This window comes from Olivibacter sp. XZL3 (genome assembly GCF_004368405.1).
Classification (GTDB): Bacteria; Bacteroidota; Bacteroidia; order Sphingobacteriales; family Sphingobacteriaceae; genus Olivibacter.
In genome coordinates, this window is record NZ_SBJH01000026.1 from 1 (window position 1) to 57,671 (window position 57,671).

Here is a 57,671-nt window from a genome sequence, read left to right on the forward strand (position 1 = left end):
CGGTCATTCTCTGTAATTTCGCCATCATGCTTGTCAGTTTGTAAATAATAAACTGTCAACCTATATCAGGACAAGACAAAGACACCTTACACCCTAAACCTCATACCTTATGCCTAAAAGATCACTGCAAGGTAAACTGAGCCTCTTTCACATCACGCGAATTGCCGCCCACAAAAACTTTGAAATCGCCTGGTTCTGCTACATATTGCAAGTCGGCATTATAAAACTTCAGATCTTCTGCAGAAAGATGGAAAACCACTTGTTTGCTCTCGCCCGCCTTTAGCTCAATTTTTTGAAACGCTTTAAGTTCTTTGACCGGACGGGTTATACTACCAACTAAATCCTGCGTGTACAGTTGCACCACTTCTTTGCCAGCCATTTTACCCGTATTGGTTAGCGTTACAGACACAGCAATGGAGTCTCCTTCGCTGAATGAGTTCTTACTTAGCATGATATCACCATAAGCGAACGAGGTATAACTTAAGCCATAGCCAAAGGGATAAAGTGGTTCGTTATCCACATCAAGATAGTTAGAACGGAATTTTTGAAACCATTTCCCTTCCGCAAGTGGTCGCCCTGTATTTTTGTGACTATAATAAAGAGGAATTTGTCCGACGTTTTTAGGGAAGGTTGCGGTAATTTTACCAGAAGGATTAACATCACCAAATAAGACATCGGTAATCGCTTTCGCCGCTTCTGTGCCGCCAAACCATGCATTCAGAATAGCAGGCACATGTTCCTCTTCCCAGGTAAGCGTTAGCGGTCGACCAGCAAAAAGTACTAATACCACCGGTTTTCCGGTTTTCAGTAATGCCGCAAGTAATCGTTGCTGCACCGCAGGGATATTCAGGTCGGTACGGCTTGAACTTTCACCGCTCATTTCGGAACTCTCCCCGAGAGCGGCTACTACCACGTCCGACTGCTCTGCCGTGGCTACGGCCTCTTGAATTAAAGCTTCTTCCGAACGATTGTCCCGCGGAATTTCCCGACCAAACATGGTGGCGCGCTCTTGGTAAGCAGCATCTTCCAATAGGTTTGACCCTAAACTGTGTAGAATTTTCACTTTCGATCCTACTAGCTCCTTCATGCCTTCCAACAAGGATTGCGTGTTCTGTAGATCGGCATTCACGCTCCAGGTTCCCGGCATATTACTTCCGGTATTCGCCAGCGGACCAATTAGCGCTACGGTTCCTGACTTTTTTAGTGGCAAGGTGTTATTTTCGTTCTTTAATAGCACGAAGGATTGTGCGGCCACTTCGCGGGCAAAATTTAAATGTTCTTTTGACAGAATTTCCTTCTTAGCGCGTTCCTCGCTACAATATTTATAGGGATTATCAAAAAGCCCTAATTTATATTTAGCCTCCAGCACATTTCTACAAGCGCGATCAATATCTGTCTCGCTGACTTTGCCTTCCTCTAAGGATTTCTTTAAAGTGGTTAAAAAGCCTTCCCCTACCATATCCATGTCGACACCCGCCTTGAGCGATAGAGCAGAAACTTGTTGCAGATCGCCCAAACCATGATCAATCAATTCATTGATAGCGGTGTAATCGGTAGCAACCATCCCTTTAAATCCCCATTGTTTCCGTAGCACGTCGGTTAACAACCAGTAGTTAGCGGTAGCCGGTACACCGTTGATATCATTGAAAGACGTCATGATGCTTCCCGCACCGGCATCCACCGCCGCCTTGTAAGGCGGTAGATATTCATTATACATCCGATGTAGGCTCATGTCTGTGGTGTTATAATCCCGCCCGGCCTCTGCCGCACCATATAAAGCAAAATGTTTTACACAGGCCATCAACGTATTATTCGCGGCTAAGTCGTTCCCTTGCAAGCCGCGTACCATGGCCGCGGCAATCTGCGATCCCAAATAAGTATCTTCACCGCTTCCCTCCGATATTCTTCCCCAACGGGGATCACGGGAAATATCGACCATGGGCGAATACGCCCAATTCAAACCATCGGCGCTAGCTTCCGTTGCAGCAACGCGTGCCGTTTTTTCTATTAACGCTAAATCCCAGGTCGCTGATAGCCCCAAAGGAATAGGGAACAGCGTTTTATACCCGTGGATCACATCCTGCCCAAAGATCAAAGGGATTTTTAGTCGACTTTGATTAACTGCAAGTTCCTGGGTCTTTCGTACCCGATCGGGCGTTGTTAAGCTAAACACGCCGCCCACCTGTCCGGCCTTGATTTTACTTTCAAGATCGGTACTCACCACCGATCCGGTAGTAGCTTCACCTCCAGTAGGCAAATTAAGCTGTCCTATTTTTTCGTCAATGGTCATTTTAGCCATCAGCTCATTAATAAAGGCATCCATTTTATCTTTCTCGGTTTGCTTAATCGTCAAGGTTGGCTTTCTGCTAACCTTCCTTTGCGCCTGTATTTTACATGGTGCTGCCATCAACAGGGCAGCTGCCAGGGTTGGTATTATTAGTTTGTTCATTTTCTTATTAGCTTTTGGCTATTAGGTTTTAGGTCTTCGTTAATACCTACGCCCTAAAAGCTTATTTCACTTCCTGTACCTGTATTCTTTCCGAAACTCCGTTTTCGTTAAAAGCTTCAATGGCAAAATAATAAGTTTGATCTGCAGTCAAACTTTTCATGTCAAGGGTATTATTATCATACACCATCCACGCATTGTATAGTTTGTCAGGAGCAGTTCCCCATAAAATGTTATATCCATGCGCTTCTTTTTGCCGATCCCAGGAGAGGGTGGCATCTCTTTTATCCGGATGCCTTTCCACTTGAAACCCTTTCACACGCTTCGGAGCTTTTCCTTCGCCTTTACCAAAAATACGCAGCCCGGAAATTGCCAAATGAGGAGTGGGGACGTGTACGTTCTTATAGCGAACGTATCGAATGCGTGCTGGCTCATTTAAAGAGACATATTCATTCGGCACATCCTGTTCGTTATTTCGCTTGTCTACTATCACATTCCAATGCTTTCCATCCAATGAGCCTTCTATTAGATATTGATGTTTGAGCCCTGGGATCCGTCCATACATATCAGATAGATAATCATGATAGTTGATTTGTATGGCATGTACTGTTGCTGGCTTTAAAAGGTCAATTTGCGCCCATTGCCTGTCATCATTTGCTGCTGCGAGCCAAAAGGTTTTGATGCTTTCATCAACCATATGCTGTGCATTTTGCCCGCCTGCAGTCGACGAAACCGTCACCGGTTTCTGATAAGAGAGCAACATCCAGCCCGTAAATTCGCCTTGTTTCGACGTTCCTGATGCGTAGTGAGGGTAGTCGCCGAACCTCGTATCCGTATACATCAAACCTTCTTGATCAAAATAGGTGGGGAACATGCAAATGCGCCGTTCCCAGCCCACATTTACCGAAACGGCCATCGATCCAAAATGCCAATATTGATTTCCTGCACCCACTACGGTGCTGCCATGTCCCGCTCCATTCGCAAAGCCACCGGGCTTATAGGCGACAGGGTTATTAGGTGCATAACGATAGGGGCCCAGCGGATGGTCACTGACATAAACGCCGTCGCCATATACGTTAAACTCGGTACCGGGAGCAGCGTACTGCATATAATATTTGTTACCGTGCTTGGTTAGCCATGGCCCTTCTATATATCCCCCGAGCACCGTATCCTGATGATTTTCACCGAAACGTTCCCACCCGTGCTTATCCGGATCTAGGTTAAATAATTCGTAGATTTTCTCTGAGGGGCGGAACCGTTTATGTCGATCCAATGTTTTAGCCCTGATTGGAAATTTATTGGAGGATCCCCAGAATATATAAGCCTGACCATCATCGTCTATAAAAAGATCCGGATCCTGTAAATCATTTAAGATCGCCGGAACAGCCTTCCAATCGCCTTTCTTTGGATTATCCGTATACAGGATACTCATCGAGCCCGATGGATCTCCAGTAACATAGAGCACCGAATCTTTATAATTATGTGCCGCCGGTGCGTTGGAACCCTGAAAATACCATTTTTCGGGTGTAATAAAATCCCAGTTTGTCAGGTCAGTCGAATGCCAGTATCCCATCGATCGGGTAACGAACATATAATACTCGCCGCGAAATTCAACAACGGCAGGGTCAGCGCCTGAGCGGTAGGAGATATCATCATGCGCATTATAGACCATATAGGTGTAATCCAAATTGAGCGGATTACAGTAGGTCTGCAGCTTTTGTGCATGTACTGAGAAGTTTAACCCAAAGATTAAAAGTCCAGCGGTTAACCTTCCAAGAATTTTCCAATAGGCCGATAGGTTCGCAACTGACAACTGATAACTCATTATTATAAAGAATGTTGACTACTTGAAAAACCCAATTTCTTTAATCCTTCTTTTACCTCAGACGCACTCATAAACAGATTCCAAAGCAATCCACTCCGTTCATTTTCGATCATGACTGGAATTGGTCCTTGATCAATTGCTAAATACCGTTGAGGAAACCAGTTATCCGTTTCACTATAAGCGTCATAAAACCCATATTTACCCCACACTTTACTGCCTAATTGATCATAAAGATAGCGGATGACCTGCATGCTATATTCCGGTGTATAAGGGTAAGAAGATAACGCAGCTGTCGGGCTGATTACGCCTAAGTCTTCTTTCGGACTATGACCGGCATAGCCGTTTACTGAGTAACTTGCCGTTAAGCCCCAAGCGTTAGGCCCGTAGCCTTTAAAATCTTTTGGATTTTCGATGCAGTATTGCCGTTGAATAAGCGTCTGATTTTTATTTAATTCCCAGTAATCGGCATATTCATCCTTTAATCCCCTTGGGTCTAAGCCGAGGTAGGAATAATGTGCCCAGAACATGGGACCAACAGTTCCTTCATGTCCATTGAAGCCTAAAATGATTTTATGCCCATATTGCTCTGCATCGGTTTTAATCTTTCCACTCTTTGCCCAACCCTCATGATAAACCGCAGCAGGTACGCCATGCGTTGGAGACGCAGCCGCCAATACATACATAATCAGGCATTCATTGTAGCCCGTCACCGGAAAATTCATTTCCCATTCATATTCGGGGCTCCAATGCCAATATAACACATTTTGATTTCCCTTGCGGTACCAGTTCCAATCGATCTCTTTCCACAATTGATCCGCTTTCGCGGCAACCGCTTGCTCCTGTTCATTGCCGTTCGCTAAATACTGTCGTACACATAAGAGGCTTTGCGCCATAAAGGCTGTTTCTACCAGATCGCCACCATTGTCTTTCTGACCAAAGGGCTTTACTTTACCGGTAGGCCCGTGCAACCAATGGGGCCATGCACCATGAAAACGATCTGCTTTTTCCAAATAATTAACAATCTGCTCTAGCCTTTGCACACCCTCTTGCCGGGAGATAAAACCTCGTTCAATGCCTACCAAAATATTCATGACACCAAAGCCGCCGCCGCCAATGGTTACCACGTCTTGATCATTTTCCGGATACACACCGTCCAGATGAATCCGTTCACGAGCCAAACCAGAGGTCTCTTCTGCGCCTTCCCAGAAATATTGAAAGGTCTGTTGTTGTACAAGCGTCAGTAAAGAGTCGTCGGAAAGGCTGTCTGCCTGCCCGTTCACCTGCCCATCGTCTTTATTGGACGGCGATTGAGAACAGGAAAAAAGTACTGCAAAAAATGATAGAAGTAATATGTAAAAGAAATTTTTCATCGAATATGCATTGTTCAACTACTTTTTAAATGGAAGCGCATGCGGCTTCCATCAATAGTTGATATAGAAATAAGTTAAAGAGCTGTCTAAAAAGTATCTCTTAGCGAATTGATATCTCCGGGCCTACCTCCAGGGCAACATCGCGTGGAGAAAACAACTCTTTAGACAGTCTCCAACGTGTTAGTGTTAGTATCCAGGGTTTTGGTGAAGCCTATTGTCGCTTGCAATAATTTCGTTTTGTGGAATCGGAAATAATTCATGTCTGCCGTCGACGAATTGTTTCCCGTGCGCTCTTAAAACAGTTCCAGCTTGACCTGTGCGAACCAAATCGAAGAAACGATCGAACTCCATCGCCAATTCCAGCCGCCTTTCATTCCAAATCAACGGACGAAGCGCTTCCTGTCCAGCTGCTTGGATATTTGGCACCGCATTCGGATTGTTACCTCTTGCTCTTGCCCTGATAGCATTTACAGAGGATACGGCGACTGCTGTATTTCCCAATTCATTGGCCGCTTCTGCACGGATAAGATATATTTCTCCCATACGAAGAATACGAATATTCACGTTCGAATAATCTGTGCTTCCACCATATGTTTCGTTCAAAATGCTTTGATAAGCTTTGTAATTGTATCGAGGATTGAATGCCGAATTCACTCTTACTCCATCAAACAATGTGTTTCCGACGCTAATAATAGTCGCATCACGCCGAACATCTCCGTCTTCATAGGCGTTATATAGATCTTGAGTCGGCGTATTAAAGCCCCATCCTTGGAAAACCTGTCCAGAAGGCACATTGAACGTTCCTTCTTTTATACCTTGAACCTGGCTGAACTGTTGTACGCTGCTGTTTTGCAAACCGCTGCTTTGGATCTCAAAGAGAGACTCCGATGAATTTTCTCCTACTTCTCTCCAAATGGTGGTATAATCGCTCACTAATGCATAGGCTCCAACCGCACCGTTGATAATACTATCCGCTAAGGAATACGCTCTGTCCCATTCTTTTCTATACAAAGAAACTTTCGCCAATAAGCCTGCTGCTGCTCCCATCGTAGCTCGTCCTAGGTCTTGAGCACCATATTCAGTATTCTTCGGTAAGTTTGCCAAGGCAAATTCCAAATCACTTTTTATAAACGCGTAAATAGAATCTGCCGGTAGCTGTGTATATGCCGTCTCGCGCTCTTCTACGTTTTCATAGTCAATTACCCGGTCAATTTTAGGAATATTACCAAACATCCTGACCAAATTGAAATAATAGTAGGCTCTTAAAAAGCGTACCTCTGCGGCATATCGGGTTTTTAAACTTTCCTCTATTGCAAATTGAGGCACATTTTCAAGCGCTTGATTGCAATAACTGACACCTAAGTAGTTACTGCTCCACATGCTATAGAAAGAAGGGGTGGAAGCACTGAAAGTAAAGTTGTCTAACTGATCTTTGTCAGTCCCATTATCTCCGGGCGAACTTCCTTTATCGGCATCATCAGAAGTGATACTGGTAACTCCAATCCAGGCAAAGGAACTTTGTTCCCAGGTCAAGAGATTGGTGTAAGCAGAATTAACAAATCGTTGCGCATTTTGTGGATTACTAAAAGTTGAGTCATCTCCCGAAACTTGATTTTCCGGTGCTGGATTCAACCAGTCTTTACTACAGGAGGAGGCAGCCACGCCCAATGAGAGCGTAGCGAAAACACCAATATAATGAATGAATTTCTTCATGATCTTAAAATGTCAAATTTAAACCAAACATATAAGTGGAATATATGGGATATACATCCAATTCAATTCCGGAATTAATCGCAGATCCTGCGTTTCGCCGGTCGGCATCGGAAATATTTCCAGATGTAGCTCCGCCGATTTCGGGAGTAAAGCCACTGTACGACTTAAACACGAAGGGATTTTGAGCTGTAGCAAATATCCGCAGTCTACTGTCTTTCAAGAATGCCCATTTTTGATCATCAAAAGTATAGCCCAATGTGATGTTGTTTACGCGCAGAAAATTTCCTGATTCGACATAATAAGTTGAAGGCCGAGGGATCGTATTTGATGCAGCTGGACTAACGGCGTTCTGATTTTGCGGCGTCCATCGGTTAGCGAAGACTTCCTGCTCCACCGCGTCATTTCCGAACCTCACGGCCCGTTTTCCATTAAAGATTTTGTTTCCGAGATTTCCATAAAGGTCAAACGCAAAATCCCACTTTTTATAATTAAATCCGGCATTAAATCCAAAATAGGCTTTGGGCTGATAAGACCCAGCAAAGATTCGATCGTTATCGTCTATAACGCCATCTTCGTTTAAATCGCGGTAAGTAAAATTACCTTGTTCATCGAAGCCCGTGGTTTCATAAACCCAAAAGCTTCCGACAGGCTGTCCTACTTGTGTTAACGTTGTAATCTGACCGTTTCCAAGGCTTCCACCCTGTAAACGCAAGTTACCGGCAACTTCATCTACGATATTTTTATTAAAGGTTACATTACCCCCAAATCGGTACGAAAAATCATCGTTAACCCGGTTATCCCAATTCAAAGCGACTTCAAATCCTCTGTTCCTCACCCTAGCAGCTTGCGAATACACGACCCTGTCTGCATCTCCAAAAAGGGAGGGGATTGTAACGGGAACATAGGCATCGGTCAATTTATTATAGTACCCGAAACTTCCTGACAGTTTTCCTTGAATAAGACCGAACTCTAATCCGGCGTCTACGCCCTTTGTTGTTTCCCATGAAGCTCCGGCATCTCTGATTTGGTTGTAGTTGACGCCTAAAACAGGATCGAAATTGGGAAATCCGAAGGGGTAATAACCTGTTTGTGAAACACCCAACAAGGCGGCTAAATTATTGCCTGAAATACTGATATCATTCCCTACCTTACCATATCCCACTCTTAACCTTAAATAATCAAATAAATCTTGGTCTTTCATAAAATCTTCTTCTCCAATGTTCCATGATCCACCAATGGAGTAGAACGTTCCCCATTTATTGTTCACCGGAAAAGAGCTAGAACCATCCCGACGTAAGGAACCGCTAATGTTGTATCGACTGTTATAGGTGTAAGTTAAACGGCCGAAAATCGACTGCCGTCGTACCAAATCGCCTCCATTGACGTTATTATTCGGGTCAATCGTGATAGTCGACACGTCTCCCTGACTGATATACCACAAATTACGCTGATTTGGGACATCGAGCACCCTTACATTTGATCTTGTTGCGCGATCTCTTTCAAAGGAGTACCCCAATGTGGCGTTAATCTCGTGTTTATCTTCGAAAATTTTCGTATACGAGGCCTGGTTATTCCAAATGTAGTAGAATCGGCTATTATCCAGCACATTTAAGCGTGAACGATTATTTTGTTGTGCGCTAAAAACAGTATATACCGGAGCATACTGAAGACCGTCTCCATTTGTTTTATCGAAGTTGAAGTCACTTCGTAAGGTCAGCCCTTCCACTGGCTTCAAGGATATAAAACCATTACCTTGTAGTCGTAGTGTATTGGTAAAGTCGTTGGTATAGTTAATCGTAGCTATTGAGTTCCCTACATTTAGGCCGGGTTGATATCCATAACTACCGTCCTCATTATAAATAGGCGCGGCAGGAGACATCCGATAAGCCGAGGCAAAAACGCTTGCGGGAATATTGTTCGATTTGCTATAGGTCACCGTGAGATTATGACCGACGGAGAGAATAGGCGCTATTTTATACTCATTATTTACTCTCGCATTGAACCGATCGTATTTGGATCCTTTAAGGATACCTTGGTCTCCAAAGTAACCGGCACTAAAGTAGTAATTCGTTTTCTCTGATGATCCGCTTACGCTAACGTCATAGTTATGCACCAGTCCTTGTCGGGTCACCGCATCCATCCAATCCGTTGTTTGACTGGGCAGATTATTCGGGTCGAACAATAATTCCGGCGTTTCTCCTTCATTGGTTCCATTAATAATCGCTTCATTCGTGTAAATCGCGTAATCCCGAGCTCCCGCCATGTCGACTTTACTCGTCATATTTCGAAAACCGGCATAGGCGTTTACATTGATCTGCATTTTACCGCTTTGTCCCGTTTTAGTCGTTACGAGGATCACCCCATTACCCGCTCTACTACCATAAATGGCTTGAGCGGAAGCATCTTTCAACACCTCAATGGAGGCGATGTCCGAATTATTGATATTGGTGATATCATCCGTAATTACACCGTCTACCACATAAATAGGATTTTGGTTGCCCGTAATTGAACCAACTCCTCTGATTCGGACTTGCGGCTGCGATCCTGGTTGTCCTGAAGCGTTGATTTGTACGCCTGATGCCTTGCCTTGCAATCCTTGAGCTGCGGTTAATACAGGTTGTTTGGTAATCTCTTCTGATTTTACTGAACTTACCGACCCAACAATTTGGCTTCGCCTCTGCGTTCCATAACCTACCACTACAACTTGATCGAGCTCCTGGTTCTCACTCGCTAAGGTTACATTAATAGTCGTTTGGTTATTTACCGCTATTTCTTGTCTTCTGTAACTGATGAAACTGAATACTAAGGTGGCATTCGAAGGGACAGTTATACTATAGTTTCCTTCGCCATCGGTCTGGGTTCCCTTCCCAGTACCTTTCATTAAAACACTCACGCCTGGAATCCCTGTTCCGTCGAGCGAATCTGTCACTTTACCTTGAATGGTTATCTGTTCTTGCGCAAAAGATATCGCCGAAAGAAACATAAACAAAACCATTAGGCAGTACGTAAATCTGTACCTCATAGCTTTTTCCGATTGGTTATTAATTGTCGTTTTAAATATAGTCTTGGCACCTACACCTCCCAAAGTGAGTATGCCCTTCTTTTGGTTAACAAAGCAAAGTTGTCCGATTGTTTTAAAATTCGGAAAAAAAAAGCCTCTACATCTATACATCAAATGGAAAATCACTTGCTCATCGCATATCGATAAAATCATAAATTACTGTTAAACAATTGCATGGCAATAGAAAACACCTCTCATCCTAAGGGGTGAGTGTGTACTTAATACACATAGCACTTGATGAGGGAATGATGTAGTGTTTTTTGATGTATGTAGGGCTGTAAGGCTATGGACGATACGCTTCTTCGTAATGAAGATAGCTCTATGTCGATAAAGCTAGATACCCATTAAAAATTCGGTAAGGTTTTGGTCGTGCTCAAGATTCAACTTTTTCCGCAACCTGTAGCGGCGTATTTCAACTCCACGCGTGCTGATGTTTAGTAGAGAGGCGATCTCTTTGCTGGACATATTCATACGCAAATAAGCACATAGCTTTAGGTCATTAGGCACTAATTCCGGATAGTTGGTTTTTAACTTTTTAAAGAAGTTTTCATGAGCCTCGTTGAAACTTTCTTCAAAAAGGTTCCAGTCGCGTTCGTCACTGCGGGCATCGTCTATTATCTTACTGATTCTTTTTAGTTGGTCGGTGGACAATTTTCGGCCATCAGCGTCTTTTAACTGCAGCAACTCATCGTGTACATTATTGAGTAGCTCATTCTTGTAAACAATATTCATAGCCGAATTTGCCAGCTCCCTATTTTTGCCTGCCAGCTCTTTCTCTAGCTGAGTGTTTTTTAACTTAAACAGTCGCTGTTCATTCTCCAACATTTCCTTTTGCAGTCGCTCTTCTTGTTCGTGCAACATTTGTTTCTGCGTTTCTTCCTGATGTTTTTTAAGCTTATACAGATAATAACGTCTCGCCCCATAAAGCAAAAGCAAAAACAGTATCGTATAAATTATCCAAGCGGCACCACTTTGGTACCAAGGAGCCGCTATCTCAAACGCTAACAGGCTTTCAGGACTTATCCTTCCGTTAATTTTCGCCCGCACCCTAAAAATGTATTGCCCCGGTGAGAGATTCGTAAACTCTTTTTGGGTTACGGCACTCCATGCGGACCAGTTTTTAGCGTTTCCATCTAATTGGTACTGAAACTGCACCGCGTTGATGGAGAAATGTGGTAAAGCGTAGGTGATGCGAATATTGTTTTGTTTGGCGGTTAAAATAACATCGTCCACCTTATAAAACGCTATCGGCCTCGCTGTGCTGTCGGCAATATCTTCTATCTTCCGTATAATCGGCGCATTTATTTCCGCCCGCTTGGTATCAGCTGTCCTTCTATATAAAGCAAAACCATCGTCTAAACTGATCAACGACAAATTTGGCGTCAATAGATTTACATTCTCATAGAAACTCAGCATTCGGTTGTTCAATACCGTAAAGCCTGTAGAGTCGATGTTTACCCGGCCCCCTTCTCCGAAACTTACTAAGGCGAGGTGTCCTTTACGAATAAACCAGTATTTACCGTCAGCTGCCGGCACTACTTTATTGGCGTTAGCAAAGGTCCCTAAGCGCTCGTTCAGCTGTGAATAGGCGTGAAAGCGGTCGGCGATCTCATCGTGCAGATAAAACCCCGAATCCGTTGCAAAAACCACTCGCCCGGCTAAATCAAACACATTGATATAAAGGCTTTGCGGAAGTCCATCCTCTTCGGTGTATTTTTTTTGCTGCTGAACGACGGTCTTGTCATTATTCAACTGCAATGCATAGAGCCCCTTATATCCACTCACCCAAAATCGTTGATTGCTTAGCTGCTGAAGATATTGGACCGGTTCGTTAAAGTTTCGTATTTTCTGATCGAACTCCCAGCCCTTGCCGCTCCTCTTAAATAGCGCCAAGCCCGTATAGGTTCCTTGTATAAGGCTATCAGCCTTGTCGCTCAACGTATGCAGCGAATAGCCACCTGTAACCGTTGATAACCATTGCAGTTTGTCGCCATTAACCCTGAATGTGCCATTATTATGTCCACAGAGTAAGTCATCGCCTATTGAATAGAGCTCCCAAACCTGTCCCTGCGAGCCTTCTACCAAGTGAAAATCAAAGCGATTATTGGTTGCGGGCCACTTACTGTAATAGAGTCCCTGATTTGTGCCTATATATAATCTGCCCTCGTAAATCTTTGAGGTATAAACCGTGCCCAATATCCCAGCGCGATCGTCAAAATAATAAATCGGTGAATTGATTTCGATACGATCGATTCCGTTATCCAGACCCGCCCATATGTTCTGAAAGGTATCTTTCTGTAGGCTTAAAACGGTATTATTTTGCAGCCCATTACTTTTATTAATATGCTGGATGAGTTTCCCGGTTTGATCAAGGATATATACGCCGTTTAAAATAGTACCGAAGACGTAACGGTTCCCCAGGACTTTAAGTCCATTATTGAGTTGATATTGGCGTAGCGCTTTATCGGCTTCATTATTCCATGGTTTGACGGATCCGTTTTCAAAGAGAAATAGACCGCTCTTTGCGGTACCTATCAATAAGCGCTGCGAATCAAAAGGGAGGATGGAGAGGACGATCGAATTACCGTAGCGCTCTTTATCCACAAGCTTGATTAACTTGCCTTCTTTAAATTCAAATAATCCCTTCGATATGATTTCAACAACATAGCGTTTGTTTACCTGATATAGAAAAAGAAATGGATCTTTTGTTTTCAGCACAGACAATTTCCCGTCCTGGTAGGTATAGATAGCCGAAAAGGATTGGAAAAGCACCTTTTCTTCATCCACATAAATCTTCCAGATTTCGTCGTGAAGCTTATCCGCCGCTTTTAGCTGATCGCTGAGCGAGTGGTAGACGAGCTGTCCAAATGAATCTCTTTCCCACACACCGAACTGGCCAAAGCCACCGGTATAAACTTTACCATCTTTTCCGGCCGCAACCGCTCGCACCAAAATCTTTCCGGGCATCGTGCTTTGGTTCCAGTGCTGCCCATCAAAAGATAAGAGGCCGTCACTGTTGGCAAAATACATCCGGCCGTCAGGGCCATAGCTTGCCGACCAATTTTGGTTTCCTGCTTGATAAGATGTCTTCGAATAATTTTGAACGAGCGGAGCTCCTGCAAAATGGGCATCGCCGGAGACAGGAGCTACGGAAGAAATCGGAACCTTAACCTTTGATCTATTTACCTGCCCAGTCGCCGAGTATGGCGCTGGGCTAAGAAATAAAAGAGCAAGTAGCTTTAAGGAAAAAGACCCGATACCGCGCATATAAGCTATATTAGGTCTTTGCCTCGAATTTTTTATGCTTTCTCTTGCTGAGGTTTACAGCCTGCGGAATTTTAACATAATATCCGGTGCCATCATATGGTCTTTTCCGAGGGTGTTCTTTACAGGCCTCCGAGCAGCATCCATCCATTTTCCAACCGCAATCGTCACACTGAGTGAAATGTTCATTACACTCAGGATTAGCGCAATTGATCATTTTTGCTGTCTGTTTACCGCAATTGTGACAAGTAGAGACGACGGTAGGGTTCACGGTGTTTACCTCAACAGCCACCCGATTGTCAAACACATAGCATTTTCCTTCGAAGTCTTTTCCTCCTGCCTCTTTGCCGTACTTGATAATGCCTCCGTGCAGCTGATAAACGTTTTCGAAGCCTTCGTGAAGCAACAATGCCGATGCCTTTTCACATTTAATGCCACCGGTGCAGTAGGTAAGAATTTTCTTATCCTTATATTTAGCCAGTTCATTAATCTTCTCCGGAAACTCCCTGAAATTTTCAATATCCAAGCGAATCGCATTTTTGAAGTGGCCGACTTTATGTTCATAGTCAGAACGTACGTCTAGTACAACTACGTCGTCTCGGTCTTTCATCTCCAAGAACTCGTTCGGATCTAAATGAATCCCTGTCTTCTTGGTTGGATCTATGATCTGCGGATTGCGTAGACCAGAATGCACAATCTCAGGTTTGTATCGACAATGCATTTTAATAAATGAAGGCTCTTCTACTTCATCTATTTTGAAGTCGGTTTTGGCAAAACGAGGATCGGCATGCACAGCATCCATATAGGCTTTACAGGACTCCGATGTACCAGACACCGTTCCGTTCAGTCCTTCATCGGCGACGATAATCCGCCCTACAAGCCCTAATGACTTGCAAAATGCTAAATGGTCTTCGGCAAATTTTTCTGCGTTCTCTATTGGGCTGTAACAGTAATACAGCAAGGTTTGATATGTTTTCATATGTCATTGATACCGCTGCAAACGGCGTTTAATGTTTTTTTTAAGCTGCAAAGATAAGAATTATTTACTTTCTTTATTAAAAAGGACTTATCTGGAAAAATCAACATGCAATACAATGTTTAGTTAAAAATCACTATCTTAGGCTATCATCTTAGCGGCTTCATTATAATCTGCGTGTGTAGTCAATTTCAAAATTTTCAATAACCTGTATAGCTATATCAGGATAAGACACCGATGGGGCGGATCCACATCAAGTCCACGTCAACTCCACATTAAATTCACCTCAAATCCATTTGTCATTTAGCGTAGGTATAGTGTACCTTCTATGTTCTTGTTCTTCCATTGTTTTGGAACAGTTCCAAGGTCATACGCCAATAGAAGGCCCGACCCTTCGGCTTTGCTCAGGGTGACGACTGCACGAGCGTCTGCTAGTGCTACTGCAACTGCAACTGGTACTGCTACTATTTTATCGCTCAACCGAACAGCCAATAACCAACAAACATAACACCTAATTAACAGCAAGTTAACAATACACATGTTACTTTGTGTACCAAGTTTATACTTTGATGTCAAAACGTCCAATAGAGCTGGTAGTTATCTCAGATGTTCATCTTGGGACCTACGGATGTCACGCTAAAGAGCTGCTCAGTTATCTCAAGAGCATAAAACCCGAAAAGATCATACTAAATGGGGATATTATCGATATCTGGCAATTCAGTAAGCGGTATTGGCCGGAAAGCCATATGAAAGTCGTTCGCAAACTACTTAAGTTTGTAGCAGAAGGGGTTCCCGTCTATTATTTAACAGGCAATCACGATGAAATGTTACGGAAGTTTGCCGACTTCAACCTGGGGTCACTACAGCTTAGTAACAAACTTATACTACCCCTATCAAAGGGCAATGCCTGGATATTTCATGGCGATATTTTTGACGTGACCATGCAACATTCCAAATGGCTCGCACGTCTTGGTGCTATTGGCTACGATTCACTTATTTTGCTCAACAGTTTTGTAAACTGGTGTTTGGTGAAAATGGGCAGAGGAAAAATGAGTTTTTCTAAGAAAATCAAAGCTAGCTTTAAGGATGCGGTTAAGTTTATCAACAACTTTGAAAAAACTTGTGCAGAACTGGCGATCGAAAAAGGATATCAATATGTAATCTGTGGCCATATCCACCAACCTGAAATACGACAGATCGAAACGGAAAACGGAAGGGTAACTTATTTAAATTCGGGCGACTGGGTAGAAAACCTTACGGCCTTGGAGTATAATAAAGGGATCTGGGATATCTATCGCTATAATAAAGACGAAATCGCCCTGATGGAAGCGGAAGACATCGATCCTTTCGAAAGTGAAGACCTAAATGAAAAGTTGAACGTAAACAAGTTATTGCAATTGTTAAAGGCTGAAGGTTAAGAAATCATAACTTGGGACATACCGCCAATTGCCTCTTGCTTTTTTTACGTTTTAATTTTTACTTTTCCCTTCTATTGCGCTAATATTGCACTCGTATATAGCTCAATAAAGGAAAAGCAGAATGATTAATTTATTCAGGAAATTTACGCCCTCTAACCTGTTATTTTTAATAGTTATAGCTTTTCTTCTATGTATCGGCGCCTTCATCCACCTGCCTGAATCGTTTCACCCCATACTTTTTGAGCAGGCGATTATGGCTTTTGTAAAAAATGCGAACGATTTGACCTTGACCCCGCTGTCGAGCGTTTTAATCACCTTAGTGCTAACCGTTGCACAGGCTCTTTTACTAAACCGCATTGTTGATAATCACAATTTGCTGGGAAGGCCTACCTTTCTACCGGCATTGATGTATATTACCACCGCGAGTCTTTTGTTACCATTCCTCGCTTTAACGCCTACGCTGATCTGCAATTTTCTTTTAATTTGGATGATCGATAAATTGCTGAAGACCTATCATCGTCCGGAAGTAAAGTCTACTTTATATGATTTAGGCATGCTGGTGGCCTTGGGAACCCTGTTCTACTTCCCTTTCATCTTAATGTTCTTACTATTATGGACCGCCCTCATTATATTTAGGCCCTTCGATTGGCGCGAATGGGTGGCCGGACTTCTCGGCTTCATAACGGTTTACTTTCTTCTCGGTATTATCTACCTGTGGAACGACCGCATACGCGAGTTTTACGCAATTTGGAAACCTTTAGCAAATCCATTCCCGACATCATACGATATAGAGCTTTACGACTATTGGGTACTGCTTCCTTTAGCACTCGTTTTAGTCCTTTTTCTGAATACACTTAGAGAAAACTTTTATAAAAGCATTGTTCACGTTAGGAAATCGTTTCAGCTGTTGTTCTTTATGTTTCTGTTTGGTGTTTTCTCTTACTATTTAAAATCCGATGCACCCCAATATCACTTCTTGATATGTGCGCCACCGATTTCTATTTATATGGCTTATTATTTTAATTTCGCTAAAACGCAGTGGTTTTACGAGAGCATCTATGCTATCTTACTCATTGCTATCTTATACTTTCAGCTTTTTTAACCAAGTAAAACTGTGTGTTTTAACCTTTTTTAACAAAAACACCCTGCTTCACAACTAAAAAATAAATAGCTTTGCAATCTCGAATTGAGATATACAGCTTCATGAACAGTAGATCCGCATGAGATTACAGATTAAGAAATACCTTTATATCATTGGAATATGCATTAGCGCAACGGCTAATGCGCAAACGAACAGCAGCTCACCATACTCGGCTTTTGGGCTAGGGGCTTTAAGAGGTGATCAGTTACCTCAGTACAGGGCGATGGGCGGGCTTTCAACAGGCGTGCGAAGTTTAGGAGGCTATAGCAATATTAACACCGCCAATCCGGCGGCCTATTCAAGCATCCAAATATCAACATTTGATATCGGAGCCTATATGAATAGAACGATTCTCGAAAGGGGGGGGGTCAGCGAAGCGAGTGGAAATTTTGCCCTAAACCACCTCAATTTTGCTATTCCGCTAAGTCAGCGGTCGGCCTTTAGTTTCGGCCTGATGCCGTTTTCGGATATGGGCTATAATTATGCTTCCCCTATGTCGTTCGGCAGTGCAGACACCACTCGGGCCAATCGGGTTTTCTCCGGAGAAGGAGGCCTCAGCAAAGCGTACATTGGCTACGGCGTGCAAATTGGGAAGCACCTGAGCGTAGGAGCTAACGTTTCTTACCTCTTCGGAAAACTAAATAACATAAGCGGCATCGAATTCCCTAACCAATTGGGCGCAACGAATTCTAAAATTGAAAACACGCGCGAAATTAACGGATTTAATTATGATCTTGGTCTTCAATACCATACTACATTAAATGAAAAGACACTATTGACCCTTGGTTATACCAATAGCCTCGGAACCAAGCTGAACTCAACCGCTTCTGAAGTTGTAACACGATATGCAAGCTACGTTTCGGGAGATATCGTTAACCCTACACTCGACACAGTATCTTCCGTTTTTGGAAATGAGGAGAAAATCACCCTACCTATGCGGCATAGTTTTGGTTTCAGTATCAACAGGGCAAATAAGTGGTTGTTGGGTGCCGATATCCGCTATGCCAAGTGGTCCGATTATAGAGACGGGTCTCTTTTTGACGATCAAACACAATACGAAAATAGCTATGGTGCAAGCGTAGGTGGACAATGGACACCGGATATTACATCGATCCGCTATTGGAATGTGGTAGACTACCGTTTCGGATTACGATACGACAAAACCTATCTCAATCTGAACGGACAAGATATAAATGATATGGCCGTCAGTCTTGGCCTGGGTCTCCCAATACGGGCACAGGCTGGTATCCAAGCTTACTACAAAATAAACCTCACGGCGGAATATGGTCAAAGAGGAACCTTAACAAACAATTTGGTAAAAGAGCGATATTTTAACTTTACCGTATCCTTTATGTTGAACGACCGCTGGTTCCAACGGTATAGGTATGACTAATTAACAGGCGGAAATACCCAGATGAAATGTATTTGATGACTGATCGGTTAATCAAAATGCTCAAAAAAAAGAAAGCCATGGTTTGCAAGCACACCATGGTTTCGTTGTTTTTCGCCGCTTTTTTTCTATCGGCGTGCGAAAACGACTTGAAGGACGTAGAACGGATAGCAAACATCAATGCTGAAGAGCCCATCGACGTTTCTTATGGCGTAACAGTTGTTTACAGCGATTCCGCGATCGTAAAAGCAAAACTGATTTCCAGCAAGATGATTAAGCACAATATAGACAGTCCATTTTACGAATTCCCAAAGGATGTGCTCCTGATCTTTTACGATAAAAACCAACAAGAGGAAAGAAGAGTGACCTCCAAATACGGCTTATACTTTGAAAAGAAAAACCTTGTCGAGTTGCGACACAATGTAGTAGTGACGATGGCTGACGGAACCGTTTTCAAGTCTGAGGAACTATTTTGGGACAACGATAAACGTATTTTCTTCAATAAATTACCCTTAACTATTACGAGTCCCGATGGCAGTATTTTGGAAGGAAACTTCTTTGAAGCGGACGAGAACTTTGAACACCGGAAAATAAATGGCGCCAGAGGCGTATACAATTTAAGGGAAGGTGACGGATTGTGACAATACTAAACAGTAAATACTTTTTTTATTGTTAAAAATTGTATCTTGCGCCCTCATTTGAAAAAATGTGGTTATTATTTTAAACACTTAGTAAGCAATAAATAAAGAACTTAAAACCTTCAATCAAAATAGTATAAAGAGCATATGGGATTAATGACCTTTTTGCGAAACCGCGCGGGAATAATCATTGTAGTAATTATCGGTTTGGCAATCGTAGCATTTTTATTAGGCGACGTTATCCGTTTCGGAACCCCGTTTTGGGCGTCCCATCAAAATGAAGTCGGGAGTATAGATGGCGAATCTATATCGTATACAGACTTCAACAGTCAAGTGGAGCAAAGTGTCGACAACATGCGTCAGCAAATGGGAGGCAATATGAATCCACAAATGACAGCTTATGCTGTTGAAGATGCATGGAATCAAAATTTAAGACGCTTATTGCTTGACAAGGAGCTGAAACGCATCGGCTTAGGCGTAGGCAAAAACGAGTTGCAGGATTTAGTGACCGGCAAAAATCCGTCTCCTATGATCGTCCAGAATTTCGGTAATCCACAAACTGGAGAAATAGACCGCAACCAGTTAAACCAGTTTCTTGCCAATGTAGCAAAAGAGCCCGGAAACAGTGAGCTGAGTAGGCAGTGGGGCGCCTTTTTGGAAGCAATGAGAGACAACCGCTTGCAACAAAAATACAACAACCTGATACAAAACAGCGTTTATGTTACGTCATTGGAAGCGAATGAGGACTATAATCAACGGAATAAAATCGCCAACTTCAGTTACGTTTTATTGGATTATGCTTCCATTCCTGACAAGGACATCAAATTGACAGATGCCGACTATCAGAAATACTACGATGAACACAAAGCGGCTTTCAAAAACCAGATGGAAATGCGTTCATTTGATTATGTTGTCTTTAATGCACAGCCCACCGCCCAAGACACTGCGTTGGCTAAAGAAACGATTACCAAGTTGACAGAAGAGCTCGCAAAGTCGACCAATGACTCTCTTTTTGCAATATCCAATTCGGAACAGAAGCGCCCTGTTTCTTATATAAAGAAAGGCACATTAAGCCCCGCTTTGGATTCTTTAGTGTTCAATGCGGCAAAGGGCACCACCGTTGGTCCGGTATACGCAAATGGTGTATATGAATCCGCTAAAATTTTAGATGTACGTAATAGTCCCGATTCAGTTACTGCACGTCATATTTTATTAAATCCGGCCACTGAAGGGGGCATAGACAAAGCGCTGGCGAAAGCAGATTCTATTAAAAATTTGGTTTTAACCGGTGGCAATTTTGCCGCTTTAGCCGTAGAGTTTGGTACGGACGGAACGAAGGATAATGGCGGTGAACTAGGAACCTTTGCCAGAGGCAGTATGATTCCTGCTTTCGAAGATGCCGTATTCGACGCAAAACCGGGCGATGTGCTCGTTTTAAACACGCAATATGGTGTTCACGTTATCAAAGTAGATGCGCAAAAAGGGATGTCGAAAGTGGTAAAAGCAGCCATCATCGACAAGAGCGTCACCAGCAGCAACGAAACCTTACGGACAGCCTACCGAAAAGCGTCTGATTTCTATGGAAAAGCCAACAGCCAAAACTTTGCCGAGGAAGCAAAAAAGGCAGGTTTGACCGTAGAGCATGCAGACAATATCACACCAATGCAAGGCTACTTACCTAATCTCGAAACACCAAGAGAAGTTATAAAATGGGCTTTTAAGGCTGACAAAGGCGATTTGACAGATAAGGTTTATGAACTTGACAACCAATATGTGGTAGCCAAACTCACCAGTATCCGCCCCAAAGGACAGCTGGCCCTGGAAGATGTTAAAAAAGAAATCGAACCGGCCGTTTTGAACCGGGCAAAAGCCGTTAAACTGCAACAAAAACTGAACGAGGCCTTAAACGGAGCAAAATCAATTGAGCAGGTAGCGCAGAAGGTGGGTAAAACACCGAAAGCCGAAGAAAATATCGTTTTTGCAAATCCGGTATTGCCCGGCGTTGCACAGGAGAATAAAGTAGTAGGTACCGTGTTCGGATTACAGCCTAAGCAACTTTCAAAGCCAATTGAAGGCACACAGGGCGTCTATGTGGTGCAGGTTACCGACTTTGTAAACCCGCCAGCCCTTGATAAAGTTGATCAACAAAAACAGCAGGTTCGGCAGCAGCTAAGACAAAGAGCTTCCAACCAGTCCTTCCAAGCTTTATTAGATAAAGCAGACATTAAGGACAACCGTGTGAGGTTCTACTAAAATTAATTATTCATACCTTTGTATCCGGATAAGTTTTAAGCCTTATCCGGATTTTTTATTTAGTAAGGTATTGCCCTTCATCCGGCAATCCATATATAATTTTAAGTAGCGTATGGAAATCCAAGAAAATATTGTCAACAGAGTTGCTAACAGTGGCCTATTAACCTTCGATTTGGCAACGCTGAAATCAAACGCTGAAATCGAAGTTTACGACATAAAAGAAAATCTTTTTCAAGGGCTTATTCTGCGCGAAAAAGAATTTCGCAGCTTTGTAAAGGAAAACGATTGGTCCAAATATACCGGAAAAAATGTACTGATAACCTGTACCGCCGATGCCATTGTGCCTACTTGGGCCTACATGCTTCTAGCAAACAAATTAGCACCTTACGCAAACGAAATCTTTTTCGGCGAGAAAAAAGTATTCGAAGATATATTGTTTGAAAGGGCTCTGTCGAGGATCGATATGGAGCAGTTCAGGGATCAGCGCGTGGTAGTAAAAGGCTGTGGCGACATAAAAGTTCCCGAATCTGCCTTTGTGACTTTCGCTTATAAACTTTCGAAAGTGGCCAAAAGCATCATGTACGGTGAACCCTGTTCGACAGTTCCGATATTTAAACGAACAACGTAAATTGTCGTCTAAGACCTTAGCAACTTAGCGATAAACTTTAACGATGAAAAAACTACTGGCTATTATCATCTCCATCAGCTTCTCAGGTCAAGTATTTGCGCAGGCACTACCCTCCCTGAAAAAAGCAGTATTTCAACCCGGAGAAGAGCTTACTTATAAACTAAAGTATGGGTTTATATCGGCAGCAGAAGGTGTCCTAAAGGTGCTTCCGTCCGACCTAACGTTCGACGGAAAACCGACTTACCATTTAAACGCTGTTGGTAAAACGTCGAAAGCGTTCAACATTTTTTACAATATCCGCGATCAGTACGACTCGTATATCGATCAGAAAACATACCTCCCTTATTTCTTTAGCGAAGACATAAAAGAAGGCAAGTATAGGAGAAATGATAAGATCCGGTTTCATCAAGATAAAAGGAAAATAGAGGCCACGCGTGGAAATTTTACCGCAAAAGAGCCGCAGACATTTGACTTACTGTCTGCATATTACTTTTCCAGAACAATTGATTTGTCCAATATAAAAGAAGGAGATTCCTTTAAGCTCTCGTATTTTTTAAAGGATTCCTTGGCTTACCTTTATATTACCTATCTGGGAAAAGAGAACATAAAAACCCCTTTGGGAACACTGAGATGCTTACGGTTTAGTCCGTCGCTGGAGCCCGGACGAGTATTTAAAAAGGACAGTAAGCTTCATCTTTGGGTAACGGATGATGACAACCGGATTCCCGTTAAGGCACAAGTGGATATTTTAATAGGTGCTGTAACACTCGAACTTACAGGCGTTAAAGGCTTAAAATATCCGCTGAAAAAATTAAAATAAACGACAAAAAGACAGAAAGTGACATTCTGTCATACAAAAAACTATGATGATAGAAGTTGGAGAAGTATTGGTTAATGAAGAAATCATTAAGGAGCAATTCGTTTGCAACCTAAACCAGTGCAAAGGAGCGTGCTGTGTGGAAGGCGACTCAGGTGCTCCCCTTGATCAAAATGAACTGGCTACCTTGGCCGAGATCTACCCGAAGGTGAAACCGTACATGACCCAAAAAGGCATCGAAACCATCGAAAGCGTCGGTACACATGTAGTGGACTCAGATGGGGATCTAACAACGCCCTGTGTGGATGGAAACAAGGAGTGTGCATACGTAACTTGGGAAAACGGCATTACAAAATGCGCCATAGAGATCGCCTATCAGCAGGGCGAAATACATTGGCAAAAGCCCATATCTTGCCATTTATACCCTATCCGCATTACAAAATACCCGGAGTTCGACGTACTGAACTATGACCGCTGGCATATCTGTCATGACGCCTGTTCGTTTGGTCGCGAGCTAAAAGTGCCGGTATACCGCTTTTTAAAAGGGCCGCTGACAAGAAAATATGGCGAAGACTGGTTTAATGAGTTAGAAGAAGCAGCTCAGTCTCCTCATATTTAAGAATCGGCCTTTATCTCATCGGTATAAGCGGTTGCACTGAGGGCTCATACTTGTCTCTGCCGCACCTCTCATGCCCCTTCGCATGAGCAGCCTTATACAGATTTCATATAAATCGTGTTTTTTAAGTTTCTTTAACATTTTTTAACAGAAATGACAAGCGAAAAATTTGCCTTTAAGCCCCAAATGGTATTACTTTTGAAATAGCCAAACCAAAGTTTGCAGCATGCAACTAAAGATGCAAACCGGCTAAAACAAACAGAAGCATAAAGGGCTTTAACCGAGGGGTCAGCCGAAGGAAATTTTCCTCGAACGAAAACTGACATGCCCGGCGCAAAGACGATAGGCTTCACTGGATTTAACAACCGCTAAAAACAAATAGAAAATGAAGAAAATAGGATTAACACTACTAACAGCCCTTATTGGTGGAGCGGTGGCTGTTGGAGGTTACAAATTGTTGGAGAAGAAACAAACTAACAACATGTCGTTTGAAGAACGGCAGCAGCTTCACTATGCGAGCAACCCAAGCAACATCACCGCCTCAACGGGAAATTTAGATTTTACACAGGCAGCGGCCGCTGTTACGCCAGCTGTCGTTCATATAAAAACCGAGTATCAACAATCTGCCCGGTCGGGAGGCGACCCTTTCCAAGATATGTTTGAAGAGTTCTTCGGCGTTCCTCGCGGCCGTCAAAGGCAAGCGCAGCCGGCACGCGCCTCGGGTTCCGGTGTGATCATTTCTACTGACGGATACATCGTTACCAACAATCACGTGGTAGAAGGAGCAGATAAAATCACGGTTGAGTTAACCAACAAAAAGGTTTATGACGCTAAAATTATTGGTCGCGATCCAAACACCGATTTAGCCCTAATCAAAGTAAGTGCAACCGGCCTGCCTATTGTTAAACTCGGCAATTCCGATGAAGTGAATATCGGTGAATGGGTTTTGGCCGTTGGCTATCCGCTCGGCTTACAGTCTACGGTGACCGCCGGTATTGTCAGCGCAAAAGGTCGTGCCATCGGTATCTTAGCCGACCAGCAACGGCAAGAGCTTTATCAGCAATGGCAGCAAAATGGTGCTGACCCCAATAATATCCCTGCGAGCTCAGCTGTAGAATCCTTTATTCAAACAGATGCAGTGATCAACAAGGGAAATAGTGGAGGTGCTTTGGTAAACGCAAACGGCGAGTTAATCGGTATTAATGCCGCCATCATGTCGCAAAGCGGTTATTATGCCGGCTATGGCTTTGCGATTCCTGTTAACCTGGTCAAAAAAATCGCGGATGACTTCGTAAAGTACGGCAGTGTAAAACGCGGATACGTTGGCGTCACCTTCCAAGAGCTGAATACCGAGACAGCAAAAGAACTCGGAGTCGAGGAAATTAACGGACTTTACGTTAATAGCGTGGTACCTAACGGTGGTGGAGCTGCCGCAGGACTGAAAAAGGGTGATATCATCACAAAAATAGATGGAAATTTGATTTACTCAAGCCCTGACTTACAAGAACGTGTAGCTCGACTCCGTCCGGGCGATAAAGTAAAACTTACTTACAAACGCGATGGTAAAGAAAAAGAAGTCGTAGTGACTCTAAAAGGCGATGAATCGATTAAATCTGACAAGGAAGGCAAAACGGGCAGCAACCGCAGCACCGCAGAACTGTATAATAAGCTTGGAGCAGGCTTTATCCCGGCCAATGCCGAACTGAAAAAGAAATTCAATATTTCTTCTGGCGTTGTGGTTTCTGAAGTGAGGAGAGATGGCTTGTTCGCCGAGTACAACGTGCCAAAAGGCTTTATCATCACCTCGATAAACGGTAGACCTGTTAATAATGTCGATGACGTTGAAAACGCGCTGGCACACGGCAAGAACGACATGATTCAACTCAGTGGCGTTACACAGGACGGCGCTCGTTATACCACTACATTCCCTTTGAAATAACATAGCATAACCTTTAACAGAAGGGCTCTTCATACGAGGAGCCCTTTTTTTATGAAACGGCTATTAATTTTTCCATTTTTTATCCTCAGTGGTATGAATAAACTTATTACAATCGGTTCAAGCCGCCGAGAACCTTAGATTAGAGATGCATGCAAGGTGTGAAGAAATGGACTATAAATTGTGCAGAAACAGATGAACATTAGAACAATTCTAAATTGCGTAAATAGATCCCGATTATTATGTCATTATAAAATCAAATAAATAGCTTTGCCTACCATTATTAAAAATAACACATAAAATGAGTAGTTTTAATCAAGCATTAACTTCCACATTAGGGAAAAAACTAATCATGGCCTTGACCGGTTTGTTCTTATGCGCATTCCTGATAGTACACCTGATTGGTAATCTCCAATTATTTAAGGATGATGCAGGCAAGGCGTTCAACGACTATGCCTACTTCATGACGCATTTTACTCCTATAAAAGCGGTGTCTTATTTATTGTACGCGTCTATTATAATCCACGCCCTTTATGCTTTAATACTGACCGTGTATAATAGAAAAGCGCGGCCTATTGGCTATGCGAGTTTTGCCGGCGACAAAAACAGCACTTGGAGTTCAAGGAACATGGGCATCTTGGGCACTGTACTGCTTGTGTTTATTGCCACACACATGGCGAACTTTTGGTGGAAATTCCATAATGACGAAGTGCCTTATATAGAGTACCGCACCGATCTGAATACGCTCGAAACACAAGTTACAGAGTTAAACGCATCGGAATTTACTGATTACCAAAACTTCACGCAGGACGGACAGGAAGTAACCAGAGCACGGGACTTGTACAAGCAAGTTGCATATGCCTTCCAGAATCCTATATTGGTGGCCTTTTATGTGCTGGCGATGGCTGCCATGTCTTTTCACCTGATACACGGATTCAACAGTGCATTTCAGTCGCTGGGATTCAACCATAGAAAATATATTCCGATTGTACGGTTTTTAGCACTTTGGGTATTCGGCATTATCATTCCGATAGCATTCGCTGCTATGCCACTGTATTTTTTCTTTTGTAAATAAATTCACTTTTAGCTCGCTAGAATTGAGATAAAAATAGAATAAAGATGATGTTAGATTCTAAAATACCAGAAGGCCCATTAGCCGAGAAATGGTCAAAACATAAATTCAATCTTAAATTAGTTAACCCGGCCAATAAACGTAAGTTTACGATCATTGTTGTCGGAACGGGTTTGGCAGGCGCATCCGCGGCTGCATCACTTGCAGAACTAGGCTACAATGTAAAAACGTTCTGTTATCAGGACAGCCCTCGTCGTGCGCACTCCATTGCTGCACAGGGAGGTATAAATGCCGCAAAAAATTACCAGAACGACGGCGACAGCGTATATCGGCTGTTTTATGACACCATCAAAGGAGGCGATTACCGTGCGCGCGAAGCAAACGTATACCGCTTGGCAGAAGTGTCTGTAAACATTATCGATCAATGTGTGGCGCAAGGCGTTCCTTTTGCTCGCGAATATGGCGGCCTGTTAGATAACCGTTCTTTTGGAGGAGCACAGGTATCACGTACGTTCTACGCACGGGGCCAAACGGGACAACAGCTTCTATTAGGCGCTTACTCCGCGCTGAACCGTCAAATTAACGCTGGCAAAGTGACATCGTATACTCGTCATGAAATGTTAGACGTCGTAATGATCGACGGACATGCGAAAGGAATTGTTACCCGCGACCTGAAAACGGGCAAAATAGAATCGCATGAAGGACATGCTGTTCTATTATGTACAGGTGGCTATGGAAACGTATTCTTCCTTTCTACCAATGCAATGGGTTGTAACGTAACAGCGGCCTGGAGAGCCCATAAGCGTGGTGCATTCTTCGCCAATCCATGTTATACGCAGATTCACCCAACCTGTATTCCGGTTACCGGCGACCACCAGTCTAAATTGACTTTGATGTCGGAGTCCTTACGTAACGATGGTAGAGTGTGGGTGCCTAAAACTGTTGATTTAGCAGAAAAACTTAGAAAAGGGGAATTGAAGCCCTCCGATATCAAAGAAGACGATAGAGACTACTTTTTGGAGCGCAAATATCCATCTTTCGGTAACCTCGTTCCGCGCGATGTGGCTTCCAGAAATGCAAAGATGATGTGCGATGAAGGAAGAGGTGTAGGTAAAACCGGACTGGCTGTATTCCTTGATTTCGCTGACGCCATCCAACGTATGGGCGAAGACACGGTCCGTGCTAAATACGGTAATCTATTCGATATGTATTATCAAATTACCGATGAGAATCCTTACCAACAACCTATGCGTATCTATCCTGCCGTGCATTACACAATGGGCGGTCTGTGGGTCGATTATAACTTAATGACCAGTATCCCAGGCTTATATGCATTAGGCGAATGCAACTTCTCAGACCACGGTGCAAACCGCCTTGGCGCGTCGGCCTTAATGCAGGGGCTAGCAGATGGTTATTTTGTTATTCCTTATACCGTTGGTGATTACCTAACAAGTTTGGGAAGTTTTGCTCCGGTCGACAAAAATCATCCGGCATTTGAGGCTACACGAAAAGAAGTCGAAGGAAAAGTCAACAAGTTGCTTAGCTTGAAAGGATCAAAAACCGTTGATGATATCCATAAGAAATTAGGCCACATTATGTGGGAATATTGCGGCATGGCCCGCAATGAAGAAGGATTGAAAAAGGCTAAAGGTATGATCCAAGAGCTTCGGAAGGAATTTTGGAGCGATGTTACCGTGCTGGGCGAAAACGAGGAATTAAACCTTTCTTTGGAAAAGGCCGGTCGCGTAGCCGATTTCTTAGAACTCGGGGAACTTATGGTTGATGACGCACTGAATCGCAGTGAATCTTGCGGAGGACACTTCCGTGAAGAAAGCGCTACACCGGAAGGGGAAGCAAAACGAGACGATGAAAATTTTGCTTACGTAGCAGCGTGGCAATATAATGGTGATAACCAACCAGAAACGCTTCACAAAGAACCACTTGTTTTCGAGAACGTGAAGTTAACCCAAAGAAGTTATAAATAGTTAACCACTCAAACCATATAGAGCATCATGAGTGAAGAAAGAACAATGAATTTAACGCTAAAAGTTTGGCGTCAAAAAAATGAAAACGAAAAAGGTAAATTTGTTACCATACAAGCTAACGGCATCTCTTCAGATATGTCTTTTCTAGAAATGCTTGATGTTGTAAACGAAGACCTAACAAGAAAAGGCGAAGACCCTATATATTTTGACCACGATTGCCGTGAGGGTATTTGCGGCATGTGTTCGCTGCATATCAACGGTCGGCCACATGGCCCAAAGCAAGGAACTACGACTTGCCAACTGCACATGCGCAGCTTCCACGATGGCCAAACCATCGTTATTGAACCATGGAGAGCCGCAGCCTTCCCGGTTATCAAAGATTTAGCGGTTGACCGTACGGCCTTTGAACGTATTCAGCAAGCGGGCGGATATGTATCGGTTAATACCGGTGGCGTCCCGGATGGTAACGCTATTCCTATTCCAAAACCAAGCGCGGACGAGGCTTTTGAATCGGCTACCTGCATCGGTTGTGGTGCTTGTGTTGCCGCGTGTAAAAATGCTTCGGCAATGCTCTTCGTGTCTGCGAAGATATCACAATATGCTTTATTACCTCAAGGCCAAGCTGAGCGCTATCAAAGAGCACAAGCAATGGTTGAGCAAATGGACCGCGAAGGATTCGGCGCCTGTACCGTGACAAAAGCCTGTGAGGCGGAATGCCCGGTAGGCATCAAATTGACAAATATCGCACGAATGAACAGAGAGTACTTTAACGCGAAGTTTTTTAAAGAAAAGACTGCTCATTCATAAAATCGTTTTACACTAACTAAACTAGAAAGCGGTTTCCCCTCTGAGGAAACCGCTTTCTTACTTTCTATACTATCTTATCCTTAGAGACTTCGCGAATTTTCCGCCTTCGGCTCAGCTTTGCTTAGGTTTATTTGAATGGGAAGACTATAGGAAACGCGGACAGACTCACCATTTTTCTGACCGGGCGACCACTTCGGAGAGCCTTTTAATAAATCAATTGCCGCTTGCCCTGTTCCATAGCCTAAATCCTTAAGTACCTCGATGTCATTCAGCGTACCGTCCTTTTCGATGACGAACGACAATAAAAGCGACCCGTTAACCCCTTTCTCCTTTGCCTCTGTGGAATAGCGGAAATTCTCTCCAATCCACTTGTAAAAGGCCCGCATCCCTCCAGGAAAACTTGGCTGCACATCCAGTTCATTAAAATCGGTCGCCTTTTGCTTAGTACTGTCTTGCCAGCGAACATCAGGTTTTTGGCTACTTGCTGATGAACCGTAACCGACGATAATAAGTTCTTCCAAGTTTGCATAACCTGCCAGCTTAGCAAGGGCAATATCAGGCTTTGCCCCAGAGCGATCTCTCCGGTGGTCTCCCTCGTCGTATTGTAGCATAAACTTCACACGAAGAAGATTTTTCCCTGTCGGCATCTCTTCCTTCACATCCGGTTGTAGTAGTACACGAATGACTTCCTTTTCCTGTTCATAGCCGAAGCTATTTACAACCTTGGTTTCTATCGAGTTATTCTTTTTCTCGAATGCAATATCAACAATCCCTTCTGCTCCATCTACTTTAGCCTTCGGCAGATATCGTATATTCGATCCCACTAACTTATAAAAATTAGTTGCTTTCTGATCGTGCCGTGCTAAATCTGCCACTTGATCGCTTACTTTAGCTGATGAAAATATCAGCATCCCAATGAACAATGGCACTACCAAAATATATTTTAGTAAGGCCGATCTTTTCGATTTGTTTTTTAAAAGCATAACAATTCTGTTTTTTATAAATGATTGATTTAGAAAGTTATTGGTTAGGACAGACGATGATACCGAGAAGGTACGGCCAAGTAACAATTCGGCATAGGCAATTCTATCTGCATCACTGCGGTTTATCGCTTCATCGGCGATATACTCGTGCGTTAATTTCAAGGAATCTGCTAGATAATATACCACCGGGTTGAACCAGTTGAAAACCTTAACCAACTCGACATAGAGCACGTCCAACGTGTGTAGTTGCTTTGCGTGTACAAGCTCATGCTCCATGACTTTCGCACTACCTTCCTGCTCCGTATCCACCTTAATTGTACGAATGAAAGAATAAGCATCGCCGTAATTGTTTGTCTGCAATCGCTTTCTTAACCGCTTCATTTTCACGGTAAGCAACAAAAATTGTATTAGCACCCCTCCTATATACACATAAATCCACAAAGGCACCCTTACCCCACTCGCCCTATTAAGCAGATTTCTGTCGGCTTCCATATCAATAGTTACCGAGTCCAAACCCGATCTTGCAACAAAGACGGTTGACGATCTAAAGGCATTTTGTAGCCATTCCAACTGAATGAGTGGAAGGATAAAAGATAACACGGCGATCCCCACCAGATAGACTCTATTGAGCTGAAAAAAGGTCTCGCGCGATAAGAAAATCCTGTAAAACCCATAAAATAGGATCAGGTAAACGTTGGCAATAATCAGATAGTTCATCATAATCGGTATTTTAATCGTTAGCCCTCTATTTCTTCTTCGCTTTCTCCAATAAGCGTAATAGCTCGTCCGCCTCCTTTACATTCAACTTATTCTCTTGAAGGAAAAAAGAAAGCATACTCCGCGGAGAGTTGTCGAAGTAACCGGACAGCAATTTACCCGCTGCAAACTCTTTATAAGTATCCTTACTTATTTTCGCAAAATAGCGGTAGCTTTTACCAAAACTTTCATGCCCGACAAAGCCTTTGGTTTCGAGTATGCGAATAATGGTAGAGACGGTGTTATATGCCGGCTTCGGCTCATCCATCTGCTCAATGATGTCTTTCACAAAAGCTTTTTCCAGCTTCCAGAGCTCTTGCATTACCTGCTCCTCAGCTCGCGTTAATTCCCTGATTTCCATATTGAATAACATTAATAACACAAAATTAAAACTAATATATTAGTTTTGCAACTATTTTTTTAGTTATTGTGGAGAAAAAGAAAGCCCATCGAAAAATGGGCCTATAGATATCATGAACACAAACCCCTTGGCTGTGCCTTCTGGCGGAGCGCTCTTCTGTCCGGTAATGCTAGAATAAGAGGATCCTTACATTTAAATACTTCGGAATACTTAAAAAAGACGCATTTAACTCAACCGATGGTTCCATCACTTCCCTGTCGACATGGACACAAATCACCAAGGCCGCTATCAATATAGGAATCAATAACAACAAGAAGGGGGAAATATTTGATAAAAGCCTTTTCATATTTCTAGGGTTTGCGTGTTAACTCTTATTTGATTATTTTACAAATAAACGAGTGTTTTCTATTTTATTAAAGTTTTTTAGACTAACACGTCATATTTATAGACCAACTGGCTACCTTTCTATGTCGCCGATAGTAAGGCGTTCATCGCTCAGCCCGGGCTGTTTGTCTATCAAAACGCTAAAAGTGTTATAGAAAGGATATATTTGCTATATTAAACAACCATAGTACCGTACTTAACAACTAGAAACAGGAACAAGCGGCATCAATGAAAAAAAGCCATATTCTTTATCACATCTTGGTTTGGCTTGCTTTAGCCACTCTATTGTTTTTAACCAATGACAACAAAAGCAGTGTTCCTCACCTACTCTTTTATCTCCTATTTACCGTATTTAATGTAGGCGTTTTCTATCTCACTTACTTTTTCATCGCTCCATACTTCATTGGAGATAAGCGTTATTTGTCGGGCACCATTATTTCTATATGCTGCCTACTCGCCAGCTCCTTTATCAAATTAACAATAGCAGTCTATAACGAGCCCATTCTTATGCGCTATGGGGATCATCTCGAGCGGACCTTGAGTAAAGAGGAGTATTTCACCTCTGCTACTATTATTACCTTGTTTTTTATGTTACTGGGCTATGCCTTTAGACTGGCCACCAATTCTTATCAAATGGAGCAGGCAAGGAAGACCTTAGAAACAGAGAAGCTAAACGCGGAACTCGCTTTCTTAAAGACCCAGATCAATCCACATTTTCTTTTTAATTCACTTAATAACATTTATTCACTCGCTTACCAGAAATCAGATAAAGCGCCCGAAGCAATTTTAAGGCTATCTGAGATTATGCGCTACATGCTGTATGAGAGCAACGACGAAAAAGTATTATTAGAAGACGAGGTGAACTATCTTGAAAACTACATAGAACTTCAAAAGCTGCGGGTTAAGGAACAAGTGTATCTGGATCTTCATATAAACATCGATAATTACCAACACCGCATCATGCCACTGCTTGTGATCTCCTTTTTGGAAAACGTTTTTAAACATGGCGTGGCTACCGACAAGGAGCATCCTATCCGCATTACTGTTGAAGTCCTAAACAGCCGCTTATACTTTAAGGCGCAGAACAAGAAAAACAAACTGAATAAAGATAAATCCGGGGGAATTGGACTCACCAACCTTAAAAGAAGGCTGGAGCTTGGCTATCCTGATAAGCACACCTTTATCATTCAAGATAACGAAGATTATTACAGCAGCGAATTATTTGTATATTTATAAAAGTAAATTTGTGAATCATGATACGATGTTTAGTAGTTGATGATGAACCCCTGGCATTGGACATTATAGCGGATTATATTCAGAAAGTGCCCGAGCTCACCTTATCGGCAACGACAACAAGCGCCATCGAAGGCCTAGGCTTGGTACAGCAGGGAGTCATCGATTTAGTCTTTCTAGACATACAAATGCCCGAACTAACCGGTATCCAGTTTTTGAAGATTATTAACGGAAAATGCGACGTCATTCTCACCACCGCTTATCCTCAATACGCCCTTGAAGGCTATGAACTGAACGTTACTGATTACCTGTTAAAACCAATCGCTTTCGACAGGTTTTACCGATCTATTCAGAAAGTGACCAACCAAAAGAACCACTTTCAAAAAAACCAGCAAGCCGAGTTACAGAACCACAATAAAAATAATGAGTTCATTTTTGTAAAAACTGAGCATAAGATTCAGCGAATTGACTACGATGACGTCTACTATATTGAAGGACTGAAAGACTATATCTCCATTTATACCTCGAATGAAAGGATTATTACCCTCCAAAATATGAAAAGGATGGAGGAAACACTCCCTGAAGAACGATTTATCCGTGTCCATAAATCGTACATTGTTGCTCTCGAGAAAATAGAAAGCATAGAGCGTGGCAGGATTTCATTAAAAGAAAAGCTTATCCCAATAGGGGATACGTACCGGGAATCATTCTTCAAACGCATCGGCGAAAAGTATAGCTAGCGAAAATCCCTTTTCTATTCGAGCTCGTCGGCTGACGCTAAGTGAAGCTTAGGCTTTCCAATAATGTGATAACTCCCTTTTCCAGCCAGTACATCGTTATAAACTAACTTGTTCTCAACGGTTAAGATCTGTTTTGCCCTTCCAACGGCTTCATCCCTAGCCAAGGCCACACGGTATCTCCCTTTTTGAAAGTAATACCGCGATGCAATCTCTTCCTCCAACTGTGCCTTTATATCGTCTTTATATAGCCTGAGCTCTCTATCTTTGAATCCCGATATCTTTTCGTCAAGCAGCTTTAGTACATCGGCAGCTTCCCCGCCGTGGCCTTCTTCTTCTAATGCTGATCCGAGATTCCGAAGCGCTTTTTCTGCTGGACTGCTATAGCTGAAGTTATGGGTCGACAAATAACGCAGAAAATCGTTATAGTCTTCATCCGACAAGTGAAAGGAGGAAAGATTTTTCACTAAACCGTGCTCGTGAAAATAACGGGTCGCGTAGTCCGAAATTAAAAATTTGCCCTTTAACGCACGTATAATAGCACTCCTTTTTACCTCATTTATCTCGATATCAGGAAAAATACCGTTTCCACTAAACACTTTTCTACCATTCCGTGTACTGAACTCGGCCATCAAACTATCGTTAATCCTTATCGCTTTACCGTTAGCATCTTTGTGGGTGTAGTCAACTGCCTGGATGCACCGGCCCGAGGGCGTATAATATTTTGCTACGGTGACTTTCACCATATTGTTATAGGGAAGCCGATAGGTTTGCTGTACAAGCCCTTTGCCGAAACTCTTATTTCCTATTATAACCGCACGGTCCAAGTCCTGCAAAGCGCCGGCTACAATCTCAGATGCCGAAGCTGAGCGCTCGTTTATTAACACCACCAGTGGCAGATCGGGCGCTACCGGAACTTGCTTGGTGACGTAAGCAAAGCCTTTATTATCTTCATGCCTGCCTTGTTGGGACACGACTTCTTGCCCTTGCTTAACAAAAAGGTTCAGGACCTTTACCGACTCTTGTAATATCCCGCCGCCGTTATCTCTTAAATCCAACACAAAGCCTTCCAAAGGCGCTGCTTTATTCATGTCGAGCATCGCTTTACGCACCTCGCCCGCCGCCCCAGTTAGAAACTTATCCAGTTTTACGTAGCCAATATTTCCGGACAACCTTGCGGAATAACTGACATTGGGCTGTGTAATATTCTGACGCACCGCTCTTATCGCCTCCTCTTTTCCTGCTATACCCTTTTTTACAAGCAGCTCAACCACTTCGCCTTCTTCTCCTTTTAAGAGCCGACTGACCTCCGCAGCATCCATACCATGAACGGAAACACCATCAATGCGCAAAATTTCGTCTCCAACTTCCAGGCCGGCCTTATGGGCCGGGTACCCTTCGAACAGCTCTGCAATTTGGACCCGCTTATTATCCCGTGCCACAATTCGGGCACCTAATCCGGCATACTTCGTGTCGACATACCGAAGACGGAACTCGGCTATTTCGGACTCCGGAACGAACTCGGTGTACGGGTCTAGCTCTTCCAGCATCGCGTTTATCCCCTTTTTTATCAACTGATTCGGGTTTACATCGTCTACATAAGTCAGGCTAACTTGCCGATAAAGCGCAGAAAATATCTCTAAATTTTTCCCGATTTCGAAAAAATCGTCCTTTACAAAGGTAAAAGCGGTGAATAAGGTGCCTACAACTAACCCTATAAATAGCTTTACCATTCGGTTACCTTTTATTAATCTATTCATCAGCCTATTTTTATGGATGGAAAAACACGCTTTAGTGACGCTCATTGGCTGCCCCCTCACTTCCATAAACGATCGGTATGGACTAAGGGCGAAAATGGAAATGCTGGATATCCACTAAAGTCTGTTACCCGACAGATTTGCTAATCCCTTCTGCAAGGTAAACAAAACATACTCCGGCTTTCTTTTAACGCGTATCGATAGTCTGTTGACCAGCTCTTGCTCCTGCCCGGCCTGATAGGCCAAATCTTCGTCAGTAAGATGATTGTATTTTCGCTTGACCTTCTCCTTGAGAACCTTCCAGTCAGCTTCCGTTAAAGTAAAAGACATCATATATCCGGTTTTAAACAAACTTAAAAACAAAATTTTACTAAATCAAACAGGGAACCCTAAAATATGCCTCTTACCGTAATCCGTTACTACTATTTTAGGCTCGAAATTTGCGGAACCTCGATCGGTACCGCAAAATAGGTGCTAAACTTTACCGTATATGCTATTAACAATTAAAACACGTATTAACATGAAAAAAACACTTTTATCTATTTGTATACTGATTAGTACACTTGCAACCGCGTCGGCGCAATTACTTCCCACTTTTCAACTCGGTATTAAGGGTGGCCTAAACTTTTCTTCGTTGAAAACAAATGATAACTGGCTGGACGGAAGCAGTCGTACAGGTTATCAGGCAGGCCTATGGGCGCGTATCGGCGGCGCCGGCTTTCATTTTCAACCAGAGCTTTATGTAACGGGCAAAAATGCCAAAGCCACCGTAAACGAAACAGATGCTGAAGTAAAAATGGATTTCACCAGTTTAGACTTGCCGCTATTATTGGGAACAAGAATCGGATTAGGCCCAATTGCCGCACGCATACAGGTCGGTCCGGTTATTTCTTTTTTAATTGATAAGGACAATTCTGTATTCGACCGCCTGGGCCAGGTAGGAAACACAGGCGCTTATAAAGATCAGGCAATCGCATTAACCGGCGGTGTTGGTGTGGACATTATGCGGCTTCGAGCAGATTTACGTTACGAACATGGCTTGAGCAGTCTAACAAAAGACGGGGCTAGATCGCAAAAAATTAATTTGTGGACCATCGGTATCGGCTATAGGCTCTTCTAGCCGAGGCGGTACGTAAAAAGGTGTTTGCTCCCAAAAGCAAACACCTTTTATTTTTTCGCAACCGGATATACCCTAAGTTTATTCTGCATAATGACAGCGATGCTGTTCGCTCTGAATTTGGCTTCGTCGGCCTTTTCCCCAACAAAGAGTTCATCTACCGTATCTTCCCAAATGCGGAGCCATCTCTCAAAATGTACTGGCTTAAACGAATCTAAAAAGTGCAAGTTCATATGCTTAAAAAGCATTCCGCCTTTATACTCGCCGGTTTGAAAAAGGATATTGCCCCAGAACGACACAATGGTAGGAATATGCTCCTCCCAGTTTATGGATACCACCGTTGTGAAATAATGACCGATTACCGCATCTTTTGTGGCTCGTTCATAAAATAAGCGAACTAATCTTTCAATATCTGCTTTGTCCCTTATGTCGTTCATAGCCGTAAACTGTTAACAACCTTAACCTTTTATACAAAGATACCGATATAAAAAAAGGCCACCAAGATTTTGGCAGCCTTTCCGTCAGATACTAAAACAAACAGTACATACTTCTAAAGTACTTTACCGTTACCTTCAACTCCGCTTTAACGCTTATCCTCATTAAAACGAAGTAATTTCTTTATATCGATTCATCCTTTTATAGGATTCATCCATTTACGCTTTCATTTTTTAACCACTTGTCGCAATGCAGACAAGTCTTAAGAACTATTTGATGGTTAGCATTAAGGGCCTTGTTGTTCCGTCTTACCCTAACCGATTCATACACCTCTATAGAAATAACGTGCCAGAAAATAAAAACGCGCTAGGGTGCCTTTCACGGCCATTCCACTTCCAGTTGCCACAGCATCGCCGCCACAATGTGTGGATTTTTATTCACACATTGAAGCTTTTGTCTGTTTTGCTTTATTCTTCGTACCTACCGCACGATATATTATCTTTGTAAGCATGAATGCATCAGAAATAAATAGCCGCTGGCGTGAACTGCAGAAATTTACTGCGACCCATTTCGACACGGAGACACCCGATATAAAGGTGTTTTTGTTTTTAATTGGGGTGCAAGAGCTGGGGAAGGGACCGCAGAAGTTCTCTAAACGGGAGAAGGAAGAGCTTATGCACATTGCAACGTGTCGGTTGTTTAGCGAAATGGGTTTTTATGAACTGGAGGGTAGCGACCAGGAAGGATGGCCACATTGGAAATTGGTTAAATCGATTCCTAACTATACGTTATTAGAACAGGAGCTCATTTTAAAGTCGCTTATTATCGACTATTTTGAAGAACATATACCGAATTCCACAACAAATAGAAATTTATTATAATTGACCAGCGTTCCTACCATGAAGAAAATATCTCTTTTCTTATCCTTATCATTGCTCAGCTTACTTACTTTCGCAGCGAAGTCGCCATACACCTATGTTCGTATTTCAGTAAATGATACCGCCTGCATTGTACGGCTCTATAACGAAACACCCCAACATCGAGACAATTTCATTAAGCTGGTAAAAGAGGGTTTCTATAATGGCACTCTTTTTCATCGTGTAATAAAAGATTTCATGATCCAGGGAGGCGACCCGGACTCGAAAAACGCTTCACCGGACGCACTCCTTGGTGAAGGCGATTTAGATTATAAAATTCCGGCTGAATTCAATGATAGCCTTTTTCATAAAAAAGGTGCATTAGCGGCCGCCCGGGATAACAATCCGGAAAAATCATCTAGTGCTGCGCAATTTTACTTGGTTCAAGGTAAAACCTATACCGCTAAAGATTTGGACCGCTTGGAGCAACTGAAACTGGGGGGTAGAAAAATACCGGCTTATCAGCGCACAATATATGAAACAGTAGGCGGTACGCCTTTTCTAGATCAAAGTTACACCGTTTTTGGAGAAACGGTAAAAGGCATCGCTTTAATTGACAGTATTGCCACGCTTCCGACGGACAGCAATGATCGCCCTCTTCAAAACGTCTCAATGGAAATGAGTATTCTTACTCCATTGGCCACAAGAAAGCTCGAAGCCGAACTGAATGGCCAACCTTACAAGCCAAACATCTTTAGACGATTTTTAGATCTTTTTGCGAAATAGGAGACGACCAGGCTTCATTACCACAAAAAACAAGCTATATAGGATGAAAATAGTAACCTATAATGTAAACGGTATTCGTGCCGCCATGCGTAAGGATTGGATAAACTGGTTAAAAGACGTCAATGCCGATATTATTTGTCTTCAGGAAATCAAAGCATCGCCAGATCAACTAATCGATTTATTGCTCATTGAATCGCTTGGCTATGAACACTATTGGTTTCCGGCAGAAAAGAAGGGCTACAGTGGAACAGCGATATTAACGAAGCGCAGTCCGAACCATGTAGAGTATGGCTGCGGCATCGAAGCTTACGATCGGGAAGGCAGGATTATTCGTGCCGACTTTGATGAATTGTCTGTTATAAGCGCTTATTTTCCTTCTGGCTCGAGCGGGGATGCGCGACAAGATTTTAAATACCAATTCTTAGACGACTTTCGCCGGTATAGTGACAGGCTGCTGACTGAATATCCCAACCTTGTTATTTCTGGCGACTACAATATTTGTCATCGAGCGATAGACATTCATAATCCTAAATCGAATGCTAAAAGCTCCGGCTTTTTGCCGGAAGAGCGCATGTGGATGGAAAGCTTTATCAACAGCGGCTATATTGACACGTTCCGACACTTTCATCCGGAACCGCATCAATACACTTGGTGGAGTTACCGAGCGAATGCGCGAGCGAAAAACCTCGGTTGGCGTATCGACTACAATATGGCCAGTTTAGCTTTGGAAAACAACATCAAACAAGCTGCTATTTTAGCCGACGCCGTGCATTCAGATCACTGCCCTGTATTGCTGGAGCTGGCGTTCTAACCGGAAAGCCTTGGCTTAAAACATAGCTGCTTTAGCTGGTATGATCGGCTACGATGAGCCATTTGCCTTCTATTTTTTTAAATAGGAGTGTAAAGGTCCCTCCCAGATCTCCATTCTCTCTTCTTAACTGCCATTTACCCAAAACAAAATAGCTGTTTGCCGACAAGCCGTCGAAGCGTAACAGATCAAACGTTAACCGCCCCATACTTGCCTTGTCGGGATATGTTTTGATATACCTGTCCAGCGCACCCTGCCAACCATAAATAGGCCCTGCCTTACCAACAAACAGCAAGCTGTCGCTTTTCCAGTAGCCGTCCATAAATGCATTAATGTCTCCGGCGTTCCATGCCTCTTCTTGCATTTGTAAGACTTTTTTAATAGCCGGAACGGCATCCTCCTGTGCCAAAACACTCCACGAGAAACCGCTGAGTATAAAAACGAAAAATAGTTTTTTCAACATATGCTGCTTTTGAGATCTCAAGGTAGCTAACGTCCGGTACATTTACAAGTCCCTATAAAAAACATGTACACGGATTACAGATTGATAAAAAAATAAAGAGAAGCCGGTTCTTTTAAAAAATATTTTTTTATACCTTTGAATCAAAGCTTTAGGGGTGTCCCATTTTTGGGGCTGAGAGTTACCCTCACAACCTGCTCAGGATAATGCCTGCGAAGGGAAAAGTAGACAAGTCTTCTCATAGCCATTTCTGGTTGACTTCTAAAGCATTTAATTTTTTGCATTATGGAAGTCAATATCAATCATCAAACATTCTTCGTAAAAGAGCCGAACCTTTTGTCCGCCTTGCAAAGCTATGGCTTAAAGCAAACAAAAGGAGTTGCTATTGCCGTAAACGACTGTGTTGTCCGCAAGTCGGATTGGGAAGTTTTCCAAATCCATCCCGGCGACCGCATAACCGTTATTACCGCCGCACAAGGGGGTTAAATCTCATACGAAAAGAAGCACCGATAAACTTAAAATCATTCAAGATGAAAACAGAAAAACTGCCCTCAGCGCAAACCATCAGCAGAACGCCCTTTCCGAACTCTAAAAAAATCTATGTCCCGGGCACTTTACACAATATTCGTGTACCGATGCGGGAGATCGCGCTCAGCGCTACCACCGATCGCTTTCGCAATATAACCGAAGAGAACCAACCGGTTACGGTTTACGACACCAGTGGCCCTTATACCGATCCGGATGTACATATCAACGTTCGACAAGGCTTACCCAAATTGCGGAATCCCTGGATTGAAGAGCGTAATGATACCGTACGCCTGGCAGATATTAGCTCGGAATATGGGAAATCCAGACTCGTCAACTCTTCTCTTGATTACCTGCGCTTCGAATATTCGGCAGCACCAAGAAAAGCTAAAGCAGGTGCCAACGTGTCGCAAATGCACTACGCCAAACAAGGCCTCATTACACCTGAAATGGAATTTATAGCGATCCGCGAAAACCAACGACTGGAACAACTTTATGAAAAGAACAACAGCCTATGGCAACAACATAAGGGGCAAAACTTCGGGGCGCATACCCATCAAGGTTTTATAACGCCCGAGTTTGTTCGATCGGAAATTGCTCGTGGACGCGCCGTCTTACCTAGCAATATCAATCACCCCGAAACCGAACCCATGATTATCGGCCGAAACTTTCTGGTCAAGATCAATGCGAACATTGGTAACTCGGCCGTCACATCCAGCATTGAGGAAGAAGTAGAGAAAATGGTGTGGGCCATTCGCTGGGGAGCCGATACGGTGATGGATTTATCAACAGGTAAGAATATTCACGAAACGCGCGAATGGATCATCCGAAATTCGCCAGTTCCCATCGGAACGGTCCCTATTTATCAAGCACTTGAAAAAGTAAACGGGAAAGCGGAAGAATTAACTTGGGACCTTTTTAAGGATACTTTAATTGAGCAGGCGGAACAAGGGGTTGATTACTTTACCATTCACGCCGGAGTCCGCTTACCTTACATTCCACTAACTGCAAAACGGACTACGGGAATTGTTTCACGTGGAGGATCCATCATGGCTAAATGGTGTTTAGCGCATCACCAAGAGAGCTTCCTATACACGCATTTCGAAGAAATATGCGAAATCATGAAAGCTTATGACGTTTGCTTTTCACTTGGCGATGGCCTACGCCCTGGAGCCATTGCCGATGCAAATGACGCCGCACAATTTGCCGAATTAGAGACACTGGGTGAACTGACTCAAATTGCCTGGAAGCATGACGTACAGACGATGATTGAAGGCCCGGGCCATGTTCCTATGCATCTCATTAAAGAGAACATGGATAAACAGCTAAAGGAATGCGGAGAAGCACCTTTTTATACACTCGGACCGCTTACAACAGACATCGCTCCTGGATATGACCACATTACCTCAGGCATTGGGGCCGCTATGATCGGTTGGTTCGGCACCTCTATGCTATGCTATGTAACACCGAAGGAGCATTTGGGCCTTCCAAATAAAAAGGACGTAAAAGACGGTGTCATCACTTATAAAATCGCCGCTCATGCCGCAGACCTTGCAAAAGGCCATCCCGGGGCGCAATACCGCGACAATGCGATGAGTAAAGCGCGCTTCGAATTCAGGTGGGAAGATCAATTCAACCTCGCGCTCGACCCAGATACCGCGAGGGAGTATCATGACGAAACGCTGCCAGCCGAAGGCGCTAAAACTGCCCATTTTTGCAGTATGTGTGGCCCGAACTTCTGCAGCATGAAAATAACGCAGGATGTGAGGCAATTCGCAGCCAAACAAGGTATAGCGCCGGAAGATGCTTTGGACAAAGGTTTAAACGAAAAAGCGGAAGAATTTCGCAAAAACAATTTTGAACTTTACTCTTAATTAACGCATGAGGTTGATTGTCATTAGTCCGGAAAGCTTTATTCAAAACGAGTCGCAAATAGTTAACAAATTGTTTGAGCTCGGACTGGAATGCTTACACATAAGAAAACCTAATGCCGACATCGAATCGGTTAGAAAGTTTATTCGGACTATTGACTTTTCCTTTCATCCTAATTTGATTGTCCATTGTCATTTACCTTTGTTTGAAGAGTTTGAAATTGCCGGCATTCACCTGAAAGCACAGGAACTTAACCGCCATAAGGAAGCTCGTGGGATTATTTCAACTTCTACACATTCAATCGATGAGTTGATCGCCTTGGATAGACCGGGTCTGCAACTTTTTATCAGTCCGGTTTTCGAGAGCATATCCAAAACGGGATACTATAGCGAATCGGATTTATTGAAGGCCGGTTCTATATGTCGCCAAGGCCAATTTATTGCTCTTGGCGGTATTTCAGACCAAAATATTTGCCGGATAAAAAGAGAAGGTTTTGACGGCGCCGCGGTACTGGGACACCTCTGGCAAACCCGCAGCCCCGTAGCTAATTTTATACATTTAAAACAGTTAATAGTAGACTAAGGCATGGTTCATTTTAAAAAAAACATAGCCCGCTTGCACTACATAACCCAAGCAACGCCAAGCCGGTCGATTCTAGACCAGGTGCACACCGCAACGGCGGGTGGTATACAATGGATTCAATTTAGGTCGAAATCTGCAACGGACGACGCGTTTAGAGAAGAGGCAATGACATGCCTTGCCCTTGCAAAACGCCACTTATGTACGTTTGTAGTAAACGATCGCGTGGACATTGCAAAAGAAATCGGTGCAGACGGTGTTCATATAGGAAAAGAAGACATATCGCCACGTATTGCAAGAGAATTACTCGGTCCGGAAAAAATCATCGGCTGCACAGCGAATACCTTGGATGACATTATACATTTAAGCGGGCAGCCTATAGACTATATTGGCCTAGGCCCTTTCCGGTTTACTAGCACAAAAGAAAAGCTAAGTCCGATTTTGGGCTTGGCAGGCTACCAGCAAATAATAAAAGAGGCCCTTAATCGAAACATTTCCATCCCTGTCATTGCAATTGGAGGAATCCGATTTGAAGATATCGGGCCTTTATTTCAAACCGGCATTCAGGGCATAGCCGTGTCGGGACTGATATCAAACAGTAATCAGCCAGAGAAAGACTGCCGAGAATTATTAAAACAAACAGAAGTACAATCATGTCAAATACCTTAAAGATAGCAGATAAAACTTTCTCTTCCCGTTTATTTACAGGTACGGGAAAGTTCAGTTCCTTGTCAATCATGGAAGAAGCCTTGCTGGCATCAGAGTCAGAGCTGGTTACGGTTGCACTTAAACGCATCGACGTCGACAAGCAGGATGCATTACTTACACATCTTGATCATCCCCGGCTTAACCTATTACCCAACACTTCGGGAGCCCGAACAGCAAGGGAGGCCGTTTATGCTGCTGAACTTGCTAGAGAAGCGCTGGAAACAAATTGGGTGAAGCTCGAGATTCATCCTGACCCGAAGTATCTGATGCCTGACCCGATAGAAACGCTACACGCAGCAAAAGAATTAGCGGAAAAGGGCTTCATTGTGTTACCCTATTGCCATGCCGATCCCGTATTATGTAAACGGCTGGAAGAGGTGGGGGTTGCTGCCGTTATGCCGCTCGGCTCGCCTATCGGTAGCAATCAGGGCTTACAAACATTGTCTATGCTGGAGATGATTATTCAACAAGCCAAAGTACCGGTCATCGTCGACGCCGGTATCGGTAAGCCAAGCCATGCCGCCCAAGCGATGGAAATAGGGGCGGACGCCGTACTGGTAAATACCGCTATTGCGGTAGCGCCCGACCCGATTAACATAGCTATTGCCTTTAAAGAAGCTGTTCGCGCGGGACGCCGAGCTTATGAAGCAGGAATGGCTGCTGCCGGACAACAGGCACAGGCATCTAGCCCACTCACCTCTTTTTTAATGAATACGTAATGTTTACTACCTACTTTAACCAATTCAACTGGGAGGCCGAAAAGGCGTCTATTTATAGCAAAACGCAACTGGAGGCCGAAAGGGCCTTGGCTGCGACACATCGCACTTATGAAGATTTTAAAGCCTTAATCTCGCCTGCGGCGCGTCCGTTGTTAGAGCAAATGGCTCTTTTGAGCCAAAAAGAAACACAACAACGTTTCGGTAAGACAATACAACTTTATGCTCCGCTGTACCTTTCGAATGAATGCCAGAACATCTGTACTTATTGCGGTTTTAGCCTGGACAATAAAATACCAAGAAAGACACTTACTTCAGTGGAAATTTTACAGGAAATTGCTGTACTGAAGGAAATGGGCTACCAACATGTCCTTCTGGTAACGGGTGAAGCACAACAACAGGTGGGAATGGACTATTTCAGAAAAGTTCTGCCTTTGATTAAACCCCATTTTGCTCATATTGCCATGGAAGTACAGCCGCTTGATGAGTGCGACTACCGGGATTTGCACCAGCTGGGTGTTAATACCATTCTGGTTTATCAGGAAACATACCACCAAGCCGATTATAAAACACACCATACCAAGGGAAAAAAATCAAACTTTAAATACCGCTTAGAAACACCGGATAGAATCGGGCGTGCTGAAATTCATAAAATAGGGATCGGCGTGTTATTGGGCCTCGACGATTGGCGGACCGACAGCGCTTTTGCCGCCCTTCACCTCCAATACTTGGAGCGAACCTATTGGAAGAGCCGATTTTCTGTTTCTTTTCCGCGACTTCGCCCTCATGCAGGGGGACTGGAGCCGAAGACCGTTATCACCGACGCAGAACTTGTGCAACTCATCTGCGCCTGGCGCCTATTTAATAGAGACGTCGAACTTTCCCTGTCGACCCGTGAAAATCAGAAATTCCGGGATAATATTATTAAGTTAGGTGTCACGTCCATGAGTGCCGGTTCTAAAACAAATCCTGGCGGTTATGCCGTTGAGCCTCAGAGCTTGGAACAGTTCGAAATTGACGATGCAAGAAGCCCTGCAGAAATAGCCGCCGTTATAAAACAAGCAGGATACGACCCCGTTTGGAAAGATTGGGATCATTCGCTGCAAATCAAATGACTTTTTATTTAAAAGGACGCTGATGGATAGAGCATATTACGACCGACAAATAAAGTTGACAGGTTTTGGCGAGATCGCTCAACAGAAACTTAGCCAAGCAAAGGTATTGGTTATAGGGGCGGGAGGACTAGGTTGCCCCATCTTACAGTACCTCGCTACAGCAGGAATAGGACATATCGGAGTTATTGATGGGGACGTGGTTGCCCTACACAACCTGCATCGGCAGATTCTTTTTAGCAGAGAAGATATCGGCCTTCCGAAAGTAGCGGTAGTTGTAAATAAAATAAAGCAATTACAGCCCGCTATCCAACTGACTTCCTACCCGTTTAGCCTGACCGCAGAAAACGCTTTAGACATCATATCTTCATATGATCTCGTGGTAGACGGTAGTGATAACTTCAGTACGCGGTATCTGGTGAACGATGCTTGTGTCATTGCCGACAAAGCATTCGTTTCAGGAGCGGTAAACGACTATACCGGACAGGTTTCTGTGTTTAACTACAAGGAGGGCCCAACCTACCGCTGCCTTTATCCGGATTCACCTGAACCGGAATATTGCCACAGCTGTTCTATTAATGGAATACTCAATGTACTACCCGGTATCATCGGGCTCTTTATGGCAAATGAAGTGATAAAAATTATTACCGATTATGGAAATCCACTAAGCGGCAAATTGTTAACAATTGATATCCAGAAAAATCTTTATCAAACAATCTCCTTTAATCGTGACCTAAAGAACAAGGAAATTACCACCTTAAACAAGCACCAAAGCATTATGTCCGGTCGCGAAGCTTTGATCAATCAACGCTTAAACCCAGGTACATTACTTGTAGACGTGAGGGAAGATTGGGAATTTGAAGAAAAAAATATCGGCGGAATAAACATTCCGCTCTACGAGTTACCGCAACGCATGGCGGAAATAGATGGCGGCCAGCCGATCATTTTTTTATGCCAAACCGGCCTAAAAAGCAGGCAAGCAGCGGCTTTGTTTAAAAACGGAAACCAACCGGTTATGATTGCCAAACTGGATTAAGGCCTGTTCAGCTTTTCGTTGTTTTTGTGCCGTTCGCCATCGCGGATGGACTTTTTATGAAGATTCTTTTCAAGGGCATCGGTTAAGTCGATACCCGTCTGATTGGCCAAGCAAATCAGAACGAAAAGAACATCTGCCATTTCGTCTGCTAAGTTCACTTCCTTATCCGATTCCTTGAAGGATTGTTCGCCATATTGCCGCGCCATAATGCGAGCCACCTCACCCACTTCTTCCATTAACATGGCGGTGTTAGTGAGTTCATTAAAATAACGAATGCCCTTGGTTTGGATCCAATGGTCAACTACTTCTTGTGCTTCCTTTATCGTCATTATCTTTATGTAAAATAAAACCTTTGGTTATTAATCGCCTGAGTTCGATGATTCTTTAGGAGCTCAGAATTGAGATTAAACGCAGGTTAATAGTTGTCTTTATCCTTTGTGTTCATTACAATAGTTACAGGCCCATCGTTAAGTAGTTCAATTTTCATGTCAGCGCCAAAAATTCCGGTAGCAACAGGTTTGCCCGTCAGCTTTTGCAACTCGCCTATCATACGCTCATAAATCGGAATAGCTTGCGGGGGTTTTGCCGCCCGAATAAAAGAAGGTCTGTTGCCTTTTTTAGTCTGTGCAAAAAGGGTAAATTGCGATATAAGGAGAATATCACCGTTGACATCCATCAGTGATTTGTTCATCAAGCCATTATCGTCTCCGAAAATCCGCATATTTACAATCTTTTGCGCTAACCAGGTTAGGTCCTCCATCTCGTCGGCTTCTTCGACTCCCAATAAGACCAATAGCCCTTGCTGTATCTCTCCGGTAATTTTTCCGGATACTTTACAGGAAGCATAACTTACACGTTGTAATACCGCTCTCAATTAGGTGCCTCCTTTTTTGTCCAAAGATGAGCAATATGGATAATAGTCAGCGCTGCCTTTTGCATGTCTTGTACGGATACCCATTCGTGTTTGCCATGAAAAGCATGTTCTCCGGCGAATATGTTCGGACAAGGGAGACCCATAAACGAAAGTCGAGACCCATCGGTACCTCCTCTGATACTCCTCCTGATCGGATTCAGACCGGCCAATCGGATCGCCTCCAGTCCAATGTTTATAATTGCCGGAAATTCGTCCAGCACCTGCTTCATATTACGATATTGTTCATGAATAGCTAACTGATAAGAACATCCAGCATGTCGTTCCACCACCGTCTTTGCAATATCTTCCAAGACCTGCGCATGCATAGCAAGCTGTTTATCATTGAAGTCGCGGATTATGAACTCCACCTTAGCCTGCTCCACGGTACCTGATATTGAAACAGGATGAATGAAGCCCTCTTTGTGGCTCGTTGTCTCTGGAGAAAGTCGGTCTTTTGGTAGCGCATTGATAATCTCCGCAGCGATCTTTATGGCACTTTGCATTTTCCCTTTGGCGAAGCCAGGATGAGCACTTATTCCGTTGATAGTCAGAACTGCCTCGTCCGCAGAGAAGGTTTCGTCCTCAATGGAGCCGGCAGTTTCACCGTCAACAGTGTAGCCAAAATCGGCGCCAAGTTTCTCTATATTCACTTTATCCACGCCCCGGCCTATTTCTTCGTCTGGGGTAAACAAAATTCTTATTTTGCCATGTTTTATTTCCGGATGTTTAGTCAGTAAAGCAACTGCATCCATAATGGCAGCAAGCCCTGCTTTATTATCGGCTCCCAACAAGGTTGTGCCACTCGCTGTTATAATATCATTCCCAAGCTGTGTTCGAAGGTCAGGGTGCTCTTCTTCGGTAAGAACCTGCGTTGGATCGTCCGGCAATACAATCGGCCCGCCCTGGTAATTTTTGTGAATAATTGGTTTTACATCCTTTCCGCTACAGTCGGGCGAGGTGTCCATATGCGAACAAAAACAGATAACGGGTATCGCTGGATCCTCCACATTGGCCTCTACGGTTGCGTATACATATCCAAATTCGTCAAGGTGGGCATCATGGATTCCCAGAGCCAGCAATTCTTCTACCAACAGTCGCCCCAAATTCTTTTGCTTTTCTGTAGAGGGTTGAGAGGAAGAGTGCGGATCACTTTGTGTATCTATCTTCACATAACGTAAAAAACGTTCGGTAACACCATGCTCCTCCGGCTTTATCAAAATACTCATGGAGGTAAAATTAATACTTTCCTTCCATTCTTTTTAAAGCTTCCTTCGCTTTATTCTCTATGCTACTTTCATAATCGTGATTTTTCATATCGATCGCTTTATGATAATAGCTAGAAGCCGTTTTATATTGCTTTTTGGCAACATAAATATCGCCCAAGAAAAGAGCCGCATTAGCTGCGTAATAGTACTTTGCATCTTTACCAAAGGCTATGGTATATTGATAAAACTTGATCGCTCCGTTCACCCCACCGGTTTCATGGAACACCCGCGCAAAACGATAACAGTATTCAATCTTATCGCGCTTTTGTTTGTAGCTGTTCGCATTCTCCTTGGCCAATAAGTCTTTTGCTCTTTTGTAATACCCTCCGTCAAATAGAAACCTTGCTTTTAGCAAGCTTATGTTAGGTATTCCTTCGTCGACTTCACTGAGCGCTTGTTTGTCTTTCTCATCGTACGTTGTACCTTCGACCTTTACTTTTGAACAATAGGTTTTATACGCAGCGCTATCTCCCTTCAGTAAAGAAATATAGGCTAAATGGAGGTAAGCGTCCTTTACATAACTGCCGCCGTTACTTCCATTAAGAAAGCGTTGGAAATCCGTTACGGCCGAAAAGTCCAATTTATGAAGTTTAGCCATTCCGAGTAAATAATCGAGGTAAGGATAATCGACATAATCTGCATCTTTCGGCCTCGAACTTAGGTGTTTAATCGCTTCATCGTTATGCCCGGTCTTAAACGCAGTAAATGCACGCATATAAAGCTTCAGCAAACTGGTATCTTCCATAGGATCCGTCAAGACATAGATGGCTTCGAATGCCTGCTTTTTCTTCGTAATGTTAACCCAAACCTGCATCAGATAAAAGACAGACTCATCGTAGAACATTTTATAGGGCGACTTGGGCAAGTCTTCCACCAGCCCTTCCAACATCTTTTCCCCACGCTCGGTGCTCCCACGCACGCCCAGCGTTCCTAAAGCCTTTTGTGCACTCGAAGGCAACGAACCAATCAAGGCATTTACCATTCCCAAACCTTTTTTGTTTGGAAGAAAGTCAGGATATTTCTCGAGGTTTTCATTCAGCATATTATAAGCTTTTTTTATCTCAAGTGCACTCGCCACATACTCCTGATACTTACCGCGAACGAGCGCCCATTGCAAATTTATTTCGGCTTGGGCAAACAGGTAATACGGCGATTCCTTCGAGCCCTCACTGATTTTGGACAGGCGTGCCGACTTATTTTTCTTAAGCTTATCAAACAGTGATTTATCATCGCTTGAGAGGATACGAAAGTAATCTACATAATTTTCTAATAGCGGAATAAGCCTATTTTCAGGATTTGCCTCCCGTTCTTTCTCCAGGTATTGTTGAGCGACATCCAGCCGCAGATTTAAGATTTCCGTATAGGCTTGCTTGCAGTTGGTGGTGAACTCAAAAGAAGCGTAAGTATATGGAATTAAGCTAAATGAAAGTAAAAGGAATAATATTAACCTGCGCGTCATATACATTTATATAAATAAAATTGTTCTTTATCAGCACGAACGATGCCAAAGTATGCTGTTAATAAAAAAGCTCAGGACATATGACCTGAGCTTAACAATATGTTATATGACGAATCCTTCTAGGCTTCCAAGGTATTCTCTACAAAGGCCTCATCTACCAGAATGCGACCGCAGTGTTCACAAACGATAATTTTTTTGCGCTGACGGATATCTAGCTGCCTTTGTGGCGGAATCTGATTGTGACATCCCGAGCATGAATCCCTGTCTATAGTCACTACGGCTAAGCCATTCTTCGCGTTGTTTCTTAATCGCGTATAAGCGATCAGCAAACGCTCTTCAATGTTTGTCTCTGCTTCTTCTGCCTTATGCAACAAGGTATCTTCATCCTTTTGCGTTTCAGAAGTTATGGTATCTAACTCCTCTTGTTTAACGGCCAAATCTTTTTTCCGCTCTTCTAGGTCCCCTTGCGTCTTTTCGTAAATCTCTGTTTTATTACGAATTTCGAACTCATGCTCGCGAATCTTCTTTTCGCAAACTTGAATCTCCAGTCCCTGAATCTCAATTTCTTTAGTGATAGCGTCGTACTCTCTGTTGTTCTTTACTTCATTCAGCTGAGATTCGTATTTTTTTATAGCCGCCTGCGCTTCCTTAATCATATTTTTACGATTAACGATGGCGTCCTCTAAGTCGTCTAGCTCGGAACGGATTTTCTCCATACGCGTTTCTAGACCAGCCACTTCATCTTCTAGATCAGCAACTTCAATCGGTAATTCCCCGCGGACCTGACGGATCTTATCAATTTTGGTATGAATTGTCTGCAAATCCCAAAGGGCCTGCAACTTTTGCTCTACGGTTTGTTCCATTAAATATAATAATTTATGGGGTTTGTATTTATTCCGGTTAAACGGACTGCAAAGTTAGGAAATTTTTTTTGAATTATTTCTAACAATAATTCCTGCGTAAACTGCTCACTTTCAAAATGTCCAACATCGGCGATAACGATTTTGCCCTCTGCGTCGAAAAATTCGTGATACTTGTAATCAGCTGTAACAAATACATCCGCACCTTGCCTGATCGCATAGGGAAGCAAAAACCCTCCCGAACCCCCACAAACGGCAATTCGCTGCACCTTCCTTCCTTTCAGGTTAGTATGTCGTACAACTTTCGCCGCCAACCTGTCCTTCAGAAACCCGAGAAAGGCGGCTTCTTCCATTGGCTGTGCTAAACTTCCAATCATGCCGCTACCCACCTGGTCATAGCTGTTCTGGAGTTTGTAAAGATCATAAGCGACTTCTTCATAGGGATGCGATTCATACATCGCTCTCAAAATCTCCCGTTCTTTATGCTGTGGATAGATCACCTCTATGCGCTCTTCATTTTCTTCATGTCGCTTACCCACCTGCCCCACATAGGGATTGGCGTCGGCTTCTGCCTTAAAAGTCCCTGTTCCTGAGATATTAAAACTACATTCGCTGTAATTACCGATGTGTCCGGCCCCGGCGCCGAACAAGGCCGACCGAAGCTGTTCCGCCTGTTGTTTTGGCACGAAAACCGCCAATTTTCGCAGCAATTCTTCTTTAGGAGAAAGAATTGAAAGATGTTGCAACGTGAGCCTTTCGGCAATCTTCTTATTTACGCCCCCGTAAATATTGTCTAAATTCGTATGGATCGCGTACAGGGAAATATCATGTTTAATAGCTTTCATCACAACCCGCTCCACATAAGTACTCCCATTAAAGCGCTTCAACCCTTTAAATACAATCGGATGATGAGAAATGATTAACTGGCATCCCGACCGGATTGCTTCGTCAACCACTTCTTCGGTGCAATCAAGCGATACAATCGCGCTATCAACTTCCTGATTCCGGTTCCCGACGATCAATCCTGAATTATCATAAGATTCTTGATAGCGAAGGGGAGCAATGCTTTCTAAATAGTCTATTAATACCGCTAAGTTCATGAAATTTAATTTTCTTGCTTTTTCTGTTCTTCAAGGAACATGTTGTGGTCCTTCAACAATTCGCGAAACTTATTCATTTTAACCCAATAGGCAAAAAAATAAAAAAGATAAACTAAGTTTATACCCATCAAAATGCTGAGCGAGAGCGGAAACATCGTAACAATGTATAAGATGGCTACCGTAATCCCTGTGGAACGCCCAGGGTACTCTTCTTCAGCAATCTTGCGATCGTAAAATTCGTTGGTCAACGAGTCCGACATCCGCTTTGCCAGCTCAAAGTTCCAATACATATTAAAGAGGGGAATTAACACTAAAAATGCTTCACCCGGCTTCATAAACCGGTTTTCCGGAGCAATCAGCTTGAGGGTAGCGCTAAATGTATTCGCATATAGGACTTTAATAACGAAAAAAATAGCGGCCATAACACCCGCCGCCAAGAGGGCTTCCTGATCAATATTGTTTATGTCCAATTCCATTTGCACGAAAGTACATCAAAAACTTAGATAACGTGGATTTTATCTGCAATTTACGAAATAGCGTAGAAAGCGAAGCCGTCGGCTATGCGTACATAAACAATTAGGGATATAGGAACTAAACTGCTAAAGATTTCTTGGCTTGTTCATAAACCAGAGACTTACTGCCAAATTTAATAAAATTCCGACCAGCAGAGCACCGCCAAAGCGGCCGATATATTCTTCCATATAAGGTTGTCGTTCGTACTGCAGCAACAAGGCCGTGGCTAAACCCGCCAATACGCCCCCAACTAATAGAATCATAAACCCCTGGACGAAAGCTCTAAAAAACGACAGTCGCCTGTCCGGAAGGATATTCTTGTAGTGACCAATCCCAAAATAGAGCCCTAAAAATGGAATAAAAACGGAAAGGTACTCCATCCATGAAATTCCAAGGAATCCTGTTGAATGGCCTTCCCCTGTTTTCTGAATAACAAAAATCCATATTCCGCTAAGAATACCGATGAGAACACCGTATGGCCACGCTTGTTTCATAACCAGTGCTTTTAATTGTTCTTGTATAACAAGGCTGATTCCCAATTGTTTCCTTCTTTTCACCCTATACCGCACTTGTACGCCATGACGCACTTTCAAGCCTTAAACAATTGCGAAAGTTGTTTTATATGGCTACTTTAGACTCTTATAAAAAACACGCGCATTGGCATTTCAGAGAAGAACCAACATAAAGAATGAAGCAGATTTATTGGAACAATATAAATCAACGGGCGAGCTACAGGTTTTAGGCGCCCTATACGAGCCTTATATGCCTTTGGTTTACGGTGTTTGTCTGAAATATTTGAAAGACGAGGCCTTAAGTGAAGACGCCGTGATGCAGATATTTGAGCAACTTATAAAAAAGCTACGTATCCATACAGTGAGCAATTTTAAAAGTTGGCTATATTCGTTCGCGAGAAATTATTGCCTGATGGCACTAAGAGCAGCGAATAAAGGAAATACTGTACCGATAGACGAAAATTCGTTTATGGAAAATGAGCTCATTGAGCATCCATCTTTAGGAGAAGATACGCTTGAAAGCAAACTTACGTTGATGGAAAACTGTTTACAACAGTTAAACACAGAACAAAGGGTATGTGTACGTTTATTTTACTTAGATCAAAAGTGCTATAAAGAAATTGCAGACATAACCGGCTACGATCTAAATAAGGTAAAAAGCTATATACAGAATGGCAAGCGAAACTTAAAAATATGTATGGAAAAAAATGACAAGTAATTCAACCAATATCATACGCATTCAGCAATATTTGAAAGGACAGCTGTCGCCCGAAGAGATGAATAAATTGGAGCGGGAGGCCTTGGATGATCCGTTTTTAAATGATGCCCTTGAAGGCTACACGCAGAAAGGACTCAACCCCCATCAGCTCACCCTATTACAGCAGCGTTTACAAGATAGAATAACCGAACAGCCGCAAGAAAGGAACCGGATGCTCTTCACCTCTCAGCGACTTGGTATAGCGACCGCTGCCTGTTTACTGTTTATATTAGCCTGTGTGCTCCTATGGATGGTAAACAACATGAATCAGGCCAACAACGGCACTAAAGAAGTAACGGTTGAACTCAATACTGAGGGTGCATCTGGCAGTAAACTGCCGATCGCTAAACAAGTAGCGGGATCGTCGGCATCACCAGCGGGGGGTTGGGATCGCTTTAACAATTATATTGCGAAAAATGTAAAAGCAAGTATCGAAAGGGGGGAGGCAATTGTCCGTTTTGAAGTAGACGAGGAAGGACGACCTTTTAGTATACAAGCGATAAAAGGGAACGAAGCGCAAATAGACGAGGCCAAGCGCTTACTTGAGGCTGGACCTCGGTGGCAAAGGAGTAAATTTGGCGAAGTAGCGTTCGTTTTTGATTAGGCGGAAAAACCCTTCAAAAACAAACGCCCTTACAAAATATAATGCATGATGCCGTAGGTTATACCTGCTAAAATGGCAGATACCGGAATGGTTAACACCCAAGCCCATAAAAGGCTGATGGTAACGCCCCAACGAACGGCCGAAACGCGCTTAACTAAGCCGACACCGATGATAGAACCGGTAATGGTATGCGTTGTAGAAACGGGGATACCAAAATGTTCGGTGATTCCCAATGTTAATGCGCCCGCCGTTTCAGCTCCTACTCCCTCTAATGCGGTTACCTTGGTGATTTTGGTTCCCATTGTCTTTACAATTTTCCATCCGCCACTCATTGTCCCCAGTGCGATGGCCGAATAACACGTAAGGGGAATCCACTCCGGCATATGATCCGCATTTGGCAAGTATCCTCCAGCAACCATGGCGACCACAATAATACCCATAACTTTTTGCGCATCATTTCCGCCGTGAGCAAAACTGAGGGCAGCAGAAGAAATAAGTTGCGTCCGTCTAAACCACTTCTCCGCAATAGCCGGTCGGGAATGCTTAGCCAAATGTAAAATAATAAGCGTTATTACAATCGATATCAGCATACCGATAACCGGAGCCAAAACAATGAAAGAGATAATTTTTAGTGTAGGGCCTAAATTAATCGCCCCCATGACAGAATCTCCTAAAAATAGCGCGTGAGCCATCCCGGCGCCGGCAAAGCCGCCGATTAATGTATGCGAAGAACTGGACGGTATACCGTAATACCAAGTAAATAAGTTCCAGCTAATAGCTGCAATTAATCCTGCGAGGATCACTTCCAAGGTAATGTAGTTTTCAACAACGGTCTTAGCGATCGTGTTGGCAACTTTATGATCGGTAAAATAAAAATACGCCGCAAAGTTAAAGGCGGCGGCCCAAAGTACTGCCTGAAAAGGGGTGAGCACCTTTGTTGATACAATGGTAGCGATAGAGTTGGCTGCATCGTGGAAACCGTTTATGTAGTCAAAAGCAACCGCTAACACAATAACAACGACCAATATGGTTAACATAGATTTTAAATTTTAACTTGTGAAGGGCTTAAATGTATTCTTGATTACAGTCAAGATGTTATGCGTTTTTCACTAAAATACTTTCCAAGACATTTGCCACATCTTCACACATATCTGTTGCCGTTTCCAGCGTGGCAAGAACTTCCTTATACTTTATAAGCGCTATCGCATCTTTTTCATATAAGAACAGGTCGCCTATCGCTTTATTGTAAACGTAGTCGGCCTTATTCTCCACACTATTCACCCGAACACAGGCATCGGCAATACTCCGGACGTTTTTAAGATTTCTCAACTCATGCATTCCTTTGGAAAGAGCATTGACAGCCTCTACGATTAATCCGGCCAATTCGCGTATCGGCTCTGTAATCGTGTCCACGTGGTAAAGTTCCATCCGGTTGGCAGAATCAAAAATATAATCGGCGATGTCATCCAAAGCGCTGGCAAGCGTATGGATGTCTTCACGATCAAACGGGGTGATAAAGTTTTTGCCTAACTCTAAATGTATTTGATGCGTAATATCATCGCCTTTGTGCTCTAAATCTTTGACCTTTTTATAAAGTGATTTTCTTAGTTCTAGATCATCCGTATTAACCGCTTCATTAAGCGCCTGAGCGATGTCTATCAGGTTGGTACTTGCCTGTTCAAAAAGGGGGAAAAACTTTTTGTCCTTTGGAACGAAGTATTGGAATATACTGTTTAGCGACATTTTGTTTTTTATAAATTATCCTGCAAAGGTATATCCTTTATGTTAAGTTAATGTTAAGTTTATGCAAACTCTATCAGGACAGGCCTTTGTGTAACGTACTACCGTGGCGATCAGACCTTGGCCAAGGTAAAGCCAAATGTCGATCCGATTCCCTCCGTACTTCTAACGGAAACGGTCTGTTGATGCGCTTCGAGTATATGTTTGACAATGGCAAGACCGAGCCCCGAACCGCCAATCTGCCTTGAGCGACTCCGATCCGTCCTGAAAAACCTTTCGAATAAACGAGGTAGATATTTCTCTTCGATTCCGATTCCATCATCAGTTACTTCGACAAGCACTTGATCGTGCAGTTCATAAGTTTTGATATAAGTATGACCTTTTTCTTTACCATACTTAATCGAATTGCTAATTAGATTTACCAGCACCTGACGGATCTTTTCGCGATCGGCATTTACAAAAATCGGGTGACTGTACTTCTGCTTAAAAATCAACTCTATGCCGTGTTTCTCGGCCTTTAACTCCAGCGATTCCATGACTTCCTTCACAAGCAAAGAGAGATCAAATCGCTGATAATTGATCTTGATTTCACCGCTTTCCAATTTAGCAATTTCGTCCAAATCCTTTATTAAGTAACTCAGCCGATCAATATTATTGGATGCTTTTTGTAAAAAGGCCTCCGCTCTTTCAGGATCCTCATACATTAATCCGTCTTGTACAGCTTCTAAATAGCCCTGTATAGCAAACAAAGGAGTCTTAAATTCGTGTGATATATTGGAAAGAAACTCTCGGCGAAATTGCTCTTGGTTCTTTAAAGCGTCGATTTCTATCTTTTTTTCCCTCGCCCAGGATCTCACCTCTTCGTGTACGTCGTTAATAGGATCATCGCCCAATTGCTCACCCAAGGCCTCCTTCAGTTCTTTGCCGAGCTTCAGGTTATGAATCATCTTATAAATGAGTGTTATTTTTCGATAGACGTAGCGCTCTATGAGATAGTAAAAAACGAAAAAGCTGCAAATAAAGGCAATTACAAAGGTAATAAGGAAATAATACCAGCTGTGCTGAAAGTAGAAATTTACGGAGCTTAACGATAGGGCAACAATCAATGCATTTAGTGAAACCAATAACTTGAATTGCATATCCGCTTAGATTAGATCTTAACTAATAGGCTGTTCTTCGTCAAACTCGCCTAAAACTGTAACGCCTCCCTTCACCTTATCACCAAGCTTTACGTTCACTTTGGTGCCAAGAGGCAGAAACACATCTACGCGCGAACCAAATTTAATAAAGCCGAATTCTTCACCTTGTTTTACTTCTTTCCCTTCATTTACATACCACACAATTCGCCTTGCCAAAGCACCGGCAATTTG

General features: G+C 43.2%; 53 protein-coding genes and 1 riboswitch (1 of these 54 running past the window's edge). Of the genes, 27 read left to right on the forward strand and 26 right to left on the reverse strand.

What is annotated here, in order from left to right; genetic code table 11:
• Positions 1 to 121: 121 nt before the first annotated feature.
• The 7 genes from bglX to EPX21_RS06735 all read right to left on the reverse strand — a co-directional run bounded on the left by bglX (position 122) and on the right by EPX21_RS06735 (position 14,658).
• Positions 122 to 2,449: a beta-glucosidase BglX gene (bglX, locus tag EPX21_RS06705; RefSeq protein WP_166670701.1), complete on the reverse strand. Its 2,328-nt coding sequence runs from the start codon at positions 2,447 to 2,449 to the stop codon at positions 122 to 124.
• 61 nt (positions 2,450 to 2,510) lie between these two features.
• Positions 2,511 to 4,271: a family 43 glycosylhydrolase gene (locus EPX21_RS06710; RefSeq protein WP_134088899.1), complete on the reverse strand. Its 1,761-nt coding sequence runs from the start codon at positions 4,269 to 4,271 to the stop codon at positions 2,511 to 2,513.
• Positions 4,272 to 4,273: 2 nt separating this feature from the next.
• On the reverse strand, positions 4,274 to 5,641 hold the full coding sequence (locus tag EPX21_RS06715; RefSeq protein ID WP_134088900.1) for a glucoamylase family protein: 1,368 nt from the start codon (positions 5,639 to 5,641) through the stop codon (positions 4,274 to 4,276).
• A gap of 186 nt (positions 5,642 to 5,827) precedes the next feature.
• Complete coding sequence (locus tag EPX21_RS06720) at positions 5,828 to 7,354, reverse strand: RagB/SusD family nutrient uptake outer membrane protein (RefSeq protein ID WP_134088901.1); 1,527 nt, start codon at positions 7,352 to 7,354, stop codon at positions 5,828 to 5,830.
• 4 nt (positions 7,355 to 7,358) lie between these two features.
• Positions 7,359 to 10,376: a TonB-dependent receptor gene (locus tag EPX21_RS06725; protein ID WP_134088902.1), complete on the reverse strand. Its 3,018-nt coding sequence runs from the start codon at positions 10,374 to 10,376 to the stop codon at positions 7,359 to 7,361.
• Between the two features lie 372 nt (positions 10,377 to 10,748).
• Entirely contained in the window at positions 10,749 to 13,682 is a 2,934-nt protein-coding gene (locus tag EPX21_RS06730) for a triple tyrosine motif-containing protein (RefSeq protein WP_134088903.1), read from the reverse strand.
• Positions 13,683 to 13,692: 10 nt separating this feature from the next.
• On the reverse strand, positions 13,693 to 14,658 hold the full coding sequence (locus tag EPX21_RS06735; RefSeq protein WP_134088904.1) for a rhodanese-related sulfurtransferase: 966 nt from the start codon (positions 14,656 to 14,658) through the stop codon (positions 13,693 to 13,695).
• A gap of 566 nt (positions 14,659 to 15,224) precedes the next feature.
• Here EPX21_RS06735 and EPX21_RS06740 point away from each other — a divergent pair.
• The 12 genes from EPX21_RS06740 to EPX21_RS06795 all read left to right on the forward strand — a co-directional run bounded on the left by EPX21_RS06740 (position 15,225) and on the right by EPX21_RS06795 (position 29,356).
• Positions 15,225 to 16,073: a UDP-2,3-diacylglucosamine diphosphatase gene (locus EPX21_RS06740; protein ID WP_134088905.1), complete on the forward strand. Its 849-nt coding sequence runs from the start codon at positions 15,225 to 15,227 to the stop codon at positions 16,071 to 16,073.
• A 121-nt stretch (positions 16,074 to 16,194) separates the two neighbouring features.
• Positions 16,195 to 17,175: a DUF6427 family protein gene (locus EPX21_RS06745; RefSeq protein WP_134088906.1), complete on the forward strand. Its 981-nt coding sequence runs from the start codon at positions 16,195 to 16,197 to the stop codon at positions 17,173 to 17,175.
• A gap of 118 nt (positions 17,176 to 17,293) precedes the next feature.
• Complete coding sequence (locus tag EPX21_RS06750; protein ID WP_134088907.1) at positions 17,294 to 18,607, forward strand: hypothetical protein; 1,314 nt, start codon at positions 17,294 to 17,296, stop codon at positions 18,605 to 18,607.
• A gap of 77 nt (positions 18,608 to 18,684) precedes the next feature.
• A complete protein-coding gene (gene lptC, locus EPX21_RS06755; RefSeq protein WP_166670702.1) occupies positions 18,685 to 19,245 on the forward strand; it encodes an LPS export ABC transporter periplasmic protein LptC in 561 nt (186 codons plus the stop codon).
• 144 nt (positions 19,246 to 19,389) lie between these two features.
• Positions 19,390 to 21,495, forward strand: a complete 2,106-nt coding sequence (locus tag EPX21_RS06760) for a SurA N-terminal domain-containing protein (RefSeq protein ID WP_134088909.1) — start codon at positions 19,390 to 19,392, stop codon at positions 21,493 to 21,495.
• Positions 21,496 to 21,607: 112 nt separating this feature from the next.
• A complete protein-coding gene (locus EPX21_RS06765; protein WP_134088910.1) occupies positions 21,608 to 22,123 on the forward strand; it encodes a DUF2480 family protein in 516 nt (171 codons plus the stop codon).
• Positions 22,124 to 22,166: 43 nt separating this feature from the next.
• Entirely contained in the window at positions 22,167 to 22,943 is a 777-nt protein-coding gene (locus EPX21_RS06770; RefSeq protein ID WP_134088911.1) for a DUF3108 domain-containing protein, read from the forward strand.
• A gap of 46 nt (positions 22,944 to 22,989) precedes the next feature.
• Entirely contained in the window at positions 22,990 to 23,559 is a 570-nt protein-coding gene (locus tag EPX21_RS06775) for a DUF3109 family protein (RefSeq protein ID WP_134089019.1), read from the forward strand.
• Between the two features lie 382 nt (positions 23,560 to 23,941).
• Entirely contained in the window at positions 23,942 to 25,495 is a 1,554-nt protein-coding gene (locus EPX21_RS06780; protein ID WP_134088912.1) for a Do family serine endopeptidase, read from the forward strand.
• Positions 25,496 to 25,793: 298 nt separating this feature from the next.
• Entirely contained in the window at positions 25,794 to 26,567 is a 774-nt protein-coding gene (locus EPX21_RS06785) for a succinate dehydrogenase cytochrome b subunit (RefSeq protein ID WP_134088913.1), read from the forward strand.
• Between the two features lie 44 nt (positions 26,568 to 26,611).
• Positions 26,612 to 28,549, forward strand: a complete 1,938-nt coding sequence (locus EPX21_RS06790) for a fumarate reductase/succinate dehydrogenase flavoprotein subunit (RefSeq protein WP_134088914.1) — start codon at positions 26,612 to 26,614, stop codon at positions 28,547 to 28,549.
• Positions 28,550 to 28,594: 45 nt separating this feature from the next.
• The gene (locus EPX21_RS06795; protein WP_134089020.1) at positions 28,595 to 29,356 is read left to right on the forward strand and encodes a succinate dehydrogenase/fumarate reductase iron-sulfur subunit; all 762 of its coding nucleotides are present in this window, start codon (positions 28,595 to 28,597) and stop codon (positions 29,354 to 29,356) included.
• An 80-nt stretch (positions 29,357 to 29,436) separates the two neighbouring features.
• Here EPX21_RS06795 and EPX21_RS06800 read toward each other — a convergent pair whose 3' ends face one another.
• The 3 genes from EPX21_RS06800 to EPX21_RS22630 all read right to left on the reverse strand — a co-directional run bounded on the left by EPX21_RS06800 (position 29,437) and on the right by EPX21_RS22630 (position 31,802).
• Positions 29,437 to 31,059: an energy transducer TonB gene (locus EPX21_RS06800; protein ID WP_134088915.1), complete on the reverse strand. Its 1,623-nt coding sequence runs from the start codon at positions 31,057 to 31,059 to the stop codon at positions 29,437 to 29,439.
• Between the two features lie 25 nt (positions 31,060 to 31,084).
• Positions 31,085 to 31,456, reverse strand: a complete 372-nt coding sequence (locus EPX21_RS06805) for a BlaI/MecI/CopY family transcriptional regulator (protein ID WP_134088916.1) — start codon at positions 31,454 to 31,456, stop codon at positions 31,085 to 31,087.
• Positions 31,457 to 31,625: 169 nt separating this feature from the next.
• Positions 31,626 to 31,802, reverse strand: coding sequence for a hypothetical protein (locus tag EPX21_RS22630; protein ID WP_166670703.1), 177 nt, complete (start codon positions 31,800 to 31,802; stop codon positions 31,626 to 31,628).
• 266 nt (positions 31,803 to 32,068) lie between these two features.
• Here EPX21_RS22630 and EPX21_RS06810 point away from each other — a divergent pair, with 266 nt between their 5' ends.
• Together EPX21_RS06810 and EPX21_RS06815 are read left to right on the forward strand one after the other, a co-directional pair.
• On the forward strand, positions 32,069 to 33,076 hold the full coding sequence (locus EPX21_RS06810) for a sensor histidine kinase (RefSeq protein WP_134088917.1): 1,008 nt from the start codon (positions 32,069 to 32,071) through the stop codon (positions 33,074 to 33,076).
• A 17-nt stretch (positions 33,077 to 33,093) separates the two neighbouring features.
• The gene (locus EPX21_RS06815; RefSeq protein ID WP_134088918.1) at positions 33,094 to 33,813 is read left to right on the forward strand and encodes a LytTR family DNA-binding domain-containing protein; all 720 of its coding nucleotides are present in this window, start codon (positions 33,094 to 33,096) and stop codon (positions 33,811 to 33,813) included.
• Between the two features lie 14 nt (positions 33,814 to 33,827).
• On the opposite strand, the gene EPX21_RS06820 is transcribed toward EPX21_RS06815, so the two are convergent.
• Positions 33,828 to 35,570 carry a S41 family peptidase gene (locus tag EPX21_RS06820; RefSeq protein WP_166670704.1) on the reverse strand — a complete coding sequence of 581 codons (1,743 nt, stop codon included), beginning with the start codon at positions 35,568 to 35,570 and terminating at the stop codon, positions 33,828 to 33,830.
• 114 nt (positions 35,571 to 35,684) lie between these two features.
• Positions 35,685 to 35,900, reverse strand: a complete 216-nt coding sequence (locus EPX21_RS06825; RefSeq protein ID WP_134088920.1) for a hypothetical protein — start codon at positions 35,898 to 35,900, stop codon at positions 35,685 to 35,687.
• 187 nt (positions 35,901 to 36,087) lie between these two features.
• Here EPX21_RS06825 and EPX21_RS06830 point away from each other — a divergent pair, with 187 nt between their 5' ends.
• Positions 36,088 to 36,687 carry a porin family protein gene (locus tag EPX21_RS06830; protein ID WP_166670705.1) on the forward strand — a complete coding sequence of 200 codons (600 nt, stop codon included), beginning with the start codon at positions 36,088 to 36,090 and terminating at the stop codon, positions 36,685 to 36,687.
• Positions 36,688 to 36,734: 47 nt separating this feature from the next.
• Here the strand turns inward: EPX21_RS06830 and EPX21_RS06835 are convergent, their stop codons facing one another.
• Positions 36,735 to 37,121 (reverse strand): group III truncated hemoglobin, encoded by a 387-nt coding sequence (locus EPX21_RS06835; RefSeq protein ID WP_134088922.1) that lies wholly within the window; start codon positions 37,119 to 37,121, stop codon positions 36,735 to 36,737.
• Positions 37,122 to 37,628: 507 nt separating this feature from the next.
• Here EPX21_RS06835 and EPX21_RS06840 point away from each other — a divergent pair.
• From EPX21_RS06840 to EPX21_RS06850, 3 genes are read left to right on the forward strand one after another with little or no spacing between them, the layout of a single operon-like run.
• Positions 37,629 to 38,000, forward strand: coding sequence for a hypothetical protein (locus EPX21_RS06840; protein ID WP_134088923.1), 372 nt, complete (start codon positions 37,629 to 37,631; stop codon positions 37,998 to 38,000).
• Between the two features lie 18 nt (positions 38,001 to 38,018).
• Complete coding sequence (locus EPX21_RS06845; RefSeq protein WP_134088924.1) at positions 38,019 to 38,762, forward strand: peptidylprolyl isomerase; 744 nt, start codon at positions 38,019 to 38,021, stop codon at positions 38,760 to 38,762.
• Positions 38,763 to 38,805: 43 nt separating this feature from the next.
• On the forward strand, positions 38,806 to 39,573 hold the full coding sequence (locus tag EPX21_RS06850) for an exodeoxyribonuclease III (RefSeq protein ID WP_134088925.1): 768 nt from the start codon (positions 38,806 to 38,808) through the stop codon (positions 39,571 to 39,573).
• Positions 39,574 to 39,604: 31 nt separating this feature from the next.
• On the opposite strand, the gene EPX21_RS06855 is transcribed toward EPX21_RS06850, so the two are convergent.
• Complete coding sequence (locus EPX21_RS06855) at positions 39,605 to 40,033, reverse strand: DUF4440 domain-containing protein (RefSeq protein WP_134088926.1); 429 nt, start codon at positions 40,031 to 40,033, stop codon at positions 39,605 to 39,607.
• Positions 40,034 to 40,173: 140 nt separating this feature from the next.
• Positions 40,174 to 40,268: riboswitch (TPP riboswitch) on the forward strand.
• Positions 40,269 to 40,315: 47 nt separating this feature from the next.
• Here EPX21_RS06855 and thiS point away from each other — a divergent pair.
• The 7 genes from thiS to EPX21_RS06890 are packed head-to-tail and all read left to right on the forward strand — an operon-like array spanning position 40,316 to position 46,578.
• Entirely contained in the window at positions 40,316 to 40,516 is a 201-nt protein-coding gene (thiS, locus tag EPX21_RS06860) for a sulfur carrier protein ThiS (RefSeq protein ID WP_134088927.1), read from the forward strand.
• Between the two features lie 44 nt (positions 40,517 to 40,560).
• Complete coding sequence (gene thiC, locus EPX21_RS06865) at positions 40,561 to 42,429, forward strand: phosphomethylpyrimidine synthase ThiC (RefSeq protein ID WP_134088928.1); 1,869 nt, start codon at positions 40,561 to 40,563, stop codon at positions 42,427 to 42,429.
• Between the two features lie 7 nt (positions 42,430 to 42,436).
• On the forward strand, positions 42,437 to 43,009 hold the full coding sequence (locus EPX21_RS06870; protein ID WP_134088929.1) for a thiamine phosphate synthase: 573 nt from the start codon (positions 42,437 to 42,439) through the stop codon (positions 43,007 to 43,009).
• Between the two features lie 3 nt (positions 43,010 to 43,012).
• On the forward strand, positions 43,013 to 43,675 hold the full coding sequence (locus EPX21_RS06875; RefSeq protein WP_134088930.1) for a thiamine phosphate synthase: 663 nt from the start codon (positions 43,013 to 43,015) through the stop codon (positions 43,673 to 43,675).
• Positions 43,660 to 44,433, forward strand: coding sequence for a thiazole synthase (locus tag EPX21_RS06880; RefSeq protein ID WP_134088931.1), 774 nt, complete (start codon positions 43,660 to 43,662; stop codon positions 44,431 to 44,433). Before EPX21_RS06875 ends, EPX21_RS06880 begins: the two co-directional genes overlap by 16 nt.
• Positions 44,433 to 45,545 carry a 2-iminoacetate synthase ThiH gene (gene thiH, locus EPX21_RS06885; protein ID WP_134088932.1) on the forward strand — a complete coding sequence of 371 codons (1,113 nt, stop codon included), beginning with the start codon at positions 44,433 to 44,435 and terminating at the stop codon, positions 45,543 to 45,545. The genes EPX21_RS06880 and thiH overlap by 1 nt, the downstream gene beginning before the upstream one ends.
• Positions 45,546 to 45,567: 22 nt before the next feature.
• Positions 45,568 to 46,578, forward strand: a complete 1,011-nt coding sequence (locus EPX21_RS06890) for a HesA/MoeB/ThiF family protein (protein WP_134088933.1) — start codon at positions 45,568 to 45,570, stop codon at positions 46,576 to 46,578.
• On the opposite strand, the gene EPX21_RS06895 is transcribed toward EPX21_RS06890, so the two are convergent.
• From EPX21_RS06895 to EPX21_RS06930, 8 genes are all read right to left on the reverse strand, one after another.
• Positions 46,575 to 46,907, reverse strand: a complete 333-nt coding sequence (locus tag EPX21_RS06895) for a nucleotide pyrophosphohydrolase (RefSeq protein ID WP_134088934.1) — start codon at positions 46,905 to 46,907, stop codon at positions 46,575 to 46,577. The two genes, EPX21_RS06890 and EPX21_RS06895, sit on opposite strands and share 4 nt — an antisense overlap.
• An 86-nt stretch (positions 46,908 to 46,993) precedes the next feature.
• Positions 46,994 to 47,452, reverse strand: a complete 459-nt coding sequence (gene dtd, locus EPX21_RS06900; protein WP_134088935.1) for a D-aminoacyl-tRNA deacylase — start codon at positions 47,450 to 47,452, stop codon at positions 46,994 to 46,996.
• On the reverse strand, positions 47,449 to 48,717 hold the full coding sequence (gene pepT, locus EPX21_RS06905) for a peptidase T (RefSeq protein WP_134088936.1): 1,269 nt from the start codon (positions 48,715 to 48,717) through the stop codon (positions 47,449 to 47,451). The genes dtd and pepT overlap by 4 nt, the downstream gene beginning before the upstream one ends.
• A gap of 10 nt (positions 48,718 to 48,727) precedes the next feature.
• A complete protein-coding gene (locus EPX21_RS06910; protein ID WP_134088937.1) occupies positions 48,728 to 50,215 on the reverse strand; it encodes a tetratricopeptide repeat protein in 1,488 nt (495 codons plus the stop codon).
• Positions 50,216 to 50,334: 119 nt separating this feature from the next.
• Positions 50,335 to 51,078, reverse strand: coding sequence for a zinc ribbon domain-containing protein (locus EPX21_RS06915; RefSeq protein ID WP_134088938.1), 744 nt, complete (start codon positions 51,076 to 51,078; stop codon positions 50,335 to 50,337).
• Positions 51,078 to 52,175: a Nif3-like dinuclear metal center hexameric protein gene (locus tag EPX21_RS06920; protein ID WP_134088939.1), complete on the reverse strand. Its 1,098-nt coding sequence runs from the start codon at positions 52,173 to 52,175 to the stop codon at positions 51,078 to 51,080. Before EPX21_RS06920 ends, EPX21_RS06915 begins: the two co-directional genes overlap by 1 nt.
• A gap of 5 nt (positions 52,176 to 52,180) precedes the next feature.
• On the reverse strand, positions 52,181 to 52,651 hold the full coding sequence (locus EPX21_RS06925) for a hypothetical protein (RefSeq protein ID WP_134088940.1): 471 nt from the start codon (positions 52,649 to 52,651) through the stop codon (positions 52,181 to 52,183).
• A gap of 123 nt (positions 52,652 to 52,774) precedes the next feature.
• Positions 52,775 to 53,182: a DUF4199 domain-containing protein gene (locus tag EPX21_RS06930; protein WP_134088941.1), complete on the reverse strand. Its 408-nt coding sequence runs from the start codon at positions 53,180 to 53,182 to the stop codon at positions 52,775 to 52,777.
• Positions 53,183 to 53,345: 163 nt separating this feature from the next.
• Between EPX21_RS06930 and EPX21_RS06935 the strand changes: the two genes are divergently transcribed.
• The gene (locus EPX21_RS06935; RefSeq protein WP_134088942.1) at positions 53,346 to 53,918 is read left to right on the forward strand and encodes an RNA polymerase sigma factor; all 573 of its coding nucleotides are present in this window, start codon (positions 53,346 to 53,348) and stop codon (positions 53,916 to 53,918) included.
• A complete protein-coding gene (locus EPX21_RS06940) occupies positions 53,908 to 54,561 on the forward strand; it encodes a hypothetical protein (RefSeq protein ID WP_134088943.1) in 654 nt (217 codons plus the stop codon). Before EPX21_RS06935 ends, EPX21_RS06940 begins: the two co-directional genes overlap by 11 nt.
• A gap of 29 nt (positions 54,562 to 54,590) precedes the next feature.
• On the opposite strand, the gene EPX21_RS06945 is transcribed toward EPX21_RS06940, so the two are convergent.
• From EPX21_RS06945 to EPX21_RS06960, 4 genes are all read right to left on the reverse strand, one after another.
• The gene (locus tag EPX21_RS06945) at positions 54,591 to 55,598 is read right to left on the reverse strand and encodes an inorganic phosphate transporter (RefSeq protein WP_134088944.1); all 1,008 of its coding nucleotides are present in this window, start codon (positions 55,596 to 55,598) and stop codon (positions 54,591 to 54,593) included.
• A 58-nt stretch (positions 55,599 to 55,656) separates the two neighbouring features.
• Complete coding sequence (locus EPX21_RS06950; protein ID WP_134088945.1) at positions 55,657 to 56,304, reverse strand: DUF47 domain-containing protein; 648 nt, start codon at positions 56,302 to 56,304, stop codon at positions 55,657 to 55,659.
• A 110-nt stretch (positions 56,305 to 56,414) separates the two neighbouring features.
• Complete coding sequence (locus EPX21_RS06955) at positions 56,415 to 57,440, reverse strand: cell wall metabolism sensor histidine kinase WalK (RefSeq protein WP_134088946.1); 1,026 nt, start codon at positions 57,438 to 57,440, stop codon at positions 56,415 to 56,417.
• 18 nt (positions 57,441 to 57,458) lie between these two features.
• On the reverse strand, positions 57,459 to 57,671 hold the final stretch of the coding sequence (locus EPX21_RS06960) for a phosphatidylserine decarboxylase family protein (protein WP_134088947.1). 465 nt of this gene lie beyond the right edge of the window; the window shows 213 of its 678 coding nt (coding positions 466-678); its start codon lies beyond the right edge, outside the window — the gene reads right to left on this strand; the stop codon is at positions 57,459 to 57,461.

Coding starts and splice junctions, on each gene's coding strand:
- EPX21_RS06720 (WP_134088901.1), bottom strand. CDS start 7,354: ATGAAGAAATTCATTCATTATATTGGTGTTTTCGCTACGCTCTCATTG.
- EPX21_RS06940 (WP_134088943.1), top strand. CDS start 53,908: ATGACAAGTAATTCAACCAATATCATACGCATTCAGCAATATTTGAAA.
- EPX21_RS06745 (WP_134088906.1), top strand. CDS start 16,195: ATGATTAATTTATTCAGGAAATTTACGCCCTCTAACCTGTTATTTTTA.
- EPX21_RS06835 (WP_134088922.1), bottom strand. CDS start 37,121: ATGAACGACATAAGGGACAAAGCAGATATTGAAAGATTAGTTCGCTTA.
- pepT (WP_134088936.1), bottom strand. CDS start 48,717: ATGAGTATTTTGATAAAGCCGGAGGAGCATGGTGTTACCGAACGTTTT.
- EPX21_RS06785 (WP_134088913.1), top strand. CDS start 25,794: ATGAGTAGTTTTAATCAAGCATTAACTTCCACATTAGGGAAAAAACTA.
- EPX21_RS06890 (WP_134088933.1), top strand. CDS start 45,568: ATGGATAGAGCATATTACGACCGACAAATAAAGTTGACAGGTTTTGGC.
- EPX21_RS06840 (WP_134088923.1), top strand. CDS start 37,629: ATGAATGCATCAGAAATAAATAGCCGCTGGCGTGAACTGCAGAAATTT.
- lptC (WP_166670702.1), top strand. CDS start 18,685: ATGGTTTGCAAGCACACCATGGTTTCGTTGTTTTTCGCCGCTTTTTTT.
- EPX21_RS06945 (WP_134088944.1), bottom strand. CDS start 55,598: ATGTTAACCATATTGGTCGTTGTTATTGTGTTAGCGGTTGCTTTTGAC.
- EPX21_RS06915 (WP_134088938.1), bottom strand. CDS start 51,078: ATGGAACAAACCGTAGAGCAAAAGTTGCAGGCCCTTTGGGATTTGCAG.
- EPX21_RS06955 (WP_134088946.1), bottom strand. CDS start 57,440: ATGCAATTCAAGTTATTGGTTTCACTAAATGCATTGATTGTTGCCCTA.
- EPX21_RS06895 (WP_134088934.1), bottom strand. CDS start 46,907: ATGACGATAAAGGAAGCACAAGAAGTAGTTGACCATTGGATCCAAACC.
- thiH (WP_134088932.1), top strand. CDS start 44,433: ATGTTTACTACCTACTTTAACCAATTCAACTGGGAGGCCGAAAAGGCG.
- EPX21_RS06825 (WP_134088920.1), bottom strand. CDS start 35,900: ATGATGTCTTTTACTTTAACGGAAGCTGACTGGAAGGTTCTCAAGGAG.
- EPX21_RS06855 (WP_134088926.1), bottom strand. CDS start 40,033: ATGTTGAAAAAACTATTTTTCGTTTTTATACTCAGCGGTTTCTCGTGG.
- EPX21_RS06810 (WP_134088917.1), top strand. CDS start 32,069: ATGAAAAAAAGCCATATTCTTTATCACATCTTGGTTTGGCTTGCTTTA.
- thiS (WP_134088927.1), top strand. CDS start 40,316: ATGGAAGTCAATATCAATCATCAAACATTCTTCGTAAAAGAGCCGAAC.
- EPX21_RS06740 (WP_134088905.1), top strand. CDS start 15,225: ATGTCAAAACGTCCAATAGAGCTGGTAGTTATCTCAGATGTTCATCTT.
- EPX21_RS06775 (WP_134089019.1), top strand. CDS start 22,990: ATGATAGAAGTTGGAGAAGTATTGGTTAATGAAGAAATCATTAAGGAG.
- EPX21_RS06820 (WP_166670704.1), bottom strand. CDS start 35,570: ATGAATAGATTAATAAAAGGTAACCGAATGGTAAAGCTATTTATAGGG.
- thiC (WP_134088928.1), top strand. CDS start 40,561: ATGAAAACAGAAAAACTGCCCTCAGCGCAAACCATCAGCAGAACGCCC.
- EPX21_RS06920 (WP_134088939.1), bottom strand. CDS start 52,175: ATGAACTTAGCGGTATTAATAGACTATTTAGAAAGCATTGCTCCCCTT.
- EPX21_RS06795 (WP_134089020.1), top strand. CDS start 28,595: ATGAATTTAACGCTAAAAGTTTGGCGTCAAAAAAATGAAAACGAAAAA.
- EPX21_RS06805 (WP_134088916.1), bottom strand. CDS start 31,456: ATGGAAATCAGGGAATTAACGCGAGCTGAGGAGCAGGTAATGCAAGAG.
- EPX21_RS06870 (WP_134088929.1), top strand. CDS start 42,437: ATGAGGTTGATTGTCATTAGTCCGGAAAGCTTTATTCAAAACGAGTCG.
- EPX21_RS06845 (WP_134088924.1), top strand. CDS start 38,019: ATGAAGAAAATATCTCTTTTCTTATCCTTATCATTGCTCAGCTTACTT.
- EPX21_RS06765 (WP_134088910.1), top strand. CDS start 21,608: ATGGAAATCCAAGAAAATATTGTCAACAGAGTTGCTAACAGTGGCCTA.
- EPX21_RS06880 (WP_134088931.1), top strand. CDS start 43,660: ATGTCAAATACCTTAAAGATAGCAGATAAAACTTTCTCTTCCCGTTTA.
- bglX (WP_166670701.1), bottom strand. CDS start 2,449: ATGAACAAACTAATAATACCAACCCTGGCAGCTGCCCTGTTGATGGCA.
- EPX21_RS06770 (WP_134088911.1), top strand. CDS start 22,167: ATGAAAAAACTACTGGCTATTATCATCTCCATCAGCTTCTCAGGTCAA.
- EPX21_RS06730 (WP_134088903.1), bottom strand. CDS start 13,682: ATGCGCGGTATCGGGTCTTTTTCCTTAAAGCTACTTGCTCTTTTATTT.
- EPX21_RS06875 (WP_134088930.1), top strand. CDS start 43,013: ATGGTTCATTTTAAAAAAAACATAGCCCGCTTGCACTACATAACCCAA.
- EPX21_RS06930 (WP_134088941.1), bottom strand. CDS start 53,182: ATGAAACAAGCGTGGCCATACGGTGTTCTCATCGGTATTCTTAGCGGA.
- EPX21_RS06800 (WP_134088915.1), bottom strand. CDS start 31,059: ATGATGAACTATCTGATTATTGCCAACGTTTACCTGATCCTATTTTAT.
- EPX21_RS06780 (WP_134088912.1), top strand. CDS start 23,942: ATGAAGAAAATAGGATTAACACTACTAACAGCCCTTATTGGTGGAGCG.
- EPX21_RS06725 (WP_134088902.1), bottom strand. CDS start 10,376: ATGAGGTACAGATTTACGTACTGCCTAATGGTTTTGTTTATGTTTCTT.
- EPX21_RS06750 (WP_134088907.1), top strand. CDS start 17,294: ATGAGATTACAGATTAAGAAATACCTTTATATCATTGGAATATGCATT.
- EPX21_RS06710 (WP_134088899.1), bottom strand. CDS start 4,271: ATGAGTTATCAGTTGTCAGTTGCGAACCTATCGGCCTATTGGAAAATT.
- EPX21_RS06790 (WP_134088914.1), top strand. CDS start 26,612: ATGATGTTAGATTCTAAAATACCAGAAGGCCCATTAGCCGAGAAATGG.
- EPX21_RS06850 (WP_134088925.1), top strand. CDS start 38,806: ATGAAAATAGTAACCTATAATGTAAACGGTATTCGTGCCGCCATGCGT.
- EPX21_RS06735 (WP_134088904.1), bottom strand. CDS start 14,658: ATGAAAACATATCAAACCTTGCTGTATTACTGTTACAGCCCAATAGAG.
- EPX21_RS06815 (WP_134088918.1), top strand. CDS start 33,094: ATGATACGATGTTTAGTAGTTGATGATGAACCCCTGGCATTGGACATT.
- EPX21_RS06715 (WP_134088900.1), bottom strand. CDS start 5,641: ATGAAAAATTTCTTTTACATATTACTTCTATCATTTTTTGCAGTACTT.
- EPX21_RS22630 (WP_166670703.1), bottom strand. CDS start 31,802: ATGAAAAGGCTTTTATCAAATATTTCCCCCTTCTTGTTGTTATTGATT.
- EPX21_RS06910 (WP_134088937.1), bottom strand. CDS start 50,215: ATGACGCGCAGGTTAATATTATTCCTTTTACTTTCATTTAGCTTAATT.
- EPX21_RS06950 (WP_134088945.1), bottom strand. CDS start 56,304: ATGTCGCTAAACAGTATATTCCAATACTTCGTTCCAAAGGACAAAAAG.
- EPX21_RS06925 (WP_134088940.1), bottom strand. CDS start 52,651: ATGGAATTGGACATAAACAATATTGATCAGGAAGCCCTCTTGGCGGCG.
- EPX21_RS06830 (WP_166670705.1), top strand. CDS start 36,088: ATGAAAAAAACACTTTTATCTATTTGTATACTGATTAGTACACTTGCA.
- EPX21_RS06760 (WP_134088909.1), top strand. CDS start 19,390: ATGGGATTAATGACCTTTTTGCGAAACCGCGCGGGAATAATCATTGTA.